A 57671-nucleotide genomic window follows, 5' to 3' on the forward strand; every position below is an offset into this window, starting at 1 on the left:
CAGCGAAGGCGTTTACGACAATATGCGAGCTTTTATTCCGAATAAAAAAGGAAAAGAAGTTGATGAAGCTTCCGATACTTACGATACGATTGATTGGTTAGTGAAAAATGTAGAAAACAACAATGGTAATGTGGGTGTTTGGGGGATTTCTTACCCTGGTTTCTATGCCACGTACGCTACATTGAGTGGGCATCCAGCATTAAAAGCAGCTTCTCCACAAGCATGTATCGGTGATTTCTTTTTTGATGATTTTCACCATAACGGCGCTTATCTCTTAAGTTATTGGCGAGCTACGGCGTTATTCGGATATGAAAAAACAAAGCCTACCACCGAAAGTTGGTACCAATTCCCAGAATTGAATACCCAAGACCAGTATCAATTCTTTTTAGATGCGGGGCCACTTTCCAATTTGGATAAGTACTATAAAAAAGACAATATTTTTTGGCAACAATTAAAGGAGCATCCTAATTATGACGAATTTTGGCAGTCGCGCGGCATTATTCAACATTTGGAAGATATAAGACCTGCAACCATGGTTGTTGGAGGTTGGTTTGATGCGGAAGATCTTTACGGACCACTTTCCACTTACAAAAAAATCGAAAAGACCAGCGACAATTACAATACGTTGGTAATGGGCCCTTGGAGCCACGGTGATTGGGCGAGAACCAAAGAAAGGCAAGCAATCGGGAATGTTTATTTTGGAGATAACATTTCCAAGTTTTTTCAAGATTCTATCGAAACTAAGTTTTTCAATCATTTCTTGAAGGACAATGGCAAAGGGAAAACTGGTTTGCCAGAAGCGTATGTTTTTGATACAGGTAAAAACAAATGGAACACCTATGAAGAGTGGCCGCCAAAGAACACTTCAAAAAAAGCATTGAGTATGGGGCAGGGGCAAACACTTTCGGAAATAATGACGTTGCAACATTCAGCTGAAGAATTTGTGAGTGACCCGAAGAAACCGGTTCCGTATAGCGAAGACATAAAAATGGTATTCACGCCACGAAAATATATGACCGACGACCAACGATTTGCAGCCAGAAGACCTGATGTGTTAGTTTTTGAAACACCTGTTTTGGAAGAAGATATGACGATAGTGGGTGATATTCTGGCTAAGCTAAAAGTTTCCACCACGGGAACGGCAGCAGATTGGGTAGTAAAAATTATAGATGTTTTCCCACCAGATGCTAAGGATTTTGAAGAAACACAGGATTATTTAAAAATGAGTAATTACCACATGATGGTGCGAAGCGAGGTAATGCGTGGCCGATTTAGAAATAGTTTTGAAAATCCGGAGCCTTTTGTTCCTAACGAAGAAACGGCGGTAAATATTAAGTTACAGGATGTGTATCACACGTTTAAAAAAGGACATAAACTACAAGTGCAAATTCAAAGTACTTGGTTTCCTTTAATCGATATTAATCCGCAGACCTATGTAGATAACATTTTTGAAGCAGAAAAAGAGGATTTCAAAAAGCAAACCCACAAAGTTTACAACTCATCGACTATTGAATTCAATGTGTTGGACAAGTAAGCTTTCATTTAGATAATTTGTCTTATTATTATTTGGGTCGTGTTAGTCCGAGTATATTGGATGAAGCTGAGCTGTTTTGCTGAACAAAGCTTCACTATGTCGAAGCCTGTTTTGGAAATTTGTATGGGATATCTATGCGTCGATACATTTTTGAAAAAAATATACAAGAAAGAAAATGAGTTACAATAATTTTGAAGAATACAATATTAAGGTTACTGATTCAGTAAAAAGTCAGTATCAAAAAATAATAACCGACCTCGGTGAAAATGCTGAAAGGGAAGGGCTTTTAAAGACTCCGGAAAGAGCTGCAAAAGCCATGCAATTCTTAACTCAAGGTTATGAGCAAAACGCCTCTGAAATATTAAAAAGTGCCATGTTTGCTGAGGATTACAATGAAATGGTTATTGTAAAAGATATTGAATTGTATTCCCTTTGCGAGCATCATTTGTTACCTTTCTTCGGAAAAGCACATATTGCTTACATTCCAGACGGACATATTGTAGGGTTGAGCAAATTACCTCGCGTGGTCGATGTTTTTGCAAGGCGTTTACAGGTTCAGGAAAGACTTACACACGATATTTTGGAATGTATCAACAACACCTTGAAACCGCAGGGTGTTGCCGTGGTTATTGAAGCTTCTCACATGTGTATGATGATGCGTGGGGTGCAGAAACAAAATTCGGTGACAACCACATCTGGTTTCAGGGGGCAATTTGAAAAAATAGAAACCAGAAATGAATTTTTAAAATTGATAAGTTCGGATTTGGGATGATAATTGTTATATGTCAGACTAAGCCGTGTTGAAATCTCTTTTAACTAACGTATGCAAGTTTAAAGTAAGATAAAATGCAACAAGACAGCAATAAATACAAAAAACTGTTTCTCGGACTCCTTTTTGATGCCATTGGAATGTTTTCCTATGCCATTCCTGGGATCGGAGAGTTTTCGGATGTTATTTGGGCACCTATTGCAGGTTGGCTTATGACCAGAATGTATAAAGGCCGCATAGGGCAAGGAGCAGGGGCCATTACTTTTATTGAGGAAATTGTACCGGGGTTGGATATTATCCCGACTTTTACGCTGACTTGGATTTACACTTATTTGCTAAAAAAGAAAGAAGTTTCAGAAATAGTGTCTTCCTAAATAGAAGAGAATAATCAAAATAAAAAAATCCGTCAGATGAATTTCTGACGGATTTTTTAGCTTAAAATGGGACTGAAAGCCCTATGTTTATATTTCTTCCAATATTATAGATACCATCTACTTTTAATCGCGATAAGTGGGAAATATATTGCTTATCGAAAATATTATTGGCACTTAGACGCAATTCAAATGGCTGATTGTAAGCTGTGAAAGTAGCTCCTAAACCTGCATTAAATAGTGTGTAGCCTGGTGTTTCCGTTTCAAAACTATCAACATTATTTTGATTAAAGGTATTTTGCATAGTAATAAACGCATATTTCTTACGTATTTTACCTTTATCAAATTCAACCCTAAATATATTTGTTAATTTATTGGCAGGTATAAGCGGTAAATAGTCGCCAGAATCCCTTAATTTTCCTGTTACTGTGGCAAAACTGCTTTCTAAGTGTAACCAGTCGAGTGGGTGTGGGTGTAAGTGAAAACCAAATTCACCGCCATATAGATAACTATCATTTTGTACATATTGATACACAGGGTCTTCATCTTCAAAGTCGCCGGTGGGTTCTAAGTATATGTAATTATTTATGGTATTGTAGAATCCGTTTGCAAAGAATTCAACATGCTTGTTTTTGTATTCTAAAGAAATATCAGTTTGAAAATTTTGTTCATTTTCAAGATTAGGATTGCCAATTTCAAATCGGTTAGCACCGCTATGCGTTCCATCAGATGTGAGTTCTGCAAGATTGGGCGCTCTAAACCCAGTAGCAAGATTTATTCTACCTATAATATTTTGAGCGATGGTAGCGCGATATCCAGCAGATACATTAAAACTCTCATAGTTTTTGTTCAGTTCAGGGAAATATACTTCGGTATTTATTATTCCCATTTCTTTAGTGTCAATTTTTCGAGAATCGTAGCGAAGCCCAAATTGAATATCACTTTTTTTCAAATGATAGTGTGTAGTAGCCATCACTCCAAAATCTACTGTTGTAGCATCTGGGATTAAAATTTCCTCACCAAAATTCTCATTGGTTTGGTGTATACCTTGTATGCCAAAAATAGTTTCAAAATTACCAAGTTCTGGCAAGTGGTACTGTACATTGTAACTAAGCGTATGTAGTTTCATGTTAAGGGAAGGGCCATAGTGCTCATGTTCTTCCTCGTGTTCATCATGGTGTTCTTCTCCCTCTTCATGTTCTTCTTCGTGCTCATCATGATGTTCTTCGCCTTCTTCATGGTCATGATGATGTTCGTCTTCAAATTCTTTCCTATTATTGGCTATATAGCCAACAGTAATATCTAAACTTCCTTTATCAAAAAATAGTGTATTTTTAGAACTGATGATATGGTTATCAATTTCTTGGTAAGGTAAAAGAGGTGTACGCTCTCTGTTTTGTTCTCCAATTTCTTCAGGGATACCTAGATTAGATCTATTAAAATTATAACGTAATTCTGTTTTAAATTTATTGTCCTGATATCCAAATCCTGATTTAATATCATATTCATTAAATCTGGAATTGGTGGTGTAGGTACCATTCCCAGCTTCATAATCGGCATGCGAGCCATAGGCTCCACGAACCAAAAACTTAATTTTATCTCCAGAGGTTTTAAAGCCTACATCTGCGGTAACACCTTCGGTATTGGTAAAGTAATTTATATTGGCATCGCTATGCGTTTCGTTTGCATAAGCAAATTTCTCTGGGTTTAAATATAAAACGCCGCCCAATGCATCAGATCCGTAAAGAAGTGAAGCTGGCCCTTTTATTACTTCTACACTTTCAATTCCTGCTTGGTTAACCCCCAAGCCGTGTTCGCCGCCAAATTGTTGATTTTCCAATCGTACTCCTTGGGTATAAACCAGTACTCGGTTGGCACTTAATCCACGTATTACAGGCTTTCCAATTCCAACACCAGTTGATACATTTTCTACACCGCTAATACTGGTTATTCCTTCGGCCAATGTTGGCATTCCTTGTGTTTTTAGTTCTTCTAGGCTTTTTTGTTCTACCTTCATTACGTTCTCACTTTGGAGTTTATGGAATGGAGTAGAAACTATAACCTCTTCCATTTCAATAGCAGAAGGGGTTAAAGAACTATTTAGAGTGGTATTGCCATTAACTTGTACTGTTTGCGAATATGTTTTGTAGCCAATGGAGGAAATTACAATTTTATAGCTTCCTTTTGGAAGGTTGTTTAACGTGTATTTTCCATTTTCATCGGTGCTAGTTCCTTTTTCTTGTTGCGGGAGGCTAATATTAGCATAAGGTATGCCTTCTCCTGTTTCAGCATCTTCAATAGTTCCTTTTATGCTGTTTTGAGCGTATAATATGGTAGTGATACCCAAAAAAATGAGGGTGAAGATTTTACTTTTCATCGTTTGTTTATGCTTTATAAGTTGCTTTTTTTTTGAAACCAATTTTGGTATTCAGCAATAATTCTGTACAAAAACAACCACTTTGTATAGAAAAGCGGGTGGTTGTGTAGTTATAATTTATTTAAAATTAAACAAGCGGTGGGCCGCGTAATGAAAAGTGAAGTTGCTGGAATTCGCTTACAAAAGAATATGAATTGAAATTTTTTTGGGAAGGGATTTCAAAAATCTCAAAAGTAATTGATTCTGGGAAAAAGTTTATTTGGTGTGTGTGATGAAACTTAAAGAGTTTACAATCAAAATCGCTCTCATGAAAATGTGTTTTTACATGTTCGTTACATTCTACATGTGAGTGTTCTAAAAAAAAATGAGAAAACTTTATAAGTGAAGGACCCACAATTGCTGTAGTGAGCAAAAATGCTAAAAATGCAATTAATATGGTATTTAAACGTGTTCTCACTTTAATTTTATTCCAAAACGGCTCAACATTTTCTTTTCGAAATTCCAAAAGAATTCAAACTGCCCAAATATCCAACCAAAAAAGACCAACAACACTTGGTAAAAAGGAAAAATCAATAGAATTCTAACCACCCAATAAAGCACTGGATGTACCGAATCGGGATGTAACCCAATAAACTCAGTAACCGGTCCGGCAATTTTTGCAGCCGTGGACCCAGTAATTCCAAAAACTATAAAGATTATGAAGAGCTGAAAGTTGGAAGATATTCCCCAGCGTTGCTTTAGTTTTTCCATGGTAAAAATTTCGTTGCAAATATAAGTGAAATAATTAGGTTGCAAAAATCATGTTTAGTGCAGCTAAGTTCTAGAATTGGGTATTGGTCATGTTTGGTTCTTTGAGAAAATGGTATCTTTATATATTCAAAATAAAGTAAGGATGGATAGAAGAAAGTTCTTGGGAAACACACTATTAACATCTGCTGCATTAGCAGGAGGAGGTTCGTTGGTGTATGCGCATTTGATGCCTGAGGGATATGTGCCGTTAATGGCACAAGACCCAAATCCGTTTGAAATGTTCAATAAGAATAAGGAAATGGTGGTGTTAAACGATAAACCTTGGAATATAGAATCGTTGGCCCATCTTCTGAATGATAACGTAACGCCCAATAGCGCTATGTTTATTAGAAATAACGGACTTATTCCCGAGAATATCGACGTGGATAGTTGGAAACTTACTATTGATGGTGAATCGGTTGAAAAACCTAAATCGTATTCTTTAGCAGAGCTTAAAAATAAGTTTCCTCAGCACACGTATCAATTGGTATTGGAATGTGGAGGAAATGGAAGAAAAGAATTCAATCCACCCGCAAAAGGAAATCAATGGGGATTGGGTGCCGTGCATTGCGCTAAATGGACAGGTGTTCGGTTGAAGGACGTTTTGGAGGATGTAGGTATTAAAGGTGATGCCGTTTATATTGGATATCATTCCGCTGATATTCACTTAAGCAGAAGTCCAGATAAGGAGCCGATTTCACGAGGTTGTCCAATAGAGAAAGCTTTGCAGGATGAAACGCTGTTGGCATTTAAAATGAACGATGAAGATATTCCTTTGGCGCATGGCTATCCTTTGCGTTTAGTAGCTGGTGGCTGGCCAGCTTCCGTTTCCGGAAAATGGTTGCATACCATAAGTGTAAGAAACAAAGTGCACGATGGCGCAAAAATGATAGGGACTTCCTATCGAGTTCCTTGTAAACCGGTCGCGCCTGGCGAAAAAGTAGCAGATGAAGATATGTGCATCATAGAATCTATGCCCGTAAAATCGTTGATAACGTATCCTAAAACGGGAGCGGTTTTAAAAATGGGTGAAACTTTGTCCATAAATGGCCATGCATGGGCGGGAGAACTGGAAGTTGAAAAAATGGAATATTCTATCGACTTTGGAGCCACTTGGAAGGAATGCCAGTTGAAGAAGCCTGTAAACAGATTGTCGTGGCAGCAGTTTAGTGCCCAGGTAAATTTTCCTGAAAAGGGATATTATGAGGTGTGGGCAAAAGCAACTGATAGTAAAGGTGAAAGTCAGCCTATGGTTTTGCCAGGTTGGAATCCAAAAGGATATTTAAATAATGCATGCCATAGAATTGCTATAAAAGTGAGTTGAAATGAACGATAAAGAAAACTTTTTAACTCAAATTAAATTATTGGGAAAGAGCTTAGTGCTTTTTAGCGCAGTTATTGTTTCAATTTGTGCTTTCATACTTTATCTGGTGTTGAACCCAAACGCCGATATTTTTAAGGCGACTCCGGAAATTTCTGAAACTAGCAGTATAGATACTACTTCCACTGCTGAAATTTCTTCTTTTGAAGGTGAAATAAAAAATGGCATACATGTTCCAACAGGCTTTGTAGAAGATGACGGACTCGAAGCGGTTATAAACAATTGTACCAATTGTCATTCTGCTAAACTGGTAACCCAAAATCGTATGTCGAAAGAAAATTGGCTGGCTACGATTCGTTGGATGCAGGAAACCCAAAACCTTTGGGATTTAGGTGATGACGAACCTTTAATTTTAGATTATTTAGCAACTAATTATGCTCCAAAAGAGAAAGGAAGACGTGCCAATTTGGAAATAGAAGATTGGTATGAGTTAAAACAATGATTTTCTTGAAAGTTTCTTGTATTCCTTCAAAAGTTGACACCAAAATCCAATAATCACCTTATTTTACGAAGGATGACAGGAAGGTGACATATAAATGTCGTAACAAAGACCAACCCTTGCCAATACATTTGTATGAAACAAATACAAAAGAAAATGGACAACCAATCAATTTCAGAAAATTTAAAATACCTACGAAAATTAAAAGGGTATTCTCAGGAAGAATTATCAGAACTTACGACTGTAACGGTAAGAACCATTCAGCGTATTGAGAAAGGCGAAGTATCTCCGCATCTCAAAACGGTAAAATTATTGGCTTCTGCACTTGAGGTAGAAGTAGACGATTTATTAACCATTGAAAATCCAAAGGAAGAAAATATAAAGACGAAGTGGCTCCTTCTTTTGCATGGCACACCCATTCTTGGACTCTTACTTCCCTTAGGCAATATATTGTTTCCGTTATTTCTTTGGATTCACAAGCGGGAAGATAATCCACTTTACAACGAACACGGGAGAAAGGTAATTAACTTTCAAATTACCATGAGCATTCTATTTCTTATATCCTTTGTAACTTTAATAACCATAGAAGGATTTGGTTTTTTCTTCTTCATTCTGGTAGTTCCTTTTGCCGTTATTGTCACTATTATAAATATCGTAAGTGCCATTAATTCCCACAAATGTTTTTACCCTTTGTCTATTCCATTTATTAAGAAAAAGGAATTTATCCATGTAGCAAAAAAGTTGTCTATCTGCATTGTCTTTTTATGCAGTAGTTTTATGGGTTTTTCCCAAGAAATTGAACGATTAGATGGAACTAAAATTTCTTCGGATTCCCTTACGGAAAAAATCTCGTATCTAATGAAAGAAGCTAATGTTCATGGAATGGCTTTTACGCTACTTGATAATAACAAAATAGCCTATCAACGTACTTTTGGATATAAAAATAAACCTGAAAATAAATTGCTTAACGATAGTACCAACATTTACGGAGCTTCTTTAAGTAAAGCGGTTTTTAGTGTATTGGTAATGAAGTTGGTAGAAAATGGAGTATTGGATTTGGATACGCCACTTGAATCCTATCTTCCCAAGAAAATATACGAATACGAGCCTAAAACCCGTTGGCATGATGATTATTCAGCTTTAAAGGAAGACAGCCTTTACCATAAAATAACTGCTAGAATGTGCTCAGCGCATACCACAGGTTTTGCTAACTGGCGTTGGGGCGAACCTGATTATAAGCTTCAGGTACACGGTACGCCTGGGTCCAAATACATGTATTCAGGAGAAGGATTTGTGTATTTGCAAGTAGTGCTGGAAAAGATGACAGGAAAAGGATTGGAAGAACTCGCTCAGCAATATATTTTTAAGCCTTTGGGAATGAAAAACTCCAGCTACGAATGGAAAGAACGCTTCGCCACTAATTTTGCTTATGGACACAATAGAAATGATGAAATTTATAAAAAGGATATTGATAACGAACCTCGTGCTGGAAGTACATTAGAAACAACAGCAGAAGATTATAGCAAGTTCCTAGAAGCGGTTTTACAGAAAAAACTTATTTCTGAAGCCTCTTGGGAGGAGATTTTTAGTCCACAAATTCGTATACATTCCAAAAAACAATTCGGGCCACAGTCCAATGAAACGACCACAAAATACGATGCAATCGAATTAAGTTATGGGTTGGGCTGGGGACTCATAAAAACACCTTACGGAGTAGGTGCATTTAAAGAAGGTCACGGAAACGGATTTCAACATTATAGCATCGTATTTCCGAAAGCCAAAAAAGGAATTATGATGATGACCAATTCCGATAATGGCGAAAGTATTTATGAAATTTTATTAAAAGTAGGTTTAAGGGATATTTATACCCCTGCGGATTGGGAACTCTGGATTCCTTTCGACTCAAAAGAGTTTAAATAACAATGGGAATAACATCACCTGGTTGCATTTCATTTAGATGAATATCCCCAATTCGCACTCTAACCAAGCGAAGAGTAGGAAATCCAACTGCAGAAGTCATTTTTCTTACCTGGTGGAATTTTCCTTCCGTAAGAACTATACTAACCCAACTGGTAGGTCCATGACGCGCGTCACGGATCTTTTTTTTCCGCTCGGGCAGATTGGGAACTTCGATTCTTCTCGCTTTGCATGGGAGGGTTTTATACTTTGAGCCATGAAGTCCAATTTTTAAACCATGTTGCAATTCTATAATCGCTTCATCTGTAATTTCACCGTCTACCTGAGCAAAATATTCTTTTTCCAGACCGCTTCGGTTAACGGTATCGCTTAGTTTGCCATCGGTAGTCATGAGCAGCAAACCTTCCGATTTTTCATCCAAACGGCCAATTGGCATGATGTCTTCAGGAAAATCGTAGAGCTCTTTTAAAAAACGCTTTTTCCGAACCTGTCTGGCATCATTGCTATGCGTCTGACTTATAATTCCGTAGGGTTTATATATTTTGAAATGTTGATGTGGCATACAAAAAAATAGAGGGGAAAAGTACTAAAAATATAAAGATTGCAGCGTTTATTTTAATTTTCTAAGGGGGTTTTCCCTAAAGGAAAAATCCTGTTTAATCTTAGGGTGTTCGGTGTAAGTATCTGTTTTTTAATTATTTAAATTAGGTTTCAAGAAACGTTGATAGTTTTAAACAGAAGAAATCGCTTTTTGCGATGCTTTAAATAAGTTTCAAAACGCCTCTTTGACACATACTCACAAACCAATTTTAAATTAAATCAACACATTATGACTAATTCATCCTGTAACCCGAAAGAGCCGTTTATTAAATTAGATGAAAAAGGCAAGGCCTCTATTTTGAACTACAACTTACCGCAATCTACTTGTTACAGAGCAAGTAGTTATTTGGTAATGGATTTGCCAATGGAATTTTTTAAAGAAGAAAAGCCGCAGAAGGACAATTTTTGGGATTTATCCGAAAAATTATCAAAAGAAAAATGGATCGAAAAACTGAAAGATGAAATGGATTTGGCAATTGACACCCCCATTTTTGAAAATGTATCTATTTTACAAAAAGAAAATGTTCGTGAAATGCAAATTGCTAATCCTCTAAATCCCAATATTGGTGCGGCAAAGGCAATTTCCGCATATAGATCCGAATCTTTATATAGCCAACAGCAGGTAGTAGAACCCACGATAGCAAATATTCCACTAAGTAATATTGCTGATAAAATCACAAAAGGTTTTAAACCAAGTTTAAAGCAAGATTTGACGGGAAAGGTATATTTGGACTATAAGCCTAAGCCAAAAAGAGCCAATCCTCAAATTACTATCGCGCTGAGGTTAAAAATGTGTTCTTATTTGGGTGATTATGGTGCCGGTAGAACCATTAAAACATTTAGCCTGTTACCGGGAGAAAAAACCACAATTTCTATAAAAAATTGGGAAACTAGCACAGAAACAAAAAAACAAGCATCCAATGTGCTGGATTCACTTTCTGAAAGCAGTGCCAACGAATTACAAACTTTAGTTGAATCGGAAGCAAATCACACCTCCCAATCGGCATCCAGTGAGACCAGTAGTGTTGGTGGCGGTGGAGGATTGGAAGCCGGAATTAATCTTGGCATCATTAAAATTGGACTTGGTGGTGAGGCTAAAGGTAAGAAAACGAAATCTTTTAATTCTGCGGTTAGCGATTCAGTTAGAAATTTGGTGAGCTCAACTTCTACGCATGTGAGTAAAACCAATTCATTAAGACAGATAGAAATCAATACAGAAACCACTTCAACTACAACGGACGGTAATCAAGAAACTATTGTTAGACATCTTGAGAATATCAATAAAAGTAGGGTGTTGAATTTTGTTTTCCGTCAGTTGCTACAAGAATTTTTCAGTATTACTTATTTAGACGATGTATCTATTATTTATACGAATGGTTATCCTGACACTAAAAGAGTTACTAGTTTATCTGGTATTGACGATTTCCTGGAAGAAGTAATCCCTGTTGATGAGAATATAGGTAAAGTAAAGGCTGCAATTTTGAAAAGGTTATGTAGTATTTTTGATTATCAAGGAACACGTCATGAGTTTATTGAATGTGTGGAGGAGGAACTAAGCTGTAATTTAAAATGTGAGTGTCTTCCTAGGATGAAGCCTGAAAAAAACTGTTATTTCAGGAAGAAATCCGATTTAAAACAGACGTATAAAGATATTACGGTAAATGGGATAATTTTAGATACTACACATCGCGTAGTTCGTACTTCGGCCATGGTGGTAGAAGCATTACTAGGGCAGGGAGAAGCATTGGATTGTCATAACCAAAAACACGAAGAGGCGCTATCACTTTCCGCAGACCTTGAAAACGAAAAGGTTAAACATCTATTGGAGGTAATGAAAAGTATTTCCGATCCCGAAGATAAAGCCAAGTTCTTTAAAGCGGTTTATAAAGATTGCTTCTTTGAAGAGGAAAATGAGGAAGAAAATTCCGATGATTAAATGAAGATTCTTATAATATTTAAACTACTGGGCATTTAAATCCCAGTAGTTTAATTTCAACACCGTACCTTTGTAGCTTTATTAAGAAATAGAGCACATGTCATCTTTTGAAGATTTTAAAATTTCCAAGCAGTTAGGGTACGCCATTGAGGATTTAGGTTTTGAGAAACCAACACCTATTCAGGAAAAAGCATTTCCAGTAGTTATGTCTGGAAAAGATGTTATTGGGATTGCCCAAACAGGAACGGGAAAAACATTTGCCTATATGTTGCCCATCCTTCAGCAGCTAACCTTTTCAAAACAAAAAAATCCACGTGTGTTAATCATGGTTCCCACTCGGGAATTGGTGGTGCAGGTGCTTGAGGAGATTGAGAAATTCAGTAAATACTTAAACAATCGGGTTGAAGGTGTTTATGGTGGCACCAATATCAATCGGCAAAAAGAAGCTTTGGCTCAAGGAACCGATATTTTAGTGGCTACTCCAGGGAGATTGTACGACTTGGTTATCAGTAGAGCGGTTTCTTTAAAGTCTATTAAAAAATTGGTGATTGATGAGGTGGATGTAATGCTCGATCTCGGTTTTCGGTTTCAGTTGAACAATATTTTTGAACTCTTACCGGAGCGTAGGCAAAACATTATGTTTTCGGCAACGATGACTGATGATATTGAAAATCTTATTTTAGATTTCTTCCGTGGAACAGAAAAAGTTTCCGTAGCAGTAAGTGGTACACCTTTGGAAAATATCGAACAAGTTTGCTATGCTGTACCTAACTTTTTTACCAAAATAAATTTACTTCAGCATTTATTAAAAGACAAGGAAGCCTACAAAAAAGTATTGGTATTTGTGCCCAATAAAAAGAGTGCAGATATTATATTTGATGCGCTTTCTGAAAGCTTTACGGAAGATGTTTGTGTAATTCACTCCAATAAAACCCAAAACTACCGTTTACGATCTATAGAACAGTTTGAAGAAGGTGTTCACCGCATTTTGGTAACAACCGATGTTATGTCGCGTGGGTTGGATTTGACTAAAATTTCCCATGTTTTTAATTTCGATACGCCATCTTTTCCTGAAAATTATATGCACCGTATCGGGAGAACGGGTAGGGCAGAAGAAAAAGGAAGCTCTGTACTTCTTTACACTGAAAAAGAGCAGCCCGCAAAAGAAGCTATTGAAGAATTGATGAAAATGGAAATTACTGAAAAAACACTTCCCGAAGAAGTAGAAATTTCCAAGAAATTAACTGCCGAGGAACAGCCCCGAATTATAGAGCCTGATAACCCGCACAAAAGAGTGGATGCTCCTGGACCTAGTTTTCACGAAAAGAAAGAGAAAAACAAAAAAACAAATCAGGGAGGTTCGTACCGTAGAGAGTTGGCTAAAAAGTATAAAAAGCCCAAAACTCGAGGTGATAAAAACTACAATCGAAGAAATAAAAACAAGAAGCGATAAGTACGTTAGATTGAACGATTTTTCCAAATCCTTATCCACAGAATAGTAATCAAAAGCTACGAAAACAGGAGCGAAGGTACGTAGCGACGCGGAGTTTTGATAACGGTTTTTCGACTTCATGGTCGAAAAAATTCCTTGGATAAGGCGCCATTCCTGCCTACCTGCGGTGAGCAGGAAGGTTCTTTGTTTCGTTTCTTTTGGGCGAGCAAAAGAAACCGATGTTGGGAGGTTCATGAATACCTCTAGAAAAGTAGATGTTGATGAACTAAATGAAAATAGGCTTGAAATAGTTCGAATATTTTGAACATGTAAATCTAGAGCCCCTGTTATAGCTAAATTATCTTTATTCATAAGCTTAAAGAAATGTGAAACTCTCAAAAAGTAAACACTACCACTAGGTCAACACTGTGGTAAACTGTATCTTTGCGGCTTCAAAAATACTTCATGGTTTTAGAACGGTACACCAAAGAATTTGCATACAATTTAAAATTATCTTTCCCTGTAATTTTAGGCATGCTGGGCCATACTTTTGTGGCATTTGCCGATAATGTCATGGTTGGGCAATTGGGAACGGCAGAATTGGCTGCAGTTTCGCTTGGAAATAGTTTTATTTTCATTGCCATGTCGCTGGGAATTGGATTTTCCACTGCTATTACACCATTGGTAGCAGAGGCAGACGGAGCTGGGGATGTTGAGAGAGGACGCTCGTCTTTAAAACATGGGGTGTATTTAAGCACGGGAATCGGACTCCTACTTTTTGTAGCGCTACTTTTTGCCAAACCTCTAATGTATTTAATGGATCAGCCAGTGGAAGTAGTTGAATTGGCGCTTCCATATCTCGATTTGGTAGCCTTTTCGTTGGTGCCTCTCATTATTTTTCAAGCGCTAAAACAGTTTTCAGACGGACTTTCACAGACAAAGTATCCAATGTACGCGACCGTTGTGGCCAACATAATTAATATTTTACTTAATTACCTTTTTATCTTCGGAAAGTTTGGCTTTCCGGAATTGGGAATTATTGGTGCTGCTATTGGCACGCTGGTTTCGCGTTTTATGATGGTTGTTTTTCTTTGGTGGTTGTTTAAAACGAATCCGAAAATCAAAGGATATGTTACCAATTTTAGATGGAAAACGGTTGAAAAAGGCATGATGAAAAAGATTGTGGATTTGGGGCTTCCTTCAGCATTACAAATGTTTTTTGAAGTTGCCATCTTTACCTCTGCTGTTTGGTTGAGCGGCGTCTTGGGGAAAAATCCGCAAGCTGCCAATCAAATTGCGTTGAATTTATCGAGTATGACGTACATGGTTGGAGTGGGTTTAAGTGTTGCCGCCATGGTACGTGTAGGAAATCAAAAAGGATTAAAAAACTTCAAGGAATTGCGAAGAATAGCCATTTCGGTTTTCTTTTTAACGTTCTTGTTGGAAGTGGTTTTTGCGCTTTTCTTCATCCTTTGCAGACATTGGTTGCCAACTATTTACTTGGATCAAAACGATATGCTTAATCTGGCAGACAATACGGAAGTAATTACAATTGCATCTCAATTACTACTCATAGCCGCATTTTTTCAAATTTCCGACGGTTTACAAGTTACATTTCTAGGCGCCTTACGAGGATTACAGGATGTTAAAATACCTACCATTATTGTATTTATAGCGTATTGGATTGTCGGTTTTCCTATTTCTTATTATTTGGGATTGAAAACTTCCTTAGGAAATATGGGAATTTGGATCGGATTATTATCGGGACTAACGGTTGCTGCGATATTTTTGTATTTTAGATTCAATTCTTTAACAAGAAAATTAATAGCTTCGGAAGCTTAAAGGAAAAGTAGACTGAATACCGAAGATAGAACAAACGAAACAAGAAAATCATGGAATTACCAAAGTTTTTATTAGGCGACAATACAGATTACCCGGATGCTATTTTTATCATTCATACCGATTTTCCACGCTTTATCATCAATTTAGCGGACGATGAAGTGGAATGGTTAGAAGATTTTTCTCCGGAAGATGAGAAAGAACTATCATCAGAAGCAGAGAATCTTATTCAGCTAGCTAACGATTTCTACGATAGGGAAATCAGCAGATATGATGAAGCCTAAATCATGGAGCGATTAATCGAACTTGATAAAGAATTGTTTTTATATCTCAACGGACTCGGGAGCGAGCCTTGGGATGCTTTTTGGATGTTCATGACCGATAAATGGTCGTCTATTCCTCTCTACGTTTTTTTATTGATTCTCTGTTTGCGAACGCTAAAATGGAAAAATACTCTAGTTCTTTTGGTCTGCGTGGCCGCTATGATTGGCGCAACCGACCAATTGGCGAATGCTTTTAAATATGGTTTTGAGCGCTTACGTCCTTGTCATGACGAAACTATTATACCATTCATGCGACTGGTAAAGTCATATTGTGGCGGTAAGTTTGGGTATTTCTCTGCACACGCATCCAATTCTCTAGCTGTAGTTACCTTTTTTTCGATTCTACTCTATAAAAACTTCAAGTGGTTACCTTTCCTGTTGGTTGTATGGGGACTTTCTGTAGCGTACAGTAGAATTTATATTGGTGTTCATTTTCCGTTGGATATCATTACCGGTATTTGCATTGGAATGCTTTTGGGATGGCTTTTCTCAAAACTTTATCTCTTAGCGGTAAACTATTTATTCAAAGAAAAATAAGTTCAAAATTGCTTTATCAAAAAACAATTTTGAACTTATTCTCAATTCTCAATTCTCAATTCTCAATTCAAAAGCTTAGCTTTCTGGAACAAAGTCCAAAGCTACACCATTAATACAGTGTCTTTTTCCTGTAGTTTCGCTTGGGCCATCATCAAAAACATGACCTAAATGTCCGCCACAATTAGCACAATGCTCTTCGTCACGGGGAACGCCTATTTTATTATCCACACCGTAGGCTACATTGCCTTCAATTGCACGATCAAAACTTGGCCAACCTGTTCCGGAATCAAACTTGTGTTCACTTTTAAACAATGGTGTGCCACATGCAGCGCACACATAAGTTCCTTTTTGTTTAATTTCTAAAAGGTCGCTGGTAAATGGGCGTTCTGTTCCGGCTTTTCGCAATACATAAAATTCGGCATCAGTTAGTTCAGCTTTCCATTCAGCTTCTGTTTTGGAAATTGGAAATTCTGATTTAGCCGATTTTGTTGTTTTATTATCAGATTTATTCTGGGCTTTAGAGTTACAACTCAAAAAGGCAATACATAGAAACGAAAGAAATATAGTTCTCATAAAATAGCAGTGTTTTTTAATTTAAATACGAGGTTTTGGTCGTTAAAGTTTCAAAAACCTTGCATAATACCATTTTCTTCTAAAGTAATATTAATTAATAAATGGTATAAAAAAAGCCCAAAACATTGGGTTTTGGGCTTTTTCAAGAAATATATATATATATTATTAATACATTTTCTGAACTGTTTTAATGTTTGCTGCCTTCATCACCTCGTTAATATTGGAAGTGTCCACACCGTTAATAAGATCTGCTGGAACAATTACGGCTCTAAATACCTGATTACTTAATAAATCAGGTCCAAAAGCTGAGTAATCTGAAGATTCAGCTAAAATTCTAACTCGGTTTAAAGTATAATTAAATCGAAAACGCAGGTCATCCCCCGTATCATTATTAAAGAAAACGGTAGGTAAAGGTTCCCAAACATCATTTCCGCTAACAACACCTTCCAATCTATAAACTAGAATAGCATCCCCATTTACCAAGGGCGGATTGTAAGTTGCGGTGAACAAAAATTCGTTTTGTGGTGTGAAACTTACATTGGCATATTCAAAAGTTTCTCCAACAATTACAGTTCCAGGTTCGCCCGGAGGGCCTTCTGGTCCTTCACAAGCCGTAAATATAAAAGTCGATACAAATAAAAGTGCGATTATTTTTTTCATAAGAGTGTTGTTTTATGTTGTTCAACGCAAATGCTATGCCAACATTTTTTAAAGCATAGCATTTCCATTTCCAAAGTTAATAAATACGTAATGCTAAGGTACGTTTTTTTCAATGTAAGCGGTTAGTGTATTTATAACTTTTTCATCTCCTAGAATTTTTCGGTGTCCTAGTCCTTCAGTAATAATAAGTTTAGAATTAGCTAGATTTTTATGAATGTTTTTAGAAGATTCCAATGGTGAATCTAAATCATTTTTGTCGTGGATGAGTAAAACGGGAATAGCGACATCTTTAGCTGCAATACTTGCCGAATAATTATTGACATCCTCTTGCGCAATGGAGTCAAACTTTTTCTTTACACGGTCACCTATGTTGTCTTTTAGTCCCAATTTATTGGTGAAATCGTAAATAATATCATTAATACTATCCCCACTTCCTACCAAAACCATAGTCTTCAATTTCAGTCCGCTTCTTACCGCATTCAATAAGGTCATACTTCCTAATGAATGCCCTACAGCAGCTTCAAAAGGGCCATGTTTTTTATCAACTTCTATTACTGCATCCACAAATTCAAGCATATTGGTGGTTTTACCTGGGGATTTTCCATGTGCTGGTCCGTCGAAGCTTATGGTGCTATAACCTTGTTCCAGCAGAGCTTCAGCAATTTTAGCAAGCTGAGTGCCGCGTCCGCTCCATCCGTGTACCAAAAGAATTTTTTTCTTGCTATTTCCGTAGCTATAAACCACTATTTCCTTATGTAAGGAAGGGATTTGAAGCTTTTCTTTTATAGATTCTTGCTCCATTTTATATTCCCGCTTCGGAATTTTATGTTTCATTGGAGTAGCAAACAACCTAGCAACAAATTTACTCGCCAGTTTTGGGGAAACAAAAGCCAAGGCTTTTGCAGAGCAACTGATGGGTTTAGGTATTTTTATAGTTTGCTGATAGTTTTCTTTTTTTTGTTCCATGAAATAAAAAATGAATTTGAGACTGCAATGTATCAAATTTAAATCCTTTTTTTATACATTTAGAATGGTTAAGTTATTGTCGCAAGCATGCGGCAAATACCGATTTACTTATAATTCAAATAAAATTATGTCTTCTACTATAGAAAAAGTACTCCCTCACAGTTTATTTACCGAATTTGATATAGACCTTTTTAAAAGTGGAAAACATCATCGCCTTTATGAAAAAATGGGGGCACATCTCCTGGAAAAAGATGGTGTTAAAGGCTGCTATTTTGCTGTTTGGGCACCATCGGCAAAATCTGTTTCTGTGATTGGCGACTTTAACTACTGGCAGAAAGGTGAACACCCTTTGATGGTCCGTTGGGACGAATCTGGAATTTGGGAAGGATTTATCCCTGGAGTGGAAAAAGGAACTAAATATAAGTACAAAATAATTTCGCATAACCAAGATATTGAAACGGAAAAAGCCGATCCCTATGCTTTTTATACTGAACAATCGCCCAATACTGCTTCCGTAGTTTGGAATGATAATTATGCGTGGAAGGATACAAAATGGTTGAAAAATAGAGCGGCTGTAAACGGATTGGATAAGCCTTATGCTGTTTATGAGGTTCATTTAGGCTCTTGGAAACGGAAAATAGAAGAGGCAGGAAGGGCGCTTACCTATAAAGAACTGGCAACGGAGCTGGTGTCTTATGTTAAAAAAATGAATTTTACCCATGTGGAATTCATGCCGGTGATGGAATATCCTTACGACCCGTCCTGGGGCTATCAAATAACGGGCTATTTTGCGCCAACTTCTAGATTTGGAGAACCTGAAGATTTTAAACTTTTGGTCGATAAATTGCACCAAGCCGGTATTGGTGTTATTCTAGATTGGGTACCATCCCATTTTCCTGATGACGCACATGGCTTAGGCTTTTTTGATGGTTCACACCTTTACGAACATCCTGACAGGAAAAAAGGCTATCATCCTGATTGGAAAAGTCTTATTTTTAACTACGGAAGGAATGAAGTGCGTTCCTTTTTAATCAGTAATGCGCTATTTTGGCTCGATAGGTATCATGTAGATGGACTACGGGTAGATGCGGTGGCTTCCATGTTATATTTAGATTATTCACGGGAAGAAGGGGAGTGGGACCCCAATGTTTTTGGGGGACGCGAAAATTTAGAAGCAATTTCACTCATTAAAGAATTTAATGAAGCCGTTTATGCCAATTTTGAAGGGGTACAGACCATAGCGGAGGAATCTACTTCATTTACTGGCGTTTCAAAACCAGTATATCTGGGCGGATTAGGTTTTGGCATGAAATGGATGATGGGTTGGATGCACGATACTTTGGAGTATTTTAAAAAAGGACCTGTTCACAGAAAATACCATCAGAATGATATAACATTTAGTATGACCTACGCCTTTTCAGAGAACTTCATGTTGCCGTTAAGTCATGATGAGGTTGTACATGGTAAAAGCTCCATTTTTGGGAGAATGCCCGGCGATGAATGGCAACGATTTGCGAATCTACGGTTACTTTATGGCTACATGTTTACGCATCCAGGCGCTAATTTATTGTTTATGGGAAATGAATTTGGGCAAACTAATGAATGGAATTTTCAAAACAGTTTAGACTGGCATCTGTTGCAGTACGAAGGACATAAAGGCGTACAGAGTTTTGTTTCTGATGTTAATTTATTATATAAAAAAGAAGCCGCTTTGCACGAAAAGCAGTTTAGTAATGAAGGCTTTGAATGGATAAATTACGGCGACGCCGATAATTCTGTTTTATCCTATCTAAGAAAAGGACATTTTATTGAAAATGATTTGTTGATTGTCTGTAATTTTACCCCCGTTGTTAGAGAAAACTATAGAATTGGCGTTCCTCGAAAAGGAACCTTATGGGAAGCATTTAACAGCGACGATAAAAAATATTACGGTACCGGAATCAGCAATTCTAAAAGGTTGACTACGGAAGAAATTCACTATAACGGTCGGGATTTTTCAGTAGCCATTACCTTGCCACCATTGGCTGTTGTAGTTTTTAAAATGGAGAATAGCGAATAAAAATTTTTTCAGAAATAAAGAAATACCCCAAACCCTCGAAAAACTATGATTACAAATACAGAACTGGAGTATAAAGGGAATTTGTTCCCAACACAGATAGTTTCGCACAATCGGGAGGTTGACAAAATTACTTTTTGTTCCCGAAATGATGTTAAATTGCAAATATCCTTTTTAAGGGATAGTGTTTTACGTTTTCGATATGCTGCAGGGCAAGAATTTGAAGACGATTTTTCTTACGCAATTGCGGAAGATGCGACGTACGGTTACAATCATTTGGAAGTAGAGGAAAAAGAAGATCATTTTTATATGAAAACTTCTAAGTTGGAAGTACGCGTTTCCAAAATGGATATGCGACTCGCAATTTTGGACTTAGAAGGGAATATTTTAAATGAAGATGAGCTTGGTTTCCATTGGGAAGAGAGTTATGAATATGGTGGGAACATTGTTAAAATGAGCAAGTTCTCACAGGAGTCTGAAAGCTTTTTTGGTATGGGCGATAAGCCCTCCCAATTAAATCTTCGGGGAAAAAGGATTGAGAATTGGGTAACCGATCAATATGCGTTTGCAAAAGATAGGGATCCTTTGTATAAAAGTGTTCCATTTTACATTGGGTTGCACCACAACACAGCATACGGAATTTTCTTCGACAATACCTTTAAAACACATTTCGACTTTTGTCACGAACGAAGAAATATAACCAGTTTCTGGGCTGAAGGTGGTGAGATGAACTATTATTTTATTTATGGTCCATCTGTTCCAGAAGTAGTGGCAGGTTATACCGATCTTACAGGGAAGCCGGATTTACCACCGCTTTGGGTGTTGGGCTTTCATCAATGTAAGTGGAGTTACTATCCTGAAAGTCGGGTGAAAGAAATTGCTCATAAATTCAGGGAATTACAAATCCCTTGCGATGCCATTTATCTAGATATTGATTATATGGATGGTTTTCGATGCTTCACTTGGAACCGAGAATACTTTCCTGATCCGAAGCAAATGGTAAGTGATCTAACAGAAATTGGTTTTAAGACCGTCGCTATTATCGACCCTGGAATAAAGATTGACAAAAATTATTGGGTATATGAAGAAGCAGTAGAAAATGATTATTTCTGCAAACGCGCCGATGGTCCTTATATGAAAGGAAAAGTGTGGCCTGGGGAATGTAATTTTCCAGATTTTACCAATCCGAAGGTTCGGGAATGGTGGGCAGGTCTATACCAAGAACTTATAGCCGAAATCGGAATAAAAGGTATTTGGAACGACATGAATGAACCCGCGGTGATGGAAGTGCCGGGCAAGACATTCCCTGATGATGTACGCCACAATTATGATGGCCATTATTGTAGTCATCGTAAAGCACATAATATTTACGGAATGCAAATGGCACGGGCTACATACGAAGGGGTAAAACGATTTTCATTTCCAAAAAGACCTTTTGTAATTACTCGGGCAGCATATTCGGGAACGCAGCGATATACTTCCTCTTGGACAGGCGATAACTTAGCTACATGGGAACATTTATGGGTGGCGAATGTTCAGGTCCAGCGAATGGCAATGAGCGGAATGTCTTTTACAGGAAGCGACATCGGAGGTTTTGCCGAACAACCATCAGGGGAGCTTTTCGCCCGATGGATACAAATGGGGGTGTTTCATCCTTTTTGCAGGGTGCATTCCAGTGGTGATCACGGTCATCAGGAACCTTGGTCGTTTGATGATGAGGTTACCGACATTACCCGGAAATTTATCGAACTCCGTTACCAACTGTTGCCTTATTTGTACACCATGTTTTATGAGTACACAGAATATGGCACACCAATGATAAAATCGTTAGTGTATTATGATCAAGATGATTTGCATACTCATTACCGTAACGATGAATTTATCTTCGGAAACCAAATACTTGTTTGTCCTATTTTAGAACCCAATTCCAAAGGAAGACGTATGTATATTCCAAGGGGAAATTGGTATAATTACTGGGAAGCAGAACTCGTAAAAGGAGGAAAAGAATGTTGGGTGGAAGCCGATATTGATAAAATTCCGTTGTTTGTAAAAGAAGGAGCAATTATTCCTAAATATCCAATTCAGCAATATGTAGGGGAAAAAGAGGTAGAATCTTTGAAATTGGATGTGTATTATAAGCTTGGAAAAGAAGAATCCCAAGTATTCGAAGATAAGGGCGATGGCTTCGACCATAAAAAGGGCCGATACAGCCTCCGCACATTTCGGTTGACCGGAAAAGAAAACGAACTTATTATTCAGCATTTTAAAGAAGGGAAACATGAAACCACCTATTCTACCTTTGATATTAATTTAATTGGACTGCCTTTTAAAATAAAAACAATTCAATTGGATAATGTGGAAATTCCACTGGAGAGCTTAGTGACCAATGGCGATACCAACATGACCATCAGAAAGGAGTTTACAGAATTACATATTATCGGATTCTAATATTTTCCTTATTTTAGTATATAGAAATGCTTAACAGCTTAAAAAAATAATTACGATGAAAAAGTATTTTTCTATAGGGGTTTTTGCCCTTTTAATATTAGCGTGTTCTACCAATCCGTTTACCGGGAAAAGCACGTTGAATTTTACATCTAACGATCAAATTTTTCCAACGGCTTTTGCCGAATACGATCAGTTTCTCAAAGAAAATGAAGTCATAAAAGGGACCAAAGATGCAGAAATGATTAATAGAGTAGGGCAGCGTATTGCCAACGCCGCAGAGCGTTGGTTTAATGCCAACGGTCACGAAGGCTATTTAAAAGATTATAGATGGGAATATAATTTGGTTAAAGACGAAGCGATGAATGCTTGGTGTATGCCAGGTGGTAAGATTGTATTCTACACCGGAATACTTCCAATTTGCCAAGATGAAACAGGCATTGCCGTGGTTATGGGGCACGAAGTAGCCCACGCGTTGGCAAACCATGGGGCACAGCGTATGAGTGCTTCGCAATTGCAACAGTATGGAGCCATGGCCGGTAATTTGGCATTAGGGTTAGGCGGAAGTAGTGCGCAAACCGTAGAGCTTTTTAATCAAGCTTATGGAGTAGGAACCCATTATGGAGCCATGTTGCCTTTTAGCAGAAGTCATGAAAATGAAGCTGACGCTATTGGTTTACGTTTAATGGCTATTGCTGGTTATAATCCAGACGAGGCGGCTCAACTTTGGAAACGAATGAGTGCCACAGGTGGGGAAGCGCCACCGGAAATTATGAGTACACACCCTTCCAATCAAACGAGAATACAAAACTTAAAGGCTTTAGCTCCAGCAGCTAAGCAAGAAGCAGCTAAATTTGGGGTTACTTCTTTTAAGTAATCATTTAATAACTTAGGTAAAGTTTTTATTATTTATATTTGAAATCAAGATGTCAAAAATAATGTTTTGACATCTTGATTTTTTTAATTCTATCCTAACCAATGACTACACTACAAAAAGGAAGTAAAAAGTTACTAAATGCTTGGGCTTTTTATGATTGGGCTAACTCAGTTTACAGCTTAACCATTGCTTCGGCCATTTTTCCAATATTTTATGGAGCACTTTTCCGCGACGCAGGTATTGAAAAAATAACGGTTTTCGGAGGTGAAATAGCGAGAGGGCCGCTTATTACTTATGTTACTTCTTTCGCTTTTTTAATAGTTTCCTTTCTTACGCCATTGCTTTCAGGTATTGCTGATTACGTGGGAAATAAGAAAGTTTTCCTTAAAATATTTTGCTATATAGGCGCTGTTTCCAGTATCGGTTTGTATTGGTTCAGTTTGGAAAATATATATTTGAGTTTGACCACCTATTTATTCGGACTTATAGGTTTTTGGGGCAGTTTGGTGTTCTACAATTCCTATTTGCCAGATGTGGCCTTCCCGGAACAACAAGATAGAATTAGCGCTAAAGGATATTCCCTGGGCTACATTGGGAGCGTGTTTTTACTACTTTTAAACCTTGCCATGATTATGAAATACGAATGGTTTGGTTTTAGCGGCGCGGGTGAGCCTACCAGAATCTCGTTTGTGCTTGTAGGTATTTGGTGGGCAGGTTTTAGTCAATATTCATTTTACTATTTACCAAAAGGGAATAGTAACACAGGAAAGTTTAGTAATAAATTGTTGCTGAATGGCTTTCGCGAACTAAAAAAAGTATGGGAAAAACTCGGAGATAACATTCCACTGAAGCGATATTTGGCGGCATTTTTTGTGTATAGCATGGGGGTGCAAACTGTTATGCTGGTGGCTTCTTATTTTGCTGAAGAAGAATTGGCCTGGGAAAGCGATAGTCAACGAACCACTGGATTAATAATCAGCATTCTTTTAATACAATTAGTGGCTGTTTTAGGGGCTACGATAACTTCGAGAGCATCTGAAAAGTTTGGAAACATTAAAACTTTGATTGCCATCAACATAATTTGGGTTGTTGTATGTTGTTATGCCTATTTTGTAATAACACCCGAGCAATTTTACATTACGGCCTCGGTCGTCGGATTGGTAATGGGAGGTATACAAGCCCTTTCACGCTCTACATATTCCAAATTTTTACCGGAGACAAAGGATACCGCTTCCTTTTTTAGTTTTTACGACGTAGCTGAAAAAATCGGAATTGTAATAGGAATGTTCCTTTACGGACTTTTGGCGCATGTAACGGGAAGCATGCGAAACTCTATCGTTTTATTGGGAGTTATATTTATTATTGGAGTGGTATTACTGCTGAAGGTGCCTCGTAAAACTACTTAAAACGTTGATTTATGGTGTCAATAATAATATTTACACAATCGGTGGTGTAGGATTTGTCGTGGGTGGTTTGACTCATAAATACAGCGCCATTCAGTAGACTGAAAAACCGCTTTCCGTAAACATTTCCATTGATGGTGTTTCTAATTTCGCCTAAATGTTTGCCAGCTTCAATTTCTGTACGGATGTACCCTTCAATCTTGTGTATGGTTTCTTGTACTTTCTGAAGTAATTCTGGAAACGTATTATTGGCATCGGCTCCTGAATTTACAATGGGACAACCGCCAAAATTGTTCGTAAAATCGTAATAATTTTTATAAAACCGAATCAAGTAAAGTAAGCGCTCAAGCGGGGAAGAACCTTTTTCCATATATTGTTCGATTCGAGAGGTAACCATGTTGGCATTGTATTCAAACACCTGCAACGCTAATTCCTCCTTGTTTTTAAAGTTCCCGTAAATAGCACCTTTCGTAAGTCCCGTTGCTTTGGTAATATCACTCAAACTTGTGTCAGAATAGCCCTTTTTATTAAAAATCGGCGCTACAGTTTTAATAATAAATTGTGTGGTTTTTTCCGCTTTGGTAGTCATCTTTAGTGTAAGTATATTCAAATATATAAAATAATACTGAAAGGTATGTTTTGAAAGTTCTGTCCGTTAAAAAGTGGGAAAACAGTATTTGTTTGGCTCATTTCCTTATTGGAAGTCATAGGAGGGTGCGATTATCTATTTGCAATTCGCTATTCAACTCTTGCAAAGTAGAACTAAAAAAAAAGCACCCGTAACTAGCGCTACGGGTGCTCAACTAACCAACCAACTTAAAACTAAATAATTCACTAGAATTATCTAACCTTATTTTTATATATTATTAACCTAACTAACACTCATTCAGTCGTGTAAAATATTTTTGCCTTACACCAAGGAAGTGTTAATTTTCTATTAAATCATTCTGATTCCTAAATACAAGTTCCCCATCAAATTCATCAATTAATATGATGCTATCACTGCTTATTTTTCCGCTTAAAATTTCCTTTGAAAGATTGTTTAATACCTCTTTCTGAAGTACTCTTTTTACAGGTCTTGCACCGTATTGTGGGTCGTAGCCTACTTTAGCAAGATGACTGATGGCTTCTTCCGTTGCGTCGAGTGTAATATTTTGTTTCGCAACCATTTTGGTGATGCCTTTCAGTTGTAAACGAACAATATCTTTGATGTTGTCTGCAGTAAGCGGAGTAAACATTACAATGTCATCAATTCGGTTAATGAATTCAGGACGTACACTCTGTTTGAGCAATCCTAAAACTTCAACTTTAGCAGCTTCAGTTGCGCTTTCAATATCTTGCGTAGCTTCAAACTTCTCTTGAATAATATGGCTACCAATATTGCTGGTCATAATTATAATGGTATTCTTAAAATCTGCCAAACGCCCTTTGTTATCAGTAAGCCTACCTTCGTCCAACACTTGAAGCAAAATATTGAAAGTGTCCGGGTGTGCTTTTTCAATTTCATCCAAAAGAACTACCGAGTAAGGCCTCCTTCGAACAGCTTCGGTAAGCTGCCCGCCTTCATCATAGCCAACATACCCAGGAGGTGCACCCACTAATCTACTTACGGAATGCCTTTCTTGGTACTCGCTCATATCGATACGTGTCATCGCTGCTTCATCATCAAACAGATATTCGGCCAACGCTTTGGCAAGCTCTGTTTTACCTACTCCCGTTGTACCTAGGAAAAGAAAGGAACCTATCGGCCTGTTGGCATCTTGAAGTCCGGCACGGCTTCTACGAATCGCATCAGAAACCGATTGTATGGCTTCTTCTTGTCCTACAACCCTTCTGTGCAGTTCGTCTTCTAGCTTAAGTAATTTTTCACGCTCGCTTTGCAACATTTTTGTAACTGGAATGCCTGTCCATTTTGCAACCACTTCAGCAATATCGTCGTTGGTGACTTCTTCTTTTATCAAGCTTTTTCCAGAAGCCTGTTCCTCCTGAAGCTTTTTCTGAAGGGACTCCAGTTTTTCCTGCGACTCCTTTATTTTTCCGTAGCGTATTTCAGCAACTTTTCCATAATCACCATCCCTTTCAGCACGTTCTGCTTCCAATTTGTAGTTTTCAATATTCTCTTTTGTGGTTTGAATATCATCTACTACATCTTTTTCGCTTTTCCATTTGGCAAATACTTCATTTCTTTCCTCTTTAAGATTGGCCAAATCGGCATTAAGTGATTTTAGTTTACTCTCATCATTTTCGCGTTTAATGGCAGCAATTTCAATCTCCAATTGCATGATTTTACGGTCGAAAACATCCAATTCCTCCGGCTTAGAGTTAATCTCCATTCGAATTTTAGAGGCCGCTTCATCCATTAAATCAATAGCCTTATCCGGTAAAAAACGATTGGTAATATATCGTTGCGACAATTCTACCGCAGCGATAATCGCTTCATCTTTAATACGGACTTTATGATGGGTCTCGTACTTTTCTTTTATTCCTCGGAGTATAGAAATAGCACTTTCCGTATCGGGTTCGTCCACCAAAACTTTTTGGAATCTACGTTCCAGCGCTTTATCTTTTTCAAAATACTTTTGATATTCGTCTAAAGTAGTCGCTCCAATGGCACGAAGTTCCCCTCTGGCTAATGCTGGTTTTAAAATGTTGGCGGCATCCATAGCACCTTGTCCACCACCAGCACCCACCAAAGTGTGGATTTCGTCTATAAAAAGAACGATGTTTCCATCAGAAGTTGTTACTTCTTTTATAACCGCTTTCAATCGCTCTTCAAACTCACCTTTGTATTTAGCGCCGGCAATTAAAGCTCCCATATCCAACGAAAAAATTTGTTTTTCTTTTAGGTTTTCGGGAACATCGCCTTGAACAATTCTATGTGCCAAACCTTCTGCAATAGCAGTTTTACCAACACCTGGCTCCCCAACCAGCATTGGGTTGTTTTTGGTTCTTCGGGAGAGGATTTGGAGTACACGACGTATTTCTTCATCACGGCCAATAACAGGGTCTAATTTTCCATCATTGGCTAGCTGATTAAGATTTTTTGCGTATTTATTTAAAGAATTATAAGTGTCTTCTGCACTTGCAGACGTTACTCTGTCTCCTTTACGTAACTCTTCAATGGCACTTTTAAGTCCTTTTTCGGTTACGCCTTGGTCTTTAAGAATTTGGGCAATTTTACTGTTGGATTTAAAAATGGCCAATATTAAATGTTCTACTGAAACAAATTCATCATTCATCTTTTTCGCGATGATGCTTGCTTCATTAAGCGCTTTTCCGGCTTCCCGTGAAAGCATAAGTTCGCCACCTTCTACTTTAGAAAAACTGTTTAAGGTGCTGTCCAACACTTGCTTGAGTAGGGTAACATTTACATTCAATTTCTTCAGAAGAAAAGGCAACACATTTTCATCAACCTCAAATAAGGCTTTAAAAATATGCTCGTTTTCAATTTGTTGATGTCCATATCCTTGCGCAATTTGCTGCGCTTGTTGTATGGCTTCTTGAGATTTTATGGTAAAATTATTTAAGTTCATTATATTTAAGTTTTATTATCGACATTTGTATAGCAATTAATATTCCGATTTAAAAAACTGTCTTTTTGACATTTATTTTTGAAAATCGAATGACTTTTTGACGGATTGTTTTGCAATCACAATTAATTTTCACATCTATAATTTATGAATTTTTTTAAATCATTCTTTGGCGAAAATCAAGAAAAAAATAACAAATCCCTGGCGTGGAATCCTCTAACCGAAGTTTCTCAGTTTGATACCATTGAAGAGGAATCTAAATCGAAATGTGTGATTGTCTTTAAACATAGCACGCGTTGTGGTATAAGTAGGTTTGCGTTGAGTAATTTTGAAAGTGCATATTCAATTTCTGAAGAAGATGCTAAACTTTATTTTCTTGATATTTTGAGCAACAGGGATGTTTCCAATTCTTTTTCAGCTCGGTTCGATGTAATACATGAGAGTCCGCAACTCATCATCATTAAAAATAGAAAGGCTGTTTATAACGAATCCCACGGACAGATAGACGCGGAGAAAATAGCGGAGTTTATTTGAGATATTTGGATGATAAAACTAATTAGAACCGATGCTTCTCACCTAGATTTTCAGCATTTGGTTAAGCATTTAGATGTGTATTTGGCAAAAATGGATGGCGATGCTCATGCATTTTACGACCAATTCAATAAAATAGAAAACCTGACGGAGGTTGTTTTGTGCTATAAAAATGAAAAACCGGTTGCTTGCGGAGCATTCAAAAGTTTTGATAAGGATACCGCTGAAATTAAACGAATGTACGTCGACCCAAACTCTAGGGGCGAAGGCGTAGCATCTGCCATTTTAAAAGAGTTGGAGAAATGGGCTGTTGAGTTGGGATTTAAAACGGTAATACTTGAAACAGGAAGCAAATATGAAGATGCCATTGCGCTGTATTTAAAAAACGGATATAAGAAATTCCCAAATTATGGGCAATATCAAGGAAGCGATTTGAGTGTTTGCTTTAATAAAGTTTTATAAAAGTAAAAGCCCCTTTTCTACTAGAAAAAGGGGCTTGTTTTTTATCTTAAAAACTTATTTTTTGTTCTTTTTAGGATTGAACGGAGGCAATAGTTTGTTGGAAACTTCACCAAAACCAATTCTTACCTTATCGTTTTTGCAATAACCGCGCATGGTTACCGTATCTCCATCATTTATAAACTTACGTTCGCTGCCGTCTTTCATTTTAATTGGCTTTTCGCCTTTCCATGTCAACTCCAACATAGACCCATATGAGTCTGGCGTAGGCCCGGAAATGGTTCCGCTTCCCATCATGTCACCGCTAATTACGTTGCAGCCATTAATGGTGTGGTGCGCCAATTGTTGCGACATGTTCCAATACATGTATTTGAAGTTGCTTTTTGTTACCGTAACAGGTTCTCCGTTTTCAGGAGTAATAGCAACTTCTAGATTTATGTCATAACTTTTCTTTCCTTTAAAATGAAGGTAGGGAAGTGGTTCAGGCTCTTGCTTAGGGCCCTCAACTTTAAAAGGTTGCAAAGCGTCCAGCGTTACAATCCATGGAGAAATGGAAGATGCAAAGTTCTTCGCTAAAAATGGACCTAGCGGAACATATTCCCACTTTTGAATATCCCGAGCACTCCAATCGTTAAACAGGACCATCCCAAAAATGTAATCTTCAGCTTCTTCAACAGGAATAGGTTCTCCAAGGTGGTTCGCATCGGTAGTAATAAAAGCCATCTCCAATTCAAAATCTACTAATTTTGAAGGGCCAAAAACAGGTTCTTTGGCATCGGCTGGCATGGTTTGCCCTTTTGGTCTTCTTATAGGAATTCCGCTAGGAACAATAGAAGAGCTTCTTCCGTGGTAACCAACAGGTATGTGCAACCAGTTTGGCAGCAAAGCATTATCGGGGTCCCTAAACATGGTACCTACGTTTGTGGCATGTTCTTTACTACTGTAAAAATCAGTATAATCTCCAATCTGTACCGGCAATTGCATTTCAATTTCATCTAACGAAAACAACACGATTTTGCAATGTTCCTCATGGTTTTTTAAGGTTTCATTGTTAGCATCAAAAATCTCTGCAATCCGGTTTCTAACAAGTCGCCACGTTTTTTTTCCGTCGGAAATAAAGTCGTTTAATGTGTCCTGAAGAAAGATGTCGTCTGTAAGCGGAATCCCATCAAAATATCCTAATTGATGCAAAGCACCAAGGTCGATGGCGGTATCGCCAATTCGAGTCCCGATGGTGATAACATCATCACGGGTTAAAAAAACACCAAAAGGAATGTTTTGTATGGGGAAATCAGAATCTGGGCTTACCGGGAGCCAAGACTTTCTATTTGGATTGTTTGCTGTATCAGACATGACAATTTTGTTAATTATTGTTTGATAAATTAGGATTTAAAGGTATTAATTTCTACCAATTTACCGAATCTATTTTATATTTTTGACCATTCTTTAACGAAATACTCCCAAATGAAACATTCTTAGTTAATTCTAAGTTGTAAAAGGGAATGATTTTACGGATGTTCCACCTGCCTGCCGTCAAGGGAGGTGTAAAACTTGAAAAGACAATTAAAAAGAGACACATGAAAAGAGACGAACAGATTTTTGATCTTATAGCGGCTGAAAAGAAACGCCAACTAGAAGGGATTGAGCTTATTGCTTCAGAAAATTTTGTAAGCGAACAGGTAATGGAAGCTGCAGGTTCTGTACTAACCAATAAATACGCCGAAGGATACCCAGGTAAACGATATTATGGTGGTTGTGAAGTTGTGGACGAAGTAGAAACCATCGCTATTGAGCGCGCAAAAGAACTTTTTGGTGCAGTTTATGCCAATGTGCAACCGCATAGTGGTTCGCAGGCAAATACAGCTGTTTTCGCTGCCTGCTTAAAGCCAGGTGATAAAATTCTAGGTTTCGACCTTTCTCATGGTGGACACCTTACCCATGGGTCTCCAGTAAACTTTTCTGGAAAATTATACAATCCTGTTTTTTATGGGGTGGAAAAAGAAACAGGACGATTAAACTATGATAAAATAGCGGAAGTTGCCAAAAAGGAACAACCAAAATTAATTATCGCCGGTGCATCGGCTTATTCAAGGGATATCGATTTTAAAAAGTTTCGGGAAATTGCCGATAGCGTTAATGCTATATTGTTGGCAGATATTTCCCACCCAGCTGGTTTAATTGCCAAAGGTGTGTTGAGTGACCCAATTCCACATTGCCATATCGTAACTACTACAACCCATAAAACGTTGCGTGGACCTAGAGGTGGACTAATACTGATGGGTGAGGATTTTGAAAATCCGTTTGGATTAAAATTGAAGAATGGAAATTTAAAAATGATGTCTTCGCTGTTGGATAGTGCTGTATTCCCAGGGAACCAAGGAGGGCCACTGGAGCATATTATTGCTGCTAAGGCAATTGCTTTTGGCGAAGCTTTAAGCGAAGAATTCTTGCATTACATAGTTCAGGTTAAGAAAAATGCCGCTGCCATGGCGAAAGCGTTTGTTGAAAAAGGTTATAATATTATTTCTGAAGGAACGGATAACCACATGATGTTAATCGACCTTAGAAATAAGGATATTTCTGGAAAAGAAGGGGAAGAGGCTTTAGGGAAAGCTAACATTACCGTTAATAAAAACATGGTTCCTTTTGATGATAAGAGTCCGTTTGTAACTAGCGGAATCCGAATAGGAACGGCTGCAATAACCACTCGTGGATTGGTAGAAGAAGACATGGAAGCGGTTGTAAATCTTATTGATGAAGTTTTAATGAACCGTGAAGATGATACCAAAATAGAGGCTGCCAAAAATCACGTGTATCGATTAATGGCGCACAGACCTTTGTTTAAGAGTTAATTAAATATATTTTTATATAGTAGAAGGGCTCTAATCTTTTGGTTAGGGCCTTTTTACTTTATTTGTATTCCTGTTGTTGTAAAAGAAAGGCCTTGTTGACCAGCAGTAGAAATCATCACAGCCTCAAAATGAGGTGATGGAGTTCCTTTTTTAGTAACCCAGTTGAAAATAAAATTCCCGCCCGGTCCACCTTGGTTATCTTCACTTGCAATTACAATCTCCAAAGTTTCCAGCGGTGCCATAAAAATAGGTTTTTTCATATAAGACCTAATTTGTTTACCGTTTTCATTGTAATAGTTCGCTTTAGTGATAAAGATGGTGTCTGTTTCACTAATGTTCCGCATACTTACGGTAGTGGTTAGATTTTGTTTTGCATCTTGGGTGTAACTGTAGATTTGGGAATAAACCGATAAATACGTTTTCCCCTCTTTCAAAGAGTCCTTGCTGGAAATAGTTGTTTGTCTTTGTTCCCAATTTATTTTAGGATTGTTTCCTGCTTCAGAAGTATTACCATCTTCACAGGAGAATAGTGATAGTGTCAAAAATACGGTAATTGTGTATTTGTATACAAGTAAGTTCTTCATGGAATCGAAAAAAAATAAATATACTAAAATTTGAATTGAGAAGATAAAGAATCCGAATTGCAGCACAATAAAATGTCATCAACAAAATATTTTCAAAATATGACTAGATTGATAATTACGGACTAAAAATGGTAGAATATTGTTATTTATCTAAATTTATATTCATAATTTAATGATTTTAACCAAACTACACCCTAAATGATAACCACTACCAATCATTTATTTCAAAAAATATTTACGTTATTCTTACTACTAAATTCTTTTGTTTTACTTGCTCAGCATGCAGATCCATCTACAGAGAGCATTACCTTGGAAAACCCAATTAGCATTTCTTATTTGAAAAAGAAATTACCTAAAAGCGGCCCAAAACTTATTTTAAATGAAAAAATTGCTCGGAAGTTAAGGAGGGAATTAAAGACAGATCCGGTTGTTCAAAATATGTATGAAGCTATAAAGCTTAATGCGGAACAAATTCAGAAGAAACCATTATTGAAAAGAGAAATGGTTGGCAGAAGATTATTGGCAACTTCAAGGGAGATGCTATATAGAATGAATGTACTGGGTATGGTTTATTTCATTGAAAAAGATCCTGAAGTTTTGAAGAGAATAGATGCCGAATTGATAGCCGTTTGCCAATTTCCCGATTGGAACCCTTCCCATTTCTTGGATGTAGGTGAAATGGCCTTGGCGGTATCTATTGGCTTAGATTGGACTGTAGGTAATTTGCCGAAAGAAACGCAGGCAATAGCAAAAACTGCATTAATCGAAAAAGGATTAACTCCAAGCTTTCCCCAAGGAAACCAACATTGGTGGGTGACTGCCGAAATGAATTGGAATCAAGTTTGTCATGGAGGTGTGACAGCCGCAGCCATTATGATCGCTGATGTAAATCCAGAATTGGCTGCCAAAACCCTGCACAGAAGCTTGCAATACATACCGCAAGGGCTCATGGCGTATGCTCCCGATGGTGCCTATCCAGAAGGACCAACGTATTGGGATTATGGATCGATGTATACGGTAATAACAATTGCTATGCTAGAAAGTACTTTTGGTACTGATTTTGGCATTTCTAAGGCACCAGGATTTTTGGAAAGTGCAGATTACAGAGTTCTTTCTGCGTCGCCAACTGACCGTTTTTACAATTATGCCGATAGTAAAGAAATTCGCCCCAAAAATGGCGATATAACTTTAGCTTGGTTTGCTTCAAAAACAGGTAATAATGTATATCTCGAAAAAGAACGATTTTTGATTCCTATTTCTGAAATGGAACCGCTCGATAGACATGCTGGTATAGGGTTAGTATGGTTGTCTCAGTTCAATCAAAAAAGTGATCATAACGTTCCCTTAGCTTGGAGAGGAGATGGTTCTAATCCAGTGGTTTTTATTAGAGGCGGGGAGGAAGATCCTGCCGGGTATTATTTAGGTTGCAAAGGAGGAAAAGGAACCAATAATCATGGAAATATGGATGCTGGTTCTTTTATTTTTGAATTGAACGGAATTCGCTGGTCGGTAGATCTTGGTATTCAGAGTTATAATAGTATAGAAAAAACTGGATTTAATTTATGGGACGACTGTCAGGATTGCCCGCGATGGACGTTGATTTCAAAAAATAATTTTGGACATAGTACCTTGAGCGTTAACAACGAATTACATAAGGTGGACGGACAAGCATTTTTTACGGAATTTCAGCAGAAACCCTTTCCAAAAGCTACATTGGACATGTCTGCAACCTTTGACGGTCTTTTGAAGAGTGCGTCCAGAACCTTTATTAAAGATTCACCTTCCTCTTTAATTATTGAAGACACTGTTGTTAAAAATGACTCAACTGAGTTAATAACTTGGCAAATGATGACTACGGCAGAAGTAGAAATTACCCAGGGTGGAGCTTTGCTCAAAAAAGATGGTGAACTGTTAAAACTGGAAAATCTCTCACATCCTAAAATTTCGGTTTCAATTGTGCAATTAGACCCGCCACCTTTAGAAATGGATAAGAAAGTGGAAAATTTAAAAAGGATTGAGTTGCGAATCCCAGTCTATCTACTAACGGAGGGAAACAATACAATAAAGGTTCGGTTGTCTGATGGAAAATAGACACAAGCTTATTCTAAAGTTAAGCTTGCTTTTTGCTCATTAACTCAGCTGCTTTTCCGCGCCAATCGTCTCTTTTTATTCTTCCCGGGAAAAACTCTATCAGTTCTGTAATGGTTTCAATATCTTTGTCAGTGAGACGGCTAATTTGTTCGTATTTGAAAATACCGATGCTATTCAATTTCTTTTCAATAAAGCTGCCAATGCCATCAATTTTTTTCAAATCATCTTTAGCATCTTCCGAAGCAATTCCGATACTGGAAAAGTCTAATTTAGGAGTTGCATTGCTTTTTGTGATAACACCCAATTTTAAATCGGTTTCCAGCGCCATGCCGCTTCTTCCTCGTGTTTGAACAGCTTTTATGGTGTTGTCTTCCGTAAAAGAAATATTATTATTTTGAACATGATTGGCCAGTCGGCTTTTTTCAACCTGAATTTTCTCTATTTCACTTTGATATTTATGATTTTTTAGAGCCCTACCAATAAGTAAACCTAAAATGAAGGCTATAATGGCAATGGCCGGAATAAAATAAGGAGAGTCAACTGCTTCAATCATTATCAGGGGGTGCTAGGTAGTTGGTTATAAGTTTAATAGTTCACTAATTTATAAAATAGGGATAAAGTTTTCAATAAAAGCGATGCAAAATTTTGAAAGAAACCAGCTAAAAATCATAATTGCATTAAAAGTAAAGCGCAAAAAAATCCCCGAAAGCAGATGCTCACGGGGATCATAAAATTAAATCAGGTTTAATTTTTAGTTAGTTACTCTTTTTCAATTCATCTCTAACTTCCAAATAGAATTCGTTAAAATCAGGATGTAAATGAACCAACGTATAATCTTGTCCATTGGATTTTGTAGTTACTTTTAATCGGTTTCCTTTCACTTCGTACTCCTCTTCAAAAAGTTTTGCAACTGAAGAAGCCCTAAGTGCATTGATTCCCCAATCGCCTCCGCCGGTTTCAACAGAAACACTTAAGGTTTCATACTTTTTTAAAGTAGCAGCAATTCTATTGATGAAATCCTTCGCATTTTCTTCAACTACGGAATTTCCCTCTTTAGAACCGAATAAATATGGATTGTCCATTTTTACAATAATAGAGCCTTTTTCAACTCCAACTTGTGCATTTTCGCCTAAAGTTCTTTTAAAATCAGTCAAAACTGCAAAGGCAATTGAATCTTGGGAGCTAAAATTATCTCGAATACCTTTAATTTGATTTTCTTTTTTTCTAAGTGCCTCCAAAGTTCTGCTAATGCTGTTGGATTGTTGTTTAGAAGTTGATAGGAAGTTATTCATATTGTCTAGAAGCCCCTGGTTTGTTTCCTTCAATGAATTTACTTGAGCATCAAGACTTGCAATTCTATTTTGGGCAACAGTAAGTTCACCTTCTGTTTTTTTGCAATCTTTTAAGCGCTCGTTCAATTGCGAAACTTCTTCTTTAAGTTCTTTTCTACTTTGTGCACTAATAGGGGAAGCAATACCTAGCATAACTAAAGCTAGTATGAAAGTAATAATTCTCATGGTCATTAAATATTTAATAGGTGTATTAAAACGGAGCACAAGATATTATTTTTTTCAGAATTAGAGATGGTAAGCACAAAATCCTTTAAAATTTTATTGGGTATAAAACGGTATCGTTTTAAATTTAACTTTTATACTTTAAAACGATAGATTTTATACTTTTTAATGAAAAAACTAAAATATAATTTGCATTTAATTTTTTAAATCAGTTAAATTTGTGGAAGAATAAAAAAACAATGACAATTTTTACATCACATCATCACCATTTTCATGCATTCGCTCAGGCGAGGTGATATTGTTATGTGTGATTTTAACATAATAAAAACCCGTTTGAGTATTCAAACGGGTTTTTTTATGCTCTGTTTTAAATGAAAACAAAAATTGAGAAAGATATTTTTAGAAAGATATGGAAGAAAGAAAAATAAAAATTGCGATTCAAAAATCGGGAAGACTTAACGAAGATTCATTGAAAATTCTTAATGATTGCGGAATTTCCATCGATAACGGAAGAGATCAATTAAAAGCCTCTGCACGTAATTTTCCATTGGAAGTTATGTATTTAAGAAACGGCGATATACCTCAATACTTAAGGGATGGAGTGGTAGACTTGGCTATTGTAGGTGAAAATCTGCTTATAGAAAAAGGGAAGGACCTTCAAATAATAGAAAAATTAAGGTTTTCCAAATGTCGTGTTTCTTTGGCGGTTCCCAAGGGAAGCAGTTTTAAGTCCGTTAAAGATTTAGAAGGAAAAAAAATTGCAACTTCTTATCCTAATACCGTAAACGAGTTTCTTCAGCGGGAAAAAATAAATGCCGAATTACATATTATCAATGGTTCTGTTGAAATTGCTCCAAATATTGGGTTGGCAGATGCTATTGTTGATATTGTTTCCAGTGGAAGTACGCTTTTTAAAAACAACTTAAAGGAAGCCGTAACTATTTTAAGAAGTGAAGCAGTTTTGGTGGCACCACCGCAAATCGATGAAGCTATTAGACCTATTGTAGAAAAACTTAAATTTAGGATTCAGTCGGTCTTAAAAGCGCGAGATTCTAAATATGTCTTGCTGAACGCACCGAACGATAAAATTGATAAAATTATTGAGTTGTTACCGGGAATGCGTAGTCCAACTGTACTCCCGTTGGCGGAAGAAGGTTGGAGCTCTATTCATACGGTTATCAACAAAGATCGTTTTTGGGAGATTATAGATGAATTAAAAGCTATTGGAGCAGAAGGAATTTTAGTTTGTCCGATTGAAAAAATGGTTATTTAAGTTCTTTTAAAAGTCTACTCCGTGTAACTTGATTTGGCAGTTTGCCGATATTTTATCTGAAGGTAAAGTCAGGCGGGCAGCGAAATTATTTAATTAAGAAATTATGCAGAAAATATATAATCCAGAACAAGAAACGTGGGCCGAACTTTTAAAAAGGCCAACCAAAACCGTTGAAGATATAGAGGAAACGGTTAATGAGGTGTTTAATGAAGTTAAAACCAAAGGCGACAATGCCGTTAAAAAATACACCAGTTTGTTTGATGGGGTATCATTGGACAACAATTTGGTTTCTTCAGAAGAAATTGAAGAGGCTACTAAAAAGGTTTCAGAAGCATTGAAAGAAGCAATTTCCATCGCAAAAGAGAATATTGCTAAATTTCACAAAGCCCAAAAAACAGATAAAGTTTCTGTAGAGACGACCAACGGAGTATCCTGCTGGCAAGAAAAAAGGCCCATTGAAAAAATCGGACTTTATATTCCTGGGGGAACGGCACCATTGTTTTCTACCATTTTAATGCTGGCCGTACCTGCCCAGATTGCAGGATGTAAAGAAGTTGTTTTATGTACACCTCCAGACAAAAAAGGAAAGGTAAATCCGGCTATTTTATATGCTGCAGTTTTGTGTGGAGTAGATAAGATTTATAAAGTAGGAGGAATCCAAGCCATTGCAGCAATGACTTTTGGCACGGAAACCATTCCTAAAGTGTATAAAATATTTGGACCTGGGAATCAGTTTGTAACGGTTGCCAAGCAACTGGCTACCCGTTTTAATGTTGCTATCGATATGCCAGCCGGACCTTCAGAACTGTTGGTAGTGGCAGATGAAACTGCTAATGCAGCTTATGTCGCTTCCGATTTATTGTCGCAAGCGGAACACGGAACCGATAGTCAGGTTATCTTGGTTTCCACTTCGCAGGATTTCTTGGAAGATGTTACTACTGAAATCAATGGGCAAATCAAAGATCTGCCTAGAGCTGCAATTGCTGAAAAGGCTATTGAAAATTCACGTTTTATTTACTTGGATAGCGATGAAAAAGCATTGAATTTAATCAATGAATACGGTCCGGAACACTTCATTGTGGTTACTGCAAGCGAAGATTTTTATGTGAAGGGTGTAACGAATGCAGGTTCTGTTTTTATTGGTGATTATACGCCGGAAAGTGCGGGGGATTATGCTTCTGGAACTAATCACACACTTCCGACAAATGGCTATGCCAAACAATACAGCGGAGTGAATTTAGACAGCTTTATGAAGAGCATGACTTTTCAGAAAATTTCAAAGGAAGGAATCAAAAATATCGGTCCGGCTATTGAGTTGATGGCGGATGCAGAAGGATTGGGAGCGCACAGGAATGCTGTTTCGCTTCGTTTAAAAGATATAAAATAGCAATGGTTACAAGTTTCAATATATACACGCTAGTGCGGGAAAACGTTCAAAGAATGAAACCGTACTCTTCTGCAAGAGATGAATTTAAGGATTTTAAAAAAGACATGGTATTTTTGGATGCCAACGAAAACCCCTTCAACAATGGTGTAAATCGGTATCCAGATCCGCAGCAATATTCACTAAAAGAACTTTTGGCAAAACAAAAGGGAGTAGAGGTTTCTCAGATTTTACTGGGAAATGGCAGTGATGAGGTGTTGGATTTGCTTTTTAGGGCTTTCTGTGAACCTAAAAAAGAAAATATAATAACTTTGCCGCCTACGTATGGAATGTATAAAGTTTTGGCAGAAACCAACGCCGTTCAAAATAATGAAGTGTTGCTTACAGATGAATTTGAGCCCAATGTCGACAAGATTTTGAACACGATAGATGAAAATTCTAAACTTTTGTTTCTCTGTTCTCCAAACAATCCCACAGGAAATTCGTTTAAAGTTGAAAACATAAAAAAACTGTTGGAAAATTTTAACGGACTTGTAGTAATTGATGAAGCTTACATCGATTTTTCCAATGAAGAGAGCTGGGTTGGGCAATTGCGTAATTATCCTAATTTGGTGGTCACCCAAACATTGTCTAAGGCATATGGAATGGCGGGAATTCGTTTGGGTATTTGTTATGCTTCGGAAGAAATTATTTCCGTTTTAAACAAGATTAAACCGCCGTATAATGTAAATGAACTAACCCAGCAACGTGCGTTGGAACGTGTAGCAAATGAAGATTTTGTGAAAAACGAAATCAATCAAATTTTAAAGGAGCGAACTGTTTTATGTGATTCGTTGCGTGAAGTTAGTTTTGTTGAAAAGATATATGCTTCAGATGCAAATTTTATACTAGCAAAAGTGGATGATGCCAACAAACGATACAAAGAGTTATTGGATAAGGGTGTTGTGGTAAGAAACCGTTCTACACAACCACTTTGCGAAAATACACTTAGATTCACCATTGGAACACCTGAAGAAAACCAAAAATTGATAGCAGCTTTAAAGGAATTGTAATGACAAAAAAAGTACTTTTTATAGACAGGGACGGGACGCTTATAAAGGAACCAGCAGATGAACAGATTGACTCGTTCGAGAAATTGGATTTTTATCCGCAGGCCTTTACGTACATGCGTAAAATTGCCGAAGAATTAGACTATGAATTGGTTATGGTAACCAATCAAGACGGTTTAGGTACGGAAGTGTATCCAGAAGACACTTTTTGGCCAGTCCATGACTTTATAATGCGATCTTTTGAAAATGAAGGCGTTGTTTTTAACGAAGTTTTTATCGACCGTACATTCGCAAAGGATAATGCACCCACAAGAAAACCGAATACAGGATTGCTGACAAAATACTTTTCTGATGAGTACGATTTAAAAAGTTCTTTTGTAATCGGTGATCGATTAACGGATATTGAATTGGCAAAAAACCTCGATGCCAAAGGTATTTTTATAAATGATGAAAGTTATTTAGGCGCCAATGAAATATCTGTAAAGAGAACCGATTTAGATTCGTGTATCGCTTTGGAAACGGCTAGTTGGAAAGCAATTTATGAGTTTTTAAAATTGGAAAATCGCACGGCGGAAATAAAAAGAAAAACCAACGAAACCGACATTTACATTAAACTGAATCTTGACGGTACAGGTAAGAGTGAAATCAGTACAGGTTTGCCATTTTTCGACCATATGTTGGATCAAATTTCCAGACATGGACAAATGGATTTAACCATACAAGTTAATGGAGATTTAGAAGTAGATGAACACCATACCATTGAAGACACAGCAATTGCTCTTGGAGAAGTTTTCAGTAAAGCGTTGGGTGATAAACTGGGAATTGAACGCTATGGTTTTTGTTTGCCAATGGACGATTGTTTGGCGCAAGTGGCTATTGATTTTGGCGGAAGAAATTGGCTGGTGTGGGACGCAAAATTTAAAAGGGAAATGATAGGACAGATGCCTACCGAGATGTTTTATCATTTCTTTAAATCGTTTACGGACGGAGCAAAAGCCAATATAAATATTAAAGCTGAAGGCGTAAATGAACACCATAAAATTGAAGCTATTTTTAAAGCATTTGCGAAAGCAATTAAGGTAGCAGTGAAAAGAGACTCAGAAAAAATGATTTTACCGTCCACTAAAGGAATGCTTTAGGTGAGAAATGTAAATTACTGGTAATCATTTTGATAAAATTTAATTCAGAAAATAAGTTATTAGTGATTTTTAACTGAAAAGTTCTAATTCCTAATACACAATTTGTAAATAGTGAATATAACAATAATAGATTACGGAGCGGGAAATATACAAAGCATAAAGTTTGCTTTTCAGCGGATTGGAATTGACCCTCAGTTGACGGATGACCCAGAAATTATTAAGAAAGCAGAGAGGGTAATTTTTCCCGGCGTTGGGGAAGCGAGCAGTGCCATGCGAAAATTAAAAGCAACTGGTTTGGATACCCTTATACCAAAACTTACGCAACCCGTTTTGGGAATTTGTTTGGGCATGCAGCTAATGTGTAATAAATCCGAAGAGGGAAATACAAAAGGTTTGGGTATTTTCGATGTGGACGTTAAACGCTTCAGTAATAAGGTGAAAGTTCCACAGATTGGTTGGAATCAAATTTCAAACTTAAAAACAGATTTGTTCGAGGGTATTTCCGAAGAAGAATACATGTACTTGGTGCACAGCTATTATGCGCCACTTTGTGCGGAAACCATTGCCACATCGCATTACGAATTGGATTATTCATCGGCATTGCGAAAAAATAACTTTTATGGAACGCAATTCCATCCTGAAAAAAGTAGTTTAGCAGGACAAAAGGTTTTAGAGAATTTTTTAAAGTTAAAAGTACAAGGGTAGAAGTACGAAGTTGTAAAAACATCTAAATGAGCCAGAATAATTTACTGGATAGGACAAAAAAATTTGCAATTGATTGTTGGAATTTTTGTTTTAAAATCCCAAAATCTAGAGAATACAATGCGTTTGTAAATCAGTTAATACGAAGTTCAAGTTCTGTGGGAGCCAATTACAGAGCATCGCAGAGAGCCAAATCTACTGCTGATTTTATCAATAAACTAAAAATAACCGAAGAAGAAATTGATGAAAGCATTTATTGGTTAGAAATATTCGAAGCCATTTCGTCTGATAACACTTCAGAAATAAAAACATTAAAAAAGGAAGGTAAAGAGCTTTTAGCTATAATAGTAGCTTCAATTAATACTTCCAGAAAAAATATGAAAAAAAAATCGTTTTAAAGTTTTACGAGCGAAGTTAAACGTTCAGTGTATTCTTAACTTCTAACTTCTAACTTCTAACTTCTAACCTCGTACTTTTAATTTCTAACTTCTAACTTAATAAAATGAGAATTATCCCAGCGATAGATATAATTGACGGAAAGTGTGTTCGGCTTTCCAAAGGTGATTACAACACCAAAAAAGTGTACAACGAGCATCCACTGGAAGTGGCAAAGGAATTTGAAGCTCATGGAATTGAGTATTTACATTTGGTCGATTTAGATGGAGCCAAAAGCAAGCATATCGTAAATTACAAAGTGTTGGAGGCAATCGCTTCTAAAACAAGTTTGAAAATTGATTTTGGTGGCGGATTGAAATCGGATGAAGATTTGAAAATTGCTTTTGAAAGTGGCGCGAAACAAATTACTGGAGGAAGTATTGCGGTAAAAGAACCAACAGTTTTTGAGAGTTGGATTGAAAAATACGGTAGTGAAAAAATAATTTTGGGTGCCGATGCCAACAATGAAAAAGTAGCTGTTTCCGGTTGGTTGGAAGAATCAGAGGAAGAATTACTTCCCTTTATTGCCAAATACCTTCAAAAAGGAATAGAATACGTAATTTGTACAGATATAAGCAAGGACGGTATGTTGCAAGGTCCTTCATTCGAACTTTACCAAAAGATTATAGAAAATTCAGAAAATATAAAACTGATTGCTTCAGGGGGGATTTCAACTTTTGATGAACTTCCGAAACTGGCAGAAATTGGCTGCGAAGGCACCATTATTGGGAAAGCAATTTACGAAGGTCGCATCAGCTTAAAACAATTGGAACAATTTATCCTCGGAAATTCTTAAATTAAGAATGTTTTGAGGATACTTTAAATATGAAATTATGGAAGTAAAAGACAGTAATGGGAATGTTCTAAATGATGGAGATTCTGTTCATTTAACCAAAGATTTAAAGGTTAAGGGGATGTCTAAGACCCTAAAACGAGGAAATGTTATCAAGAATATCCGTTTAACGGGTAGTCCTGAAGAAGTAGAATGTAGGGTTGGCAAGAGTACTATCGTTTTAAAAACCCAATTTTTAAAGAAAAGTTAGATGCTTACAAAGAGAATTATTCCTTGTTTAGATATTAAAAACGGCCGAACGGTTAAGGGAGTCAATTTTGTTGATTTAAGGGATGCCGGTGACCCAGTGGAGTTGGCAAAGATTTATGCTGAAAACGGTGCGGATGAATTAGTGTTCTTAGATATTTCTGCTACCGAAGAACGTAGAAAAACATTGATAGATTTGGTGTTGCGTGTTGCAGAACAGGTGAATATACCTTTTACTGTTGGTGGTGGAATTTCTTCCGTTGAGGATGTAGATCTTTTGTTGAAATCGGGAGCAGATAAAGTGTCGATTAATTCTTCCGCAGTTAAAAATCCGCAACTAATTAATGATTTATCAGCAAAGTTTGGGAGTCAGTGTGTGGTTGTAGCGATTGATGCCAAACAGATAAACGGGCAATGGAAAGTGCATTTGGTAGGCGGTAAAGTGCCAACAGAACTGGATTTATTCGATTGGGCTAAGGAAGTTGAACAGCGTGGAGCAGGAGAAATTCTATTCACCTCCATGGATAATGACGGTACTAAAGATGGTTTTGCAAACGAAGCTTTGGCTCGATTGTCTACAGAATTGAATATTCCCATAATAGCATCTGGCGGTGCAGGTAAGATCAATCATTTTACGGATACATTTAAAGATGGAAAGGCAGATGCAGCTTTGGCAGCTAGTGTTTTTCATTTTAAAGAAATAGAAATCAACGATTTAAAAAAGGAATTAAGAGATAATGGTATAGCTGTTCGTATTCCCTCGTAAATGCGGACCTAGTTGGGACGAACCTATGTGTTCGTCCGCATAAAGCCAGATTCATATCCACCATTCCATAACTATCAAAAAAACAAATAATGCAATTAAATATAGATTTCAATAAAAACAATGATGGGCTTGTCCCGGCGGTCATTCAAGATGAAAAGACGAAAAGTGTCTTGATGTTGGGATATATGAATGAAGAAGCCTACCAAAAAACCATTGAAACCAAAAAGGTTACTTTTTTCAGCAGAACAAAGCAACGACTTTGGACAAAAGGGGAAGAAAGTGGAAACTTTTTAGCACTAAAGGAAATAAAATTAGATTGTGATAACGACACCCTATTGGTGTATGTTAATCCGGTGGGGTCCACGTGTCACAAAGGTGATGATACCTGTTGGGCGGAAGAAAATGAAGCCAAATTTGGCTTTTTAAGCGAATTGGAAACCATAATTAAAAGCAGAAAAGAAAATGCGGAAGATGAGAAAAGCTATGTAGCCTCATTGTTTCGAAGCGGGATAAATAAAATAGCACAAAAAGTAGGTGAGGAGGCTGTTGAAACGGTTATTGAAGCAAAAGATGACAATGCTGATTTGTTTTTAAATGAAAGCGCCGACCTGCTTTTTCACTACCTAATTTTGCTACAAGCCAAAGGTTACACTTTGAAAGATATTGTAAAAGTACTTGAAGAAAGGCATTAATATCATTTTCTTTTTTCAATAAATCTCAAATAGGAACTGGTATAAGTTTATTATTTTTAAAGAATAACGTTTTGTATTCATGAAGAAAGCCAAGCTAAACTTAAAGAAAGTAATTCCGAAGCCATTTAAATCACTGAAGAAAATAGGGAAAGCTCCCGGTACGGTTACGTATATGGGTTTGCGGCAAGACGGTGTTAATAAAGTTGCTGTTACCGATTATGCTGATGATTTTTACCAAGCCGGAGTACTTGAAAAGGTAGAAGATGCTTTGAAATTTAGGGATACCGATACGGTTTCTTGGATAAACGTGCAAGGGCTGAGCAATGAGGCTGAAATTGAAAAACTAGGAAAGTACTACCAAATAAATCCGCTTGTTCTTGAAGATTTGGTTAACACCAATCAGCGACCGAAGATTGATGAATACGACGATTACATTTTCTGCGTGCTGAAAATGCTTTATCTAGATGATTCTTTAAAACTAGTTACCGAACACGTTGCTTTAATTCTTACCGAACATGCAGTATTGCTTTTCCAAGAAGTAGAGGACGATGTTTTTACAGGGGTTAGGGAAAGGTTGGCAAATAAATACGGCCGAATACGAACCCGAGGAGCTGATTATCTTTTCTTTGCTTTGACAGATGCTATTGTGGATCAATATTTCGTGATATTGGAGGATTTGGCGAATCAAATAGAATTGTTGGAAGAGCAGGTTTATAACGATCCAGAGCCGGAGATTGCTAATAGAATACAGGCTTTGCGAAAACAAGTGATGTCTATAAGAAAAAGCATTGTTCCAGTACGGGAAATTACCAATCGACTGGTTAAAACAGATCACCGATTATTTCAACCAGAAACCAAGTTATTTTTAAGTGATATTCACGACCACAGTATTCAAATACACGAAACTTTGGAGATGTTGCGGGAGATGAGTATGAGTCTCATGGAAATGTACATGAGTAACGTAAGTAATAAAATGAACGAAGTGATGAAGGTTCTTACCATCATGGCAAGTATTTTCATTCCGCTTACTTTTATTGCCGGTATTTACGGAATGAACTTTCAATATATGCCGGAACTCGACAACCGCTATGCCTATTTTATCGTTTTGGGTATTATGTTCGTAATTCTGGTCGGGATGCTTATATTTTTTAAACGGAAGAAGTGGCTTTAGAGAGTGAAAAAGTTAAAAGTTAAAAGTGAAAAATGAAAAGTGGATTGTGAATAGTTAATGGTTAAAAGTGAATAGTGCAAAGTGAACAGTCAGTTCCCACTACTCAAATTACCCTTTAATAATAAAATTAGACATCATAATTAATGCGGCTAGTACCAACCCCATGCCGATAAGTTTTTCCAATGTGTCGTTTTTCATTTTCAGGTTTAATTGCTGTCCGATTACGGCTCCAATTGCAAATCCTAAGATGATGGGCCAAGCTTTAGATAAATCTATGTGTCCGAGCATATAATGGGTAAAAGAACCCGTAGTGCTGGTAATTACAATCATGAACAAAGCTGTGGCTGTCGCTATTTTTGCAGGCATTTTAAATACTTTCAGCATGATAGGGGTTTTTAGGAAACCACCACCAATTCCAAAAAGTCCGGCAAGGGTACCCGCCAGCAACCCAAAAAACATAACCATCCAAAGGCTAAACCGGTAAGCTACATGATTTTTGAAATTCTTTATGATGTATCTTGGTGGATAAGTATTCAGGGTATAGAAAAATCCTCTTTTGCGCCTCCGTTTGCCTTTTTTGCCTCTCTTCAGAAAAAAAGAAACACCCAAAAACAAAACAAGCACCGCAAACAAAACCTCCAAGCGTTCTGCGGAAATATAAGAAAGCAATAAACTCCCAACAACTACACCCAAAATAGTGGGTATTTCCAGTAATATTCCCATTCTAAAATCCACAAAGCCCTCCCTTCGGTTTAAATAGGTAGAAATGAGCGAGGAGGGAATTAAAGAGAGCATGACCGATCCCACGGCTGTTGCCAATGGAAAATTAAAGATGGTAATAAGAATGGGAACCATAAAAATACCCCCGCCAAAACCAACTACAGAGCCAAACATGCTTATAGTGATACTAATGAGGATTAAAATAATGGTAATGATAACGGCCGTATCCATAGTTGAAATATTCGGTAATATTACAAATTTAGAATATTTCTTTTGTAAGAAAATCTATTCGGTAAATAGGGTAGTGCTAATCAAATAAATCAGAGGAAAGATAACGATCACCTCGATCACAAATAATCACTACGATAACACCTTTATCGATGGTTTCTGCTAACTTCAAAGCAGCTGACACCGCACCACCACTGCTCATACCAGAGAACACGCCTTCTTTTTTGGCAAGTTCTTTAGCCATTGCTCGCGCTTCGGTTTCACTTACTTCAATAACTTGATCTACTTTTTTCGGATCGAAAATTTTAGGCAGGTATTCTTCTGGCCATTTTCTAATCCCTGGTATTCTAGATTCGTCTGTGGGTTGAACGCCAACAATCTGTATTTTATGGTTCTTTTCCTTTAAAAATGTTGAAGTCCCCATGATAGTTCCCGTGGTGCCCATAGAGGATACAAAATGAGTGATTTTTCCATCGGTATCACGCCAAATTTCGGGTCCGGTTGTTTTGTAATGCGCTTTCCAATTATCATCATTTCCAAATTGGTTCAGCATTACATACCCTTCATTTTTCACTTTATTTTCTGCATAATCCCTTGCGCCTTCAATACCAACATCAGCCGGGGTAAGGGTAAGTTTTGCACCGTAGGCACGCATGGTTTGTATACGTTCTTTAGTGGAATTTTCTGGCATTACCAATTCCAAATCCAAATGAAATAAACCGGCAATCATTGCTAAAGCTATTCCTGTATTACCACTGGTAGCCTCAATTAGTTTTGTTTTTTCAGAAATATCGCCTCTCTCCAAAGCGCTCTTGATCATATTATATGCTGGACGATCCTTAACGCTTCCTCCAGGATTATTTCCTTCCAATTTAAAGAGTAAGGTTACGTTTGGTTTGTTCAGTAAAACTTTGGAGGTAACTAAAGGGGTATTTCCAATTTGGTCTAGTATAGATGTACTATTCATGAGTAGTAGTCTTTATTTTAATATCTGGGGTGTGAGACACCACCGAGTTTGCGGGAATGGACTTTGTTAACCAAACATTTCCACCAATAATACTGTTTTCGCCAATAATGGTATCCCCACCCAAGATGGTAGCATTGGCATAAATGGTTACGTTATTTTCTATGGTTGGGTGCCTCTTGGTATTTTTAAGGGTTTTAGCCACATAAAGTGCGCCCAAAGTAACTCCTTGATATATTCTTACCTGATCTTTTATAACGGCGGTTTCACCAATAACAATACCCGTGGCATGATCTATAAAGAAAGATTTGCCAATCTTTGCGCCTGGGTTAATATCAACCCCCGTAAGTCGGTGCGCATATTCTGTCATAAGCCTTGGAACCAAAGGAAAACCAACTTGGTAAAGCTCATGCGCCAATCTATAAATCGCGATGGCATAGAATCCGGGATAGCATAAATATACCTCTTCCTGAGAGAGGGCTGCGGGATCATCTTCTACAAAAGCCAGTGCATCCAAGTTTAACAGCTCTAAAATATGTGGTAACTTGGCAGTGTAATTTTCCCACACTTTTACGCAAGGTTTTTCTACATCCCAGCATGCTAGTTCTACCAATTCTTCAAAAGTAGTTTCCAGCTGTTTCATGTTTTCTGCCACTGGGGTTTCAGCATCAAAAAGGGTGTAGAAAAGTAAATCAGTAAACTTTTCTGCCGTTTCTTTTAACCTGAATTTTAAATTGGGCTGTTGCTTGTGTTTTATAATGCTCTCAACAATAGAATTTCCCATTACGTTTTCTTTTGTATCAAAATTAAGAATAATTAGTTCTTATGTGCCTTCAATTTCTATAACTTTATAAATCTATAACAAAACTTTTAAGTCGTATGTCCATTACTCACATTTCACCTTCTGCCTATGTTTTTTTAAAGTCGCTTAAAAAGAACAACAACCGCGATTGGTTTGCCGACCATAAAAAGGAGTTTAAAAAGGAAGAAAAAGAAGTGAAGCTTTTTTATAATGAGTTGCTCTCGGCACTTAGAACACACGATGAAATAGAAAGCGTAAAGATGTTCAGAATTTATAGGGATGTACGTTTTTCGGCCAATAAACAACCGTATAAAGAGCATTTTTCTGGTGCTTTTACAAGACTGAAACCAAGATTACGAGGCGGTTATTATCTGCATATTGAACCCGGTAACACCTTTCTCGCTTGTGGGTTTTGGGCTCCCGAAAAAGAGGATTTAAAGAGAATACGACAAGAATTTGAGATTGATGCTTCTGAAGTTAGGGAGATTTTAAACGAAAAGAATTTTAAAGCAGCGTTCGGTGACTTGGAAGGGGAGGAAGTAAAAACAGCGCCTCGCGGGTTTGATAAAGAACATCCTGCTATTGATTTGATTCGGAAAAAGCAATTCATCGTAACGAAAAAGTTTTCGGATAAGGAAGCGACTTCACCTGGTTTTTTAGAAAAGGTAAACGACTCATTTAAAACTGTTCGCCCATTTTTTGATTATATGAGCGAAGTGCTTACCACCGACTTAAACGGAGTGCCTTTGGTCTAATTTTAACAGTTTATGCTTTAGGCAAAGTGGGCCTTGCTAAGCAATAAGTGGTTAATGTTGTAGCTGAAGTGTATATTGCTAACCAACGAGCCGATATTGTTTTCAACAAAGAGCTTCCTGAAACTCCCAGAGTGGATGTTGCTTTACCCGGAGAGGTCAATGCTGCCGAGCAAGCAGGTGTTGTTGTACACGAAGTAGGTATTTTATTTATTGTGAAAATTATACAGCAATCGAATCCCAGTTCTTCTGTATCATTTTTTTCACCAAGTCAACCCTTACAATCCTTAATTAAGGATTAATAAGCGTTGGCAGTGATTAAGTTAATCAAATTTGAATACAATATTCCGCAACCTTTTTAATAAAACATCATCTTTAAATAAATCTGAATCATGCAAAAAAGAATTTATAAAATGCTGCTACTAGCAATATTATCTTTGGCTTTTAATTCTTGTAGTAATGATGATGATAATATTGAAAGTCTAAGTTTGAGCGGAAATTACAACGGAATTTTTACGGTTGAATATTTAAACGGAGACAAATTTTCAAATCCTGTTACTGTAAAATTTAGCAGCAACAATAATTATCATAGTAGCGGAAACGGAAATAAAAATGATTTTTATCCAGCTGGTGGAAATGGTACTTATGAAATGAATAATTCTAAAATCATTTTCTCTGATTCTAATATTTGGTTAGCTCATTTTGACTGGAATTTAATTTTAGCTGGAGAATATGAATATTCAAAAAGCGGAAATGAATTAATTATTTCAGCTTACAGATCTAAATTCGGATTATATAGATATGAATTGATAAAAGAACAATAGCAGATATAAAGAATGCTAAGGCTTCTTATTAAGCTTTCTTTTCAGCTCTAATTTTACATTTCGTTCCCAATCATATTTCAAAATACTCAACATTACTGCGTCTGATCGTCCATTTCCATTAGTTGCCGGAAAGATTCCGCGTAAAACACCTTCTTTTTTACATCCAACACTTTGCATTGCCGCAATGCTTATTTTGTTTTCTGCATAGGCTGCAAGTCCAATTCTTTCAGCTCCCATTTTCTCAAAGGCAAATTCAAAAAGTAGGTATTTGCAATGTTTGTTAAGTCCAGTTCCTCGAAATTCCTTACCATACCATGTATATCCTAATCGTATAGCTTTTAAAGGAGGAACTATCTCACAGTATCTTGTGCTACCTGCAAACTTATTTTTGACCTTGTCAAAAACGATGAAAGGATAATCTTTTTTTGCTTCTCTATTTTCAATGGTAGCACGGATATATCTAGTAAGATTTTCAATCCCGTTTCCTTTTAAAAAGGAGTATTTCCAAATGTCCGTTTCATTCGCTATTTCTATTAAATTTTCAACGTGTTCAATTTTTAGAGGACTTAATTTTACAAAATCATCTTCTAAAATATAGTCTTCGTTAAAGTCAAAATTTAACATGCGATTTGTTTTGAAGCATACACAAAAAAAGAGACAACAATGCAACTCTTACACCAATTAGATGTAAAATTTAAATACTGAATGGTCAGTTGCTGTTAAAAACCAATTTCTAGGCGGTAAAGCCTTTTAAAGAAACTGCAGTCGTCTAACTAAACAAATACCTCGCTTTCCAAAAGTTGAATTTGGTCTTTGAGCCTTTCAACAACAATATTCATCATTCTTTTGTTCAGCGCGGATGAATTTTCAATGTACGTTAAGTACTCTTCAACACTAAACTGACCGATAATCATTCCTTTTAAAGAATTTCTAAACTTGATGTCTTTCTGAATGGCATTCTCGATGTAATGGAAACGTTTTTCTAGGGAAAAAGTAAAGAAAACCCCTTTGTGTTTGTTGGCATAATTTTTAAAAGCTTCAATTAATAAATCATTTTGCAGCTTAATCACCGGGCGCAACGTAACGTTTTGAAAACGCTCGTCTTTGCTCATGGAATCATAAACTATTGCTGATGGAATTTCGGGACGTACACTAAGTAAATCCGATGTTCTGGTGTCCATAATAGTGAAGTTTTCTTAAAGGTATAAATTTATTTAGCGCTTAAAATGAGGTAGTTTGCATACTTTTCAACGATGTTATAAACAATAACATTCCTTTAAGAAGATTCGCTTCTTTAAAATAGTAAATTGATTAAAAATTTTTCTATGATACATTCCACAAATCCTTATACAGGAGAAAAAATATATAGCTTCCAACCTTTAACTGCGGAAGAAGTTTCAGAAAAAATAGCACATTCAAATGAAGTTTTTAAAGATTGGAAACAAACCACTTTCCAGGAACGGGCAAAGTTGATGATGAATGCAGCCGATGTGCTTGAAAAACGTAAAAAAGAATACGGAAAGGTGATTTCCGAGGAAATGGGAAAGCCCATTGGTCAGTCTATTTCAGAAATAGAAAAGTGTGCTTGGGTTTGCAAGTTTTATGCTAAAAACGCCGCCAATTTTTTAGCTTCCGAAGAAATAAAAACAGACGCTGAAGAAAGCTTTGTAAGTTATGAGCCCTTGGGTGTTTTGTTGGCAGTAATGCCGTGGAATTTTCCTTTTTGGCAAGTCTTTCGGTTTGCAGCCCCTGGATTAATGGCGGGGAATGCCGCTGTGTTAAAACATGCTTCTTCTGTTATGCAAAGCGCCAATAATATTCAAAAAGTATTTGAAGAAGCTGGATTTCCAAAAGGATTATTTCAAAATTTGGTGATTGGCAGCGATAAGGTAGAAGCCATTATAGAAAACGAAATTATAAAAGCGGTTACCTTAACAGGAAGTGAGCCTGCTGGGAGTTCGGTGGCCGGTTTGGCCGCGAAGAAAATTAAAAAGGCCGTATTGGAGCTTGGTGGAAACAATGCTTTTATTGTTTTGGATGATGCAGATTTGGAAAAGGCAGTTGAAGTAGGGGTAAATGCACGGTATCAAAATACGGGTCAGAGTTGTATTGCCGCCAAAAGATTGTTGCTTCAGGAAGGCATTGCCGAAGAATATTTAGAAAAATATATTGACAAAGTGAAGCAGCTAAAAAGCGGGGATCCATTGGTTTCTGATACGTATATTGGAGTTTTGGCCAGTGAGAAATTGGCAAAGGACTTGGAAAAGCAAGTGAACGAATCGGTAAAAATGGGTGCTAAAATTTTGGTGGGCGGAAAGCGTGATAAAGCGTATTTTGAACCAACTGTTATTACTAACATATCGGAAGAAATGCCCGTCTTTAAGGAAGAAACCTTCGGACCTGTAATTGCCGTACAAACCTTTAAAGATTTAGATGAAGCGATCGAAATATCCAATAATTCTAAATTCGGATTGGGGGTTTCGCTCTTTACGGAAGATATTGAAATGGCTAAAAAAGTTGCACCTAGATTTAATGAAGGAGCCGTTTTTGTGAATGAGATGGTAAAATCCGATCCCCGATTGCCTTTTGGAGGGGTAAAATCTTCCGGTTTTGGCAGGGAATTGAGTAGCTTTGGGATTAAGGAATTCACTAATATAAAAACGGTGTACATAAAATAGTTTAAAATGAAGTTTGGTAAAGTAGATAATCCGGAGAATATCGATTTCAGCATTCCTGAAGACCACCCTGAAACTGCCGTGGTTTTGAATAAGTATAAAAATGATAACAATCCATTTAATGTATATGTTGGCTGTGCCAAATGGAATAAGCAGGATTTAAAGGGGTTTTATCCACGCGGAACAAAAGATGAGCTTCAATATTACGCTACGCAGTTTAATTCCATTGAAATGAATTCTACTTTCTACCGAAACTTTCCTGTGGAACAGTTTGAGAAGTGGTATGAAAAAGTGCCAGCGGATTTTAAGTTTTTTCCGAAGGTAAACCAAATGGTAAGCCACATGAAACGGCTTATCGATTCCGACAAATATGTGCCGGAATATCTGGATGGGGTAGTTCATTTCAAAGAAAAATTGGGAACTATATTCTTGCAAATGCACAATAATTTTGCTCCCAAAAATTTCGATAGGGTAGTGTCGTTTATTGAAAACTGGCCAAAAGAATTAAAGCTGGCCGTGGAATTTAGACACACCGATTGGTTTAATGATGAAAAAGTAGCTCAGGAACTTTATCATTTATTAGAAGAAAACAATATTGCCAATGTTTTGGTAGATACTGCTGGAAGAAGGGATTTAATGCATATGCGACTTACCAATAACGAAGCTTTTATACGGTATGTGGGCGCCAATCATCCAAGCGATTATGCCCGACTGGAAAGCTGGGTACAACGACTTAAAAGTTGGAAAGACCAAGGATTGAGTAACATTCATTTTTTTGTGCATCAAAACTTGGAAAAGGAATCGCCTTTGCTTTCAGCTTATTTCATTAAAGAATTAAATAAAGAACTGGGAACGAGCCTTACCGTCCCGAAAACCCAAAATGGGAAGAACGACCCTACGCTTTTTTAGGGTTCGTCCTATTATGGATTATCAATTCTTTTAGGTCCGATCCTGAAGGGCTTTCAAATATTTCCAAATCAAAATGTGGTACGGCTGCGATAATGTGTTCAAAGATATCTGCCATGATGCGTTCGTAATTCTCCCATCGTTTGTCGCTTGAAAATACATAGATTTCAATAGGGATACCTTCTGAAGTAGGAGCAAGGTGTCGTGTCATCATAAGCATATCCTTGTTCGTAGCGGGATGATTTTGCAGATACAGATCGCAGTATTTTCTGAAAATTCCCAAATTTGTTTGGTTTCGGCCGTTTACAATGTTTAAACTCTTATCAAACCCGTGTTCTTGGTTGTGCTTTTTAATGTCTTTTTGTCTATGATCGATATACTGCTGAACCGCTTGAATGGTTTGGTATTTTGCTAAATCTTCTTCCGTTAAAAACTTCACACTGGAAGCTTTAATGTAAATACAACGTTTCACCCTTCTTCCGCCGCTTTCCTGCATTCCTCGCCAGTTCTTAAACGAGTCGGAAATCAATGCGTAGGTGGGAATAGTGGTAATGGTGTAATCAAAATTTCTAACCTTTACGGTTGCCAAGTTAATTTCAATAACATCACCGTCGGCACCGTACTTTTCCATGGTTATCCAATCTCCAATACGAACCATATCGTTGGCCGAAGTCTGAATACTCGCTACAAAACCGAGAATGGTATCTTTAAAAATCAATAATAAAATGGCGGAAGCAGCACCTAAAGTGGTAAGAAACTTAAGGATAGAAAGTCCGGTTAATTCAGAAAAAGCAAATATTAATCCGAAGAACCATATAAAAATAATAACCACTTGGGCGTAACTGTCCAGAGGTTTGTCGTAAAACCTATCGGTTGTTCGCAAATAGTTTTTTACACTTCTTACAATACTCCTTAAAATATAAACTACCAAAAGGATGATGTAGATGTCGATTACCTTAAGAAAAAATAATTCCAATTCATGAAAATCGGTAAAAACGTATGGAATAAGATGTTTTATAAGAATAACGGGAAATATACGGGCTACGTACTTTGGGAAGTTACTCTTAACCAAATAATCATCAAAAGTAGTCTGACTCTTATTGGTAAAGGCATAAAAAAACTTGATTACAACGCTTCTCAGAATAAAATCGACCAGTAAAACTATAGTAGTTAATACCAAAAAATTAATCAATAGATTAATTTTTTGTGCTGTTCCCGTGGCGTAATCATTACTTATTAGCCAATCGTGTACATAACAACTTATTCTTGATAAAAACTCGCTTTTTTCTTCCATAAGTTTATTCCGTATTCTTTTGCAAAGTTAGTAGAAATGCAGGATTATCGTATAAAAGTCCCAAAAGTAATGTTAGTCTTCAGTTTTGAATTTCTTGCTTTTCTTTTTATCAGGATTTGAAAATAACCTTTTAAAGAATCCGTCTTTTTTTTCTGGATTGCAGTCCAAACTTTCTAAAACTTCTTCTGAAGGCTTTTCGAATTTAGCTCTTGTAATGGGATTAAACTGTTTTTCTTTAGTAAGTTTTTGATACCATTTGCCAAATATTGGCAATGCAGCGTTGGCACCTTGTCCCATAGCGGTAGTTTTAAAACCTATTTGATGGTTATCCAGCCCTACCCAAGTAACGCTTACCAATTGCGGAGTAATGCCTACAAACCAAGCATCTTTGTTATTCTGTGTAGTTCCTGTTTTCCCGGCAATATCATTACTTAAACCATAGGTGGATCGCAATCGGGTTGCAGTACCCGAATTAACGGTTGCTTTCATGATTTCCAACATGGTTTCTCGTGTCGTATCAGAAAAGGCTTGTTCCTTATTTTCTTTTTTTTCTTCTTTTTTCCATAGTTCATTTCCATGATTGTCTTCAATCTTAGTAATGAAATATGGAGTAGAAGGTACGCTGTTATTTACATAACTTGTGTAAGCTTTTGCCATTTCCATAAGGCTAACTTCCGCAGTTCCTAAAGCCAATGAAGGAACTTCTGGCAGGGTAGAGGAGATACCCATTTTTTGTGCTTGAAGTATGGTATTTTGAATACCTGCTTTTTCTAAAACCTTAACCGCAATGGTGTTGATGGAATTACTTAAAGCATATTCCATGGAGTAATTCATATAATCTTGGTCGTCATCTTCATCATTGGAAGCATTTTTAGGCGTCCATCCTTTTAAATTTTCGTATTCCACAGGTGCAATGGAAAAATAGGAACAAGGATCGATGCCATTTTCAATAGCTGTGGTATATACAAACGGTTTAAAAGTGGAGCCCACTTGGCGTTTACTTTGTATTACGTGGTCGTATTTAAAATACTCATAATTAATCCCGCCAACCCAAGTTTTTAGCGCGCCATCTTGTGGGTTTATAGCCACAAAACCTGTATTTAAGAATTTTAAATAATGCTGTAAACTGTCGATGGTGCTCAACGTGTCCTTTCTTTTTTCTTCCCAAGAAAATACTTCCATGGGTTTTTTCTTCTGAAGGGAATCCCAAATTTGTTCTTTGGGAAGGCCTTTGTTGGCTAATGTTTTATATGCTAAAGTCTTTGACAGCTCATCTTCCAGCAATGCTTTATTGGTAAGCCAAGGAGCCGATTCACCGTAACTTGCTTCAAATTCCTTTTGAAGCTTACTGATATGTTCTTTTACAGCTTCTTCTGCCAATTGCTGCATATCGTAATTTATGGTGGTATGTATTTTTAGTCCGTCAGTATAAATATTTATGGATGTGTCTTTCTTTTCGTTGTATTTGCGCAGCCATTCCTTTAAATAAAGGCGTACATGTTCCCTGAAATAGGGAGCTAAACCGTCGTTATAACTGTACTGTTGAATATCGAGTTCTAAAGAATCCTTTACCAAACTATCGTAAGCTTTTTCATCTAAATATTCATAATTTTTCATCTGACTTAAAACGACGTTTCTTCGTTGCAAACTGCGTTCAGGGAACAATTTCGGATTGTAGTAATACGTTGCCTTTAGAGAACCGATTAAAGTAGCTGCCTCGGTAGTGGAAAGTTGCGCGGTAGATTTATTAAAAAAGTGTTTAGCAGCACTTTCGATTCCGTAAGTATTATCGCTGAAAGGAACGGTGTTTAGGTAATTCAGAAGAATCTCTTCTTTGCTGTAAACATCTTCCAGTCTTTTCGCAATAATGGACTCCCGTAATTTGTGCACCACAATTCCGAGCGAACCTAAATTCTTTCTCGGATATAAATTTTTTGCTAGTTGCTGGGAAATAGTACTACCACCGCCAGAAGATTCGTCTTGCAGTAATATGGTTTTAAAAAATACTCTTAACAGACTTCTATTATCTACGCCATTATGCTCGTAAAAACGGGCATCTTCCGTAGCAATT

At 37.0% G+C, this 57671-nt stretch carries 54 protein-coding genes (2 of these 54 cut by a window edge); 35 read left to right on the plus strand and 19 right to left on the minus strand.

All coding sequences use genetic code 11. The features are described from left to right. The 3 genes from NDQ75_RS07970 to NDQ75_RS07980 form a co-directional block, all read left to right on the plus strand. Nucleotides 1-1534 carry the 3' portion of a CocE/NonD family hydrolase gene (locus NDQ75_RS07970; protein ID WP_202026947.1) on the plus strand. The gene continues 308 nt to the left of window position 1, outside the view, so the window shows 1534 of its 1842 coding nt (coding positions 309-1842); its start codon lies beyond the left edge, outside the window; its stop codon occupies nt 1532-1534. 175 nt (nt 1535-1709) lie between these two features. Then, nucleotides 1710-2306 carry a GTP cyclohydrolase I FolE gene (gene folE / locus NDQ75_RS07975; protein WP_202026948.1) on the plus strand — a complete coding sequence of 199 codons (597 nt, stop codon included), beginning with the start codon at nt 1710-1712 and terminating at the stop codon, nt 2304-2306. Between the two features lie 74 nt (nt 2307-2380). Next, complete coding sequence (locus NDQ75_RS07980; protein WP_202026949.1) at nt 2381-2677, plus strand: hypothetical protein; 297 nt, start codon at nt 2381-2383, stop codon at nt 2675-2677. A gap of 61 nt (nt 2678-2738) precedes the next feature. Here NDQ75_RS07980 and NDQ75_RS07985 read toward each other — a convergent pair whose 3' ends face one another. Both NDQ75_RS07985 and NDQ75_RS07990 read right to left on the minus strand, forming a co-directional pair. Beyond that, nucleotides 2739-5051 carry a TonB-dependent receptor gene (locus NDQ75_RS07985; RefSeq protein ID WP_202026950.1) on the minus strand — a complete coding sequence of 771 codons (2313 nt, stop codon included), beginning with the start codon at nt 5049-5051 and terminating at the stop codon, nt 2739-2741. Nucleotides 5052-5504: 453 nt separating this feature from the next. Next, nucleotides 5505-5801 carry a DUF6787 family protein gene (locus NDQ75_RS07990; RefSeq protein WP_202026951.1) on the minus strand — a complete coding sequence of 99 codons (297 nt, stop codon included), beginning with the start codon at nt 5799-5801 and terminating at the stop codon, nt 5505-5507. A gap of 142 nt (nt 5802-5943) precedes the next feature. On the opposite strand from NDQ75_RS07990, the gene NDQ75_RS07995 reads away from it, so the two are divergent. The 3 genes from NDQ75_RS07995 to NDQ75_RS08005 all read left to right on the plus strand — a co-directional run bounded on the left by NDQ75_RS07995 (nt 5944) and on the right by NDQ75_RS08005 (nt 9580). Beyond that, nucleotides 5944-7164 carry a sulfite oxidase gene (locus NDQ75_RS07995; protein WP_202026952.1) on the plus strand — a complete coding sequence of 407 codons (1221 nt, stop codon included), beginning with the start codon at nt 5944-5946 and terminating at the stop codon, nt 7162-7164. A 1-nt stretch (nt 7165) separates the two neighbouring features. After that, nucleotides 7166-7663: a monoheme cytochrome C gene (locus NDQ75_RS08000; protein WP_202026953.1), complete on the plus strand. Its 498-nt coding sequence runs from the start codon at nt 7166-7168 to the stop codon at nt 7661-7663. A gap of 132 nt (nt 7664-7795) precedes the next feature. Beyond that, entirely contained in the window at nt 7796-9580 is a 1785-nt protein-coding gene (locus tag NDQ75_RS08005) for a serine hydrolase (RefSeq protein WP_242513605.1), read from the plus strand. Here the strand turns inward: NDQ75_RS08005 and NDQ75_RS08010 are convergent. Then, a complete protein-coding gene (locus tag NDQ75_RS08010; RefSeq protein WP_202026954.1) occupies nt 9573-10139 on the minus strand; it encodes a pseudouridine synthase in 567 nt (188 codons plus the stop codon). The genes NDQ75_RS08005 and NDQ75_RS08010 overlap by 8 nt on opposite strands. A gap of 267 nt (nt 10140-10406) precedes the next feature. On the opposite strand from NDQ75_RS08010, the gene NDQ75_RS08015 reads away from it, so the two are divergent. From NDQ75_RS08015 to NDQ75_RS08035, 5 genes are all read left to right on the plus strand, one after another. Next, the gene (locus NDQ75_RS08015) at nt 10407-12113 is read left to right on the plus strand and encodes a hypothetical protein (protein ID WP_202026955.1); all 1707 of its coding nucleotides are present in this window, start codon (nt 10407-10409) and stop codon (nt 12111-12113) included. 97 nt (nt 12114-12210) lie between these two features. Continuing rightward, the gene (locus NDQ75_RS08020; protein ID WP_202026956.1) at nt 12211-13566 is read left to right on the plus strand and encodes a DEAD/DEAH box helicase; all 1356 of its coding nucleotides are present in this window, start codon (nt 12211-12213) and stop codon (nt 13564-13566) included. Between the two features lie 444 nt (nt 13567-14010). Continuing rightward, nucleotides 14011-15387, plus strand: coding sequence for an MATE family efflux transporter (locus NDQ75_RS08025; protein ID WP_202026957.1), 1377 nt, complete (start codon nt 14011-14013; stop codon nt 15385-15387). Nucleotides 15388-15437: 50 nt separating this feature from the next. Then, entirely contained in the window at nt 15438-15668 is a 231-nt protein-coding gene (locus NDQ75_RS08030) for a hypothetical protein (protein WP_202026958.1), read from the plus strand. Nucleotides 15669-15671: 3 nt separating this feature from the next. Then, entirely contained in the window at nt 15672-16244 is a 573-nt protein-coding gene (locus NDQ75_RS08035) for a phosphatase PAP2 family protein (RefSeq protein ID WP_202026959.1), read from the plus strand. A 75-nt stretch (nt 16245-16319) separates the two neighbouring features. Here NDQ75_RS08035 and msrB read toward each other — a convergent pair whose 3' ends face one another. From msrB to NDQ75_RS08050, 3 genes are all read right to left on the minus strand, one after another. Continuing rightward, entirely contained in the window at nt 16320-16817 is a 498-nt protein-coding gene (gene msrB / locus NDQ75_RS08040; protein WP_202026960.1) for a peptide-methionine (R)-S-oxide reductase MsrB, read from the minus strand. Nucleotides 16818-16982: 165 nt separating this feature from the next. Continuing rightward, nucleotides 16983-17477, minus strand: coding sequence for a hypothetical protein (locus NDQ75_RS08045; RefSeq protein ID WP_202026961.1), 495 nt, complete (start codon nt 17475-17477; stop codon nt 16983-16985). A gap of 93 nt (nt 17478-17570) precedes the next feature. Next, nucleotides 17571-18443, minus strand: coding sequence for an alpha/beta fold hydrolase (locus tag NDQ75_RS08050; protein ID WP_202026962.1), 873 nt, complete (start codon nt 18441-18443; stop codon nt 17571-17573). A gap of 127 nt (nt 18444-18570) precedes the next feature. On the opposite strand from NDQ75_RS08050, the gene glgB reads away from it, so the two are divergent. The 4 genes from glgB to NDQ75_RS08070 all read left to right on the plus strand — a co-directional run bounded on the left by glgB (nt 18571) and on the right by NDQ75_RS08070 (nt 25227). Continuing rightward, nucleotides 18571-20502: a 1,4-alpha-glucan branching protein GlgB gene (gene glgB, locus NDQ75_RS08055; RefSeq protein WP_207190411.1), complete on the plus strand. Its 1932-nt coding sequence runs from the start codon at nt 18571-18573 to the stop codon at nt 20500-20502. Between the two features lie 45 nt (nt 20503-20547). Then, the gene (locus tag NDQ75_RS08060) at nt 20548-22947 is read left to right on the plus strand and encodes a glycoside hydrolase family 31 protein (RefSeq protein ID WP_202026963.1); all 2400 of its coding nucleotides are present in this window, start codon (nt 20548-20550) and stop codon (nt 22945-22947) included. 55 nt (nt 22948-23002) lie between these two features. Further along, nucleotides 23003-23821 (plus strand): M48 family metallopeptidase, encoded by an 819-nt coding sequence (locus tag NDQ75_RS08065; protein ID WP_202026964.1) that lies wholly within the window; start codon nt 23003-23005, stop codon nt 23819-23821. Between the two features lie 101 nt (nt 23822-23922). Next, a complete protein-coding gene (locus NDQ75_RS08070) occupies nt 23923-25227 on the plus strand; it encodes an MFS transporter (RefSeq protein ID WP_202026965.1) in 1305 nt (434 codons plus the stop codon). Here the strand turns inward: NDQ75_RS08070 and NDQ75_RS08075 are convergent. Beyond that, nucleotides 25220-25813: a TetR/AcrR family transcriptional regulator gene (locus NDQ75_RS08075; protein ID WP_202026966.1), complete on the minus strand. Its 594-nt coding sequence runs from the start codon at nt 25811-25813 to the stop codon at nt 25220-25222. The two genes, NDQ75_RS08070 and NDQ75_RS08075, sit on opposite strands and share 8 nt — an antisense overlap. Nucleotides 25814-26150: 337 nt before the next feature. Next, complete coding sequence (gene clpB, locus NDQ75_RS08080; RefSeq protein WP_202026967.1) at nt 26151-28757, minus strand: ATP-dependent chaperone ClpB; 2607 nt, start codon at nt 28755-28757, stop codon at nt 26151-26153. Between the two features lie 144 nt (nt 28758-28901). Between clpB and ytxJ the strand changes: the two genes are divergently transcribed. Both ytxJ and NDQ75_RS08090 read left to right on the plus strand, forming a co-directional pair. Next, nucleotides 28902-29288 (plus strand): bacillithiol system redox-active protein YtxJ, encoded by a 387-nt coding sequence (gene ytxJ / locus NDQ75_RS08085; RefSeq protein ID WP_202026968.1) that lies wholly within the window; start codon nt 28902-28904, stop codon nt 29286-29288. Between the two features lie 9 nt (nt 29289-29297). Beyond that, nucleotides 29298-29747, plus strand: a complete 450-nt coding sequence (locus tag NDQ75_RS08090) for a GNAT family N-acetyltransferase (RefSeq protein ID WP_202026969.1) — start codon at nt 29298-29300, stop codon at nt 29745-29747. A gap of 54 nt (nt 29748-29801) precedes the next feature. Here NDQ75_RS08090 and fahA read toward each other — a convergent pair whose 3' ends face one another. Beyond that, entirely contained in the window at nt 29802-31097 is a 1296-nt protein-coding gene (fahA, locus tag NDQ75_RS08095) for a fumarylacetoacetase (RefSeq protein WP_202026970.1), read from the minus strand. 224 nt (nt 31098-31321) lie between these two features. On the opposite strand from fahA, the gene glyA reads away from it, so the two are divergent. Beyond that, nucleotides 31322-32596, plus strand: coding sequence for a serine hydroxymethyltransferase (glyA, locus tag NDQ75_RS08100; RefSeq protein WP_202026971.1), 1275 nt, complete (start codon nt 31322-31324; stop codon nt 32594-32596). Between the two features lie 53 nt (nt 32597-32649). Here glyA and NDQ75_RS08105 read toward each other — a convergent pair whose 3' ends face one another. Then, nucleotides 32650-33180 carry a DUF3124 domain-containing protein gene (locus tag NDQ75_RS08105; protein WP_202026972.1) on the minus strand — a complete coding sequence of 177 codons (531 nt, stop codon included), beginning with the start codon at nt 33178-33180 and terminating at the stop codon, nt 32650-32652. 198 nt (nt 33181-33378) lie between these two features. Between NDQ75_RS08105 and NDQ75_RS08110 the strand changes: the two genes are divergently transcribed. Further along, nucleotides 33379-35271: a heparinase II/III domain-containing protein gene (locus NDQ75_RS08110; RefSeq protein ID WP_202026973.1), complete on the plus strand. Its 1893-nt coding sequence runs from the start codon at nt 33379-33381 to the stop codon at nt 35269-35271. Nucleotides 35272-35290: 19 nt separating this feature from the next. On the opposite strand, the gene NDQ75_RS08115 is transcribed toward NDQ75_RS08110, so the two are convergent. Both NDQ75_RS08115 and NDQ75_RS08120 read right to left on the minus strand, forming a co-directional pair. Continuing rightward, on the minus strand, nt 35291-35824 hold the full coding sequence (locus NDQ75_RS08115; protein WP_202026974.1) for a hypothetical protein: 534 nt from the start codon (nt 35822-35824) through the stop codon (nt 35291-35293). Between the two features lie 202 nt (nt 35825-36026). After that, nucleotides 36027-36788, minus strand: a complete 762-nt coding sequence (locus tag NDQ75_RS08120) for a conserved oligomeric Golgi complex subunit 6 (RefSeq protein WP_202026975.1) — start codon at nt 36786-36788, stop codon at nt 36027-36029. Between the two features lie 406 nt (nt 36789-37194). On the opposite strand from NDQ75_RS08120, the gene hisG reads away from it, so the two are divergent. The 11 genes from hisG to corA all read left to right on the plus strand — a co-directional run bounded on the left by hisG (nt 37195) and on the right by corA (nt 46435). After that, entirely contained in the window at nt 37195-38058 is an 864-nt protein-coding gene (gene hisG / locus NDQ75_RS08125) for an ATP phosphoribosyltransferase (protein ID WP_202026976.1), read from the plus strand. A 103-nt stretch (nt 38059-38161) separates the two neighbouring features. Beyond that, a complete protein-coding gene (hisD, locus tag NDQ75_RS08130; RefSeq protein WP_202026977.1) occupies nt 38162-39445 on the plus strand; it encodes a histidinol dehydrogenase in 1284 nt (427 codons plus the stop codon). Between the two features lie 2 nt (nt 39446-39447). Beyond that, nucleotides 39448-40494, plus strand: coding sequence for a histidinol-phosphate transaminase (gene hisC, locus NDQ75_RS08135; protein WP_202026978.1), 1047 nt, complete (start codon nt 39448-39450; stop codon nt 40492-40494). Further along, entirely contained in the window at nt 40494-41630 is a 1137-nt protein-coding gene (gene hisB / locus NDQ75_RS08140; RefSeq protein WP_202026979.1) for a bifunctional histidinol-phosphatase/imidazoleglycerol-phosphate dehydratase HisB, read from the plus strand. Before hisC ends, hisB begins: the two co-directional genes overlap by 1 nt. 111 nt (nt 41631-41741) lie before the next feature. Then, entirely contained in the window at nt 41742-42335 is a 594-nt protein-coding gene (gene hisH, locus NDQ75_RS08145; protein WP_202026980.1) for an imidazole glycerol phosphate synthase subunit HisH, read from the plus strand. A 26-nt stretch (nt 42336-42361) separates the two neighbouring features. Next, nucleotides 42362-42730, plus strand: a complete 369-nt coding sequence (locus NDQ75_RS08150; protein WP_202026981.1) for a four helix bundle protein — start codon at nt 42362-42364, stop codon at nt 42728-42730. Nucleotides 42731-42834: 104 nt separating this feature from the next. Continuing rightward, nucleotides 42835-43563 carry a 1-(5-phosphoribosyl)-5-[(5-phosphoribosylamino)methylideneamino]imidazole-4-carboxamide isomerase gene (gene hisA, locus NDQ75_RS08155; protein ID WP_202026982.1) on the plus strand — a complete coding sequence of 243 codons (729 nt, stop codon included), beginning with the start codon at nt 42835-42837 and terminating at the stop codon, nt 43561-43563. 37 nt (nt 43564-43600) lie between these two features. Continuing rightward, nucleotides 43601-43810 (plus strand): alkylphosphonate utilization protein, encoded by a 210-nt coding sequence (locus NDQ75_RS08160; protein WP_202026983.1) that lies wholly within the window; start codon nt 43601-43603, stop codon nt 43808-43810. Beyond that, the gene (gene hisF / locus NDQ75_RS08165) at nt 43811-44572 is read left to right on the plus strand and encodes an imidazole glycerol phosphate synthase subunit HisF (RefSeq protein WP_202026984.1); all 762 of its coding nucleotides are present in this window, start codon (nt 43811-43813) and stop codon (nt 44570-44572) included. Nucleotides 44573-44661: 89 nt separating this feature from the next. Then, nucleotides 44662-45264: a bifunctional phosphoribosyl-AMP cyclohydrolase/phosphoribosyl-ATP diphosphatase HisIE gene (hisIE, locus tag NDQ75_RS08170; protein WP_202026985.1), complete on the plus strand. Its 603-nt coding sequence runs from the start codon at nt 44662-44664 to the stop codon at nt 45262-45264. Between the two features lie 79 nt (nt 45265-45343). After that, complete coding sequence (gene corA / locus NDQ75_RS08175) at nt 45344-46435, plus strand: magnesium/cobalt transporter CorA (RefSeq protein ID WP_202026986.1); 1092 nt, start codon at nt 45344-45346, stop codon at nt 46433-46435. Between the two features lie 108 nt (nt 46436-46543). Here corA and NDQ75_RS08180 read toward each other — a convergent pair whose 3' ends face one another. The 3 genes from NDQ75_RS08180 to epsC all read right to left on the minus strand — a co-directional run bounded on the left by NDQ75_RS08180 (nt 46544) and on the right by epsC (nt 49131). After that, nucleotides 46544-47386, minus strand: a complete 843-nt coding sequence (locus NDQ75_RS08180; protein WP_202026987.1) for a sulfite exporter TauE/SafE family protein — start codon at nt 47384-47386, stop codon at nt 46544-46546. A 76-nt stretch (nt 47387-47462) separates the two neighbouring features. Next, nucleotides 47463-48350 carry a cysteine synthase CysM gene (gene cysM, locus NDQ75_RS08185; RefSeq protein WP_202026988.1) on the minus strand — a complete coding sequence of 296 codons (888 nt, stop codon included), beginning with the start codon at nt 48348-48350 and terminating at the stop codon, nt 47463-47465. Further along, nucleotides 48343-49131, minus strand: coding sequence for a serine O-acetyltransferase EpsC (gene epsC, locus NDQ75_RS08190; RefSeq protein ID WP_202026989.1), 789 nt, complete (start codon nt 49129-49131; stop codon nt 48343-48345). Before epsC ends, cysM begins: the two co-directional genes overlap by 8 nt. 95 nt (nt 49132-49226) lie before the next feature. Here epsC and NDQ75_RS08195 point away from each other — a divergent pair, with 95 nt between their 5' ends. The 3 genes from NDQ75_RS08195 (at nt 49227) to NDQ75_RS08205 (ending at nt 50725) form a co-directional block, all read left to right on the plus strand. Next, on the plus strand, nt 49227-49904 hold the full coding sequence (locus tag NDQ75_RS08195; protein ID WP_202026990.1) for a DUF2461 domain-containing protein: 678 nt from the start codon (nt 49227-49229) through the stop codon (nt 49902-49904). A 47-nt stretch (nt 49905-49951) separates the two neighbouring features. Next, on the plus strand, nt 49952-50203 hold the full coding sequence (locus tag NDQ75_RS08200; RefSeq protein WP_202026991.1) for a hypothetical protein: 252 nt from the start codon (nt 49952-49954) through the stop codon (nt 50201-50203). A 90-nt stretch (nt 50204-50293) separates the two neighbouring features. Beyond that, entirely contained in the window at nt 50294-50725 is a 432-nt protein-coding gene (locus tag NDQ75_RS08205; protein WP_202026992.1) for a hypothetical protein, read from the plus strand. A gap of 15 nt (nt 50726-50740) precedes the next feature. Here the strand turns inward: NDQ75_RS08205 and NDQ75_RS08210 are convergent, their stop codons facing one another. Both NDQ75_RS08210 and NDQ75_RS08215 read right to left on the minus strand, forming a co-directional pair. Continuing rightward, the gene (locus NDQ75_RS08210; protein WP_202026993.1) at nt 50741-51349 is read right to left on the minus strand and encodes a GNAT family N-acetyltransferase; all 609 of its coding nucleotides are present in this window, start codon (nt 51347-51349) and stop codon (nt 50741-50743) included. Between the two features lie 149 nt (nt 51350-51498). Continuing rightward, nucleotides 51499-51906: a glyoxalase gene (locus NDQ75_RS08215; RefSeq protein WP_202026994.1), complete on the minus strand. Its 408-nt coding sequence runs from the start codon at nt 51904-51906 to the stop codon at nt 51499-51501. Between the two features lie 144 nt (nt 51907-52050). On the opposite strand from NDQ75_RS08215, the gene NDQ75_RS08220 reads away from it, so the two are divergent. Together NDQ75_RS08220 and NDQ75_RS08225 are read left to right on the plus strand one after the other, a co-directional pair. Continuing rightward, nucleotides 52051-53403, plus strand: a complete 1353-nt coding sequence (locus tag NDQ75_RS08220) for an NAD-dependent succinate-semialdehyde dehydrogenase (protein ID WP_202026995.1) — start codon at nt 52051-52053, stop codon at nt 53401-53403. A gap of 6 nt (nt 53404-53409) precedes the next feature. Beyond that, nucleotides 53410-54309: a DUF72 domain-containing protein gene (locus tag NDQ75_RS08225; RefSeq protein ID WP_202026996.1), complete on the plus strand. Its 900-nt coding sequence runs from the start codon at nt 53410-53412 to the stop codon at nt 54307-54309. Here NDQ75_RS08225 and NDQ75_RS08230 read toward each other — a convergent pair. Both NDQ75_RS08230 and NDQ75_RS08235 read right to left on the minus strand, forming a co-directional pair. Continuing rightward, complete coding sequence (locus tag NDQ75_RS08230) at nt 54296-55600, minus strand: mechanosensitive ion channel family protein (protein WP_202026997.1); 1305 nt, start codon at nt 55598-55600, stop codon at nt 54296-54298. The genes NDQ75_RS08225 and NDQ75_RS08230 overlap by 14 nt on opposite strands. Before the next feature lie 72 nt (nt 55601-55672). Beyond that, a protein-coding gene (locus NDQ75_RS08235; RefSeq protein ID WP_202026998.1) for a transglycosylase domain-containing protein crosses the window boundary here: on the minus strand, nt 55673-57671 show its 3' portion. Its footprint extends 263 nt past the window's final position; the window shows 1999 of its 2262 coding nt (coding positions 264-2262); its start codon lies off the right edge, out of view — the gene reads right to left on this strand; the stop codon is at nt 55673-55675.

The sequence above is a fragment of the Galbibacter mesophilus genome (assembly GCF_023721415.1).
GTDB lineage: Bacteria > Bacteroidota > Bacteroidia > Flavobacteriales > Flavobacteriaceae > Galbibacter > Galbibacter mesophilus.

Coding starts and splice junctions, on each gene's coding strand:
- folE (WP_202026948.1), top strand. CDS start 1,710: ATGAGTTACAATAATTTTGAAGAATACAATATTAAGGTTACTGATTCA.
- NDQ75_RS07980 (WP_202026949.1), top strand. CDS start 2,381: ATGCAACAAGACAGCAATAAATACAAAAAACTGTTTCTCGGACTCCTT.
- NDQ75_RS07985 (WP_202026950.1), bottom strand. CDS start 5,051: ATGAAAAGTAAAATCTTCACCCTCATTTTTTTGGGTATCACTACCATA.
- NDQ75_RS07990 (WP_202026951.1), bottom strand. CDS start 5,801: ATGGAAAAACTAAAGCAACGCTGGGGAATATCTTCCAACTTTCAGCTC.
- NDQ75_RS07995 (WP_202026952.1), top strand. CDS start 5,944: ATGGATAGAAGAAAGTTCTTGGGAAACACACTATTAACATCTGCTGCA.
- NDQ75_RS08000 (WP_202026953.1), top strand. CDS start 7,166: ATGAACGATAAAGAAAACTTTTTAACTCAAATTAAATTATTGGGAAAG.
- NDQ75_RS08005 (WP_242513605.1), top strand. CDS start 7,796: ATGAAACAAATACAAAAGAAAATGGACAACCAATCAATTTCAGAAAAT.
- NDQ75_RS08010 (WP_202026954.1), bottom strand. CDS start 10,139: ATGCCACATCAACATTTCAAAATATATAAACCCTACGGAATTATAAGT.
- NDQ75_RS08015 (WP_202026955.1), top strand. CDS start 10,407: ATGACTAATTCATCCTGTAACCCGAAAGAGCCGTTTATTAAATTAGAT.
- NDQ75_RS08020 (WP_202026956.1), top strand. CDS start 12,211: ATGTCATCTTTTGAAGATTTTAAAATTTCCAAGCAGTTAGGGTACGCC.
- NDQ75_RS08025 (WP_202026957.1), top strand. CDS start 14,011: ATGGTTTTAGAACGGTACACCAAAGAATTTGCATACAATTTAAAATTA.
- NDQ75_RS08030 (WP_202026958.1), top strand. CDS start 15,438: ATGGAATTACCAAAGTTTTTATTAGGCGACAATACAGATTACCCGGAT.
- NDQ75_RS08035 (WP_202026959.1), top strand. CDS start 15,672: ATGGAGCGATTAATCGAACTTGATAAAGAATTGTTTTTATATCTCAAC.
- msrB (WP_202026960.1), bottom strand. CDS start 16,817: ATGAGAACTATATTTCTTTCGTTTCTATGTATTGCCTTTTTGAGTTGT.
- NDQ75_RS08045 (WP_202026961.1), bottom strand. CDS start 17,477: ATGAAAAAAATAATCGCACTTTTATTTGTATCGACTTTTATATTTACG.
- NDQ75_RS08050 (WP_202026962.1), bottom strand. CDS start 18,443: ATGGAACAAAAAAAAGAAAACTATCAGCAAACTATAAAAATACCTAAA.
- glgB (WP_207190411.1), top strand. CDS start 18,571: ATGTCTTCTACTATAGAAAAAGTACTCCCTCACAGTTTATTTACCGAA.
- NDQ75_RS08060 (WP_202026963.1), top strand. CDS start 20,548: ATGATTACAAATACAGAACTGGAGTATAAAGGGAATTTGTTCCCAACA.
- NDQ75_RS08065 (WP_202026964.1), top strand. CDS start 23,003: ATGAAAAAGTATTTTTCTATAGGGGTTTTTGCCCTTTTAATATTAGCG.
- NDQ75_RS08070 (WP_202026965.1), top strand. CDS start 23,923: ATGACTACACTACAAAAAGGAAGTAAAAAGTTACTAAATGCTTGGGCT.
- NDQ75_RS08075 (WP_202026966.1), bottom strand. CDS start 25,813: ATGACTACCAAAGCGGAAAAAACCACACAATTTATTATTAAAACTGTA.
- clpB (WP_202026967.1), bottom strand. CDS start 28,757: ATGAACTTAAATAATTTTACCATAAAATCTCAAGAAGCCATACAACAA.
- ytxJ (WP_202026968.1), top strand. CDS start 28,902: ATGAATTTTTTTAAATCATTCTTTGGCGAAAATCAAGAAAAAAATAAC.
- NDQ75_RS08090 (WP_202026969.1), top strand. CDS start 29,298: ATGATAAAACTAATTAGAACCGATGCTTCTCACCTAGATTTTCAGCAT.
- fahA (WP_202026970.1), bottom strand. CDS start 31,097: ATGTCTGATACAGCAAACAATCCAAATAGAAAGTCTTGGCTCCCGGTA.
- glyA (WP_202026971.1), top strand. CDS start 31,322: ATGAAAAGAGACGAACAGATTTTTGATCTTATAGCGGCTGAAAAGAAA.
- NDQ75_RS08105 (WP_202026972.1), bottom strand. CDS start 33,180: ATGAAGAACTTACTTGTATACAAATACACAATTACCGTATTTTTGACA.
- NDQ75_RS08110 (WP_202026973.1), top strand. CDS start 33,379: ATGATAACCACTACCAATCATTTATTTCAAAAAATATTTACGTTATTC.
- NDQ75_RS08115 (WP_202026974.1), bottom strand. CDS start 35,824: ATGATTGAAGCAGTTGACTCTCCTTATTTTATTCCGGCCATTGCCATT.
- NDQ75_RS08120 (WP_202026975.1), bottom strand. CDS start 36,788: ATGAGAATTATTACTTTCATACTAGCTTTAGTTATGCTAGGTATTGCT.
- hisG (WP_202026976.1), top strand. CDS start 37,195: ATGGAAGAAAGAAAAATAAAAATTGCGATTCAAAAATCGGGAAGACTT.
- hisD (WP_202026977.1), top strand. CDS start 38,162: ATGCAGAAAATATATAATCCAGAACAAGAAACGTGGGCCGAACTTTTA.
- hisC (WP_202026978.1), top strand. CDS start 39,448: ATGGTTACAAGTTTCAATATATACACGCTAGTGCGGGAAAACGTTCAA.
- hisB (WP_202026979.1), top strand. CDS start 40,494: ATGACAAAAAAAGTACTTTTTATAGACAGGGACGGGACGCTTATAAAG.
- NDQ75_RS08150 (WP_202026981.1), top strand. CDS start 42,362: ATGAGCCAGAATAATTTACTGGATAGGACAAAAAAATTTGCAATTGAT.
- hisA (WP_202026982.1), top strand. CDS start 42,835: ATGAGAATTATCCCAGCGATAGATATAATTGACGGAAAGTGTGTTCGG.
- NDQ75_RS08160 (WP_202026983.1), top strand. CDS start 43,601: ATGGAAGTAAAAGACAGTAATGGGAATGTTCTAAATGATGGAGATTCT.
- hisF (WP_202026984.1), top strand. CDS start 43,811: ATGCTTACAAAGAGAATTATTCCTTGTTTAGATATTAAAAACGGCCGA.
- hisIE (WP_202026985.1), top strand. CDS start 44,662: ATGCAATTAAATATAGATTTCAATAAAAACAATGATGGGCTTGTCCCG.
- corA (WP_202026986.1), top strand. CDS start 45,344: ATGAAGAAAGCCAAGCTAAACTTAAAGAAAGTAATTCCGAAGCCATTT.
- NDQ75_RS08180 (WP_202026987.1), bottom strand. CDS start 47,386: ATGGATACGGCCGTTATCATTACCATTATTTTAATCCTCATTAGTATC.
- cysM (WP_202026988.1), bottom strand. CDS start 48,350: ATGAATAGTACATCTATACTAGACCAAATTGGAAATACCCCTTTAGTT.
- epsC (WP_202026989.1), bottom strand. CDS start 49,131: ATGGGAAATTCTATTGTTGAGAGCATTATAAAACACAAGCAACAGCCC.
- NDQ75_RS08195 (WP_202026990.1), top strand. CDS start 49,227: ATGTCCATTACTCACATTTCACCTTCTGCCTATGTTTTTTTAAAGTCG.
- NDQ75_RS08205 (WP_202026992.1), top strand. CDS start 50,294: ATGCAAAAAAGAATTTATAAAATGCTGCTACTAGCAATATTATCTTTG.
- NDQ75_RS08210 (WP_202026993.1), bottom strand. CDS start 51,349: ATGTTAAATTTTGACTTTAACGAAGACTATATTTTAGAAGATGATTTT.
- NDQ75_RS08215 (WP_202026994.1), bottom strand. CDS start 51,906: ATGGACACCAGAACATCGGATTTACTTAGTGTACGTCCCGAAATTCCA.
- NDQ75_RS08220 (WP_202026995.1), top strand. CDS start 52,051: ATGATACATTCCACAAATCCTTATACAGGAGAAAAAATATATAGCTTC.
- NDQ75_RS08225 (WP_202026996.1), top strand. CDS start 53,410: ATGAAGTTTGGTAAAGTAGATAATCCGGAGAATATCGATTTCAGCATT.
- NDQ75_RS08230 (WP_202026997.1), bottom strand. CDS start 55,600: ATGGAAGAAAAAAGCGAGTTTTTATCAAGAATAAGTTGTTATGTACAC.